Below are 56,555 nucleotides of genomic sequence, written 5' to 3'. Positions count from 1 at the left end.
ATTGAAGCGGGTTTCGGTATAGGTCTTCAACGTGCCGAGCTCGGTTTCCTGGCCGGTCCAGGTCTTCAGCGTGAAGCGGGCGTTCTTCTGCCAGGTATCGTTGACTTCACCGTCTTCTTTGTCCCGGGCCCAGGCACCATCGAACGAGCCGACGTCGCCAGCGCCGATGTCATAACGGACATAGCCGCCGATGCGCAGGCAGGTTTCGGTGCCGGGGATGTAGAAATAGCCAGCGCCGTAGACGTCGCAAATCTTGACGTATTCAGCGGGTTCCGGCTCGGCGACGACGACGGCGTCGGCGGCGCGCGCACCGGAAACTGCGATCAGGGCCGCAGCGGAGCCGAGGAGAAGGCTCTTGATGTTCATTTTCTGACCTCCAGTCAAAAGTTAAAAAACGGGTCTGGGTATTCTTTGCTGAAGGACAGCGTTCCCTGCCCCATCCCCACTACCGAAAAAGATGCGCACCGCGCCGCTCCTTCGAAATCGACATTACCCATGAGGCGGCGGCGTTCAACCACGATCGTACCGGCGAAAGGGCTGCCTGGCTGCTATCCCCTGGCGTTGTTGCACAAATGACACGATTTGGCCTCACTCAGAAAGCTCTCGTTAACCATCAGGCCCGCCGCAACCGGTTGTTTGCCGCCGAATCCGGCGATGGACCGACGGAATCATGGCAAGTCCCGAGTCGCTAGCCAGGAAACAACCGCAGAACCGCCACATCCATGGAAGGTCGCGGTTCGGCGCCTTCTTATTTTTGCATATAATGATGCGGGCTTGTTGATTGTGCCGGCGCTTTTCTTTATCCAGCGGCGCAACGGAGAGGTGGCCGAGTGGTCGAAGGCGCTCCCCTGCTAAGGGAGTAGAGGTCAAAAGCTTCTCGTGGGTTCGAATCCCATCCTCTCCGCCACCCTACGCCCTGCGGGCTTCGGGTGGCTGGCCACCCGGAACCGCATTTTGGGCGTAGGAGTGTCGCCCGAAGCTACGAAGTAGCGTAGGGGGACCATGTGGTACGTCTATTTCCTGCAACTGCGTAACGGCGATGTCTATGTCGGATCGACAAACGACCTTCGACGCCGCTTCGAATCGCATCGATCGGGTCACGTGCCGTCGACCAAGGCCCATCTGCCTGCAACCTTGAAGACCTACATTGCAGTTGAAACCGAGGCCAACGCGCGGCAACTCGAGCGATATTTCAAGACCGGATCCGGCAAGGCCTTCGCGAACAAGCGGTTTTGGCCGACAGGCCTCGCTGACGACCTTTGAGATCATCCATTTGAAATAAAAAGAAAAATGCCCTGAGAACCGCTTTTCATCGACCTCCGCTGTCGATTCTGACTGGAGGTCAGAAAATGAACATCAAGAGCCTTCTCCTCGGCTCCGCTGCGGCCCTGATCGCAGTTTCCGGTGCGCGCGCCGCCGACGCCGTCGTCGTCGCCGAGCCGGAACCCGCTGAATACGTCAAGATCTGCGACGTCTACGGCGCTGGCTACTTCTACATCCCCGGCACCGAGACCTGCCTGCGCATCGGCGGGTATGTCCGCGAAGACATCGGCGTGGGCGACGGCGGCTCGTTCGATGGCGTCAACCACGTTACGGATCACCAGCACGGCGACTCCGACTCGACCTACTGGAAGCAGACCCGCTTCACGCTGAAGACCTGGACCGGCCAGGAAACCGAACTCGGCACGTTGAAGACCTACACCGAATACCGCATCAATTTCGGCAACAGCTATGGCGACTTTGGCGACGTTGACGGGGTTGGCGGTACCACGAACCCCAACCGCAACGGAGAAGGCTGGCAGGCACGCAACAAGAGCAGCGCCCTGGAATTCGCCTGGATTCAGCTCGGCGGCCTGCGCGTCGGCGCTGACGAATCGCTTTTCGACACGTTCATCGGCTACGCCGGCAACGTCATCAACGACACGATCGTCCCCTACGGCGCTTTCCAGACCAATGTGATCCAGTACTACTTCGATGCCGGCAACGGCTTCTCGGCCGTGATTGGCTTGGAAGAAGGCTCGGGTGAGGTTGGCACGATCGACAGCTATGTTCCGCATGTCGTCGGCGGCCTGAAGTGGACGCAGGGCTGGGGCGCCATCTCTGGCGTCGTTGCTTACGACAGCAACTATGAGGAAGTTGCAACCAAGGTTCGCCTGGACGTGAACGTCAACGACGCGCTGTCGCTGTTCATCATCGGCGGCTACGGCACCGACGACAACCTCAACGACCCGACCAACAACATCGACGCGCTCGGCCGCGGCTTCTACAAGCAGTGGGGCGGCAACTGGGCTCTGTGGGGCGGTGGCACCTACAAGTTCAACGAAAAGACGTCGTTCAACCTCCAGGCCTCTTATGACGATTGGAAGGACATCGGCGTCGCGGCCAACGTCGCCTACACCGTTGTTCCCGGCCTCACGGTCACGGCCGAAGTCGACTGGCAGCGCGTCGGCCAGGGCGCCATCGACAACGACTCCGTCTGGGTCGCCGCAACCAAAAAGAACAATGTCGGCGGTCTCCTCCGCTTCCAGCGCGACTTCTAATCAATTTCGCCATGTCGAAATCGAAACCCGGCGGGCAACCGCCGGGTTTTTTTCATGCCGGGTTTTCATTGGCTCGCCGAAATGCTGCGACGCCGTCGCGAGACCGAGCCCCTGCACTTCTTGAAGGTTTGCGAGCGACAATAGCCAGCCGACGAAGCCGAGCCCTGGCAGTTCCGGCAATCGGGTCTATTCGCCGGTCCGGCAGTGCCGGAGCTTTCGCGGCTGATCAATTCCCAGCCAAATCGCCCAAGCCATCGATCAGCGGTTGGATTGCGCTGCCATAGTTCTTCCAGCGACTGACGGACGAGGTGTAGATCGGTTGTCGAACCTGCCAGCGGCTAAACGTGTTCACGGCACCGCCCTTGTCAAAGAATCGCAGGCAGGCATCGTCCCACGGCAGTCCCAGATGGTCGATCAGGCGGCGCGATTGGCCTTCCTGGTCGGAGACCATGTCCTCATAGCGGTTCTGCAGGATTTGCCCCGGAAAAACCTTGTCCCAATGGCGCATAAGCCGGTCGTACTCGCTATAATACAGTCCGAGTGTATGGAGATCGGCGTTGTAGATATTGTCCTGGTTGAAACTCAGGAAATAGCACGAGATGCAATTGTCGATGGCATCGCGACGGCAGTGAATGATGCGCGCCTTGGGAAACAGGAGCCTTATGAGGCCGATAAGCTCAAAATTATGAGGTAGCTTGTCGACGATCCGCCGGGTACCGGTCGATCGTTGCCTGATGTGGATAAGATATTCTTCGGCAAGGGACTTCGACTGATCAACTGTCATGCCCAGGATAGATCTTCGCAATTCCTCTGGCGAGCGCGTTTCAGGCGCCAGCCTGTTCGTGATGCGCCGGAGCTTTGTCAACTCGCCGGCTCCATGCACGTCGGGATGGCTAGCAAGGACCTGCTCGGTCAAAGTGGTACCTGAACGCGGCATGCCAAGCACGAAAACAGGCACTTCCGATGTGCTTCCATGACCTGCCTTGGCGGCCAGCATCCGCGGACTGAACAGCTCGATCAAGAAATCGACGCTGCGGCGATGAGAGTCTATGTCGAAGCGGCGGGCTGAAAGTTCTTTTGCCTGCCGGAAGTGATCCATCGCCTCGTCATACCGCCTGATATCGTTCAGTATCTTCCCGGCCGCATGGTGGAATTGCTGTATGCTTTTCCTGTCGAGTTCCGGATTTTTCAGCTCAGTCAGAATGGATTTCAATTCCGCCGGCTCTTCAGCGAATTTTCGGATGCTGACCAGGCCGTTGTAGGCGGCCGCGACACCCAGGCGCTGACTCACCGCCTCCTTCATATAGGTGGCCGCCTCCTCCATACGGCCGAGGCTTACAAGTGCATTGGCCAGCCCCATTCGGACAAGAGGATGGCCGCCATTGATTTTGAGCGCCTTTTCATAAAGCGGCACTGCAAGATCGGCCTTGCCGAATTCGGTGTAGGCACGGCCGAGCGCGCAAAGCGCCTCGACCCAGTCGGCTTTCAGTTGGCAAGCAAGCTCAAAATGTCTGATCGCATCGGAATGTTCGCCGACCTTCAAATAGGTTTCACCCAGCGTCAGGTGATAGTGCGGATTTTGAGGCGCCTCCCTCACGGCCCTCTCAAAACATCGAATGGCCATTTCGTCATCCAGATCGAGCGCAAACGTGCCCAGTAGGTACAAAGCAAGAGGATGTCGGGGATTGCGCGCCAACACGCGCTGACATAGCGCCTCTGCCTCCGCCAACCGATCTGCCTGCTGAAGGTTGAGGGCCTGCCTGAGCAGTGCGTCGTCGGCTTGGACGTGCGATAGAGAAGCCGCTTTGGGCTGTGCGATCTTCGACTGCGGGATTTGCGGTCCGGACCGAGTTTTCAGGTGTTTGGACCAAGCGGGCGGCAGACGATCGTTCATGGTCCTTAGCTATCAAGAAAATCCAATCGAATCCATAAGATCCGGTCTTGTAGGAAGCCTCCAAACGCTGCGGCCGGCGCAAGCGCTTCGAGCGTCTCGGCCAACTGAACTTAATCCGCCAACCGGGGGCTGCGGTTGGTATCATCGGGTGCGGAATCACGCGCATCCGTGCGCTTCTTCAGCCTCGATTTCAGCAGTGCCAGCCAAAATCGAGGAGACGTGCGCGCAAGAGAGGCACGCCAGCCCCGTTTGGATTACGTTTCCGCCAAGTCGCCCAAAGCATCGATGAGTGGCTGGATCTCGCCTTCATAATTCTTCCACCGCTTGACGGACGATTTGTAGATCGGTTGGCGAACCTGCCAGCGGCTGGGCGTATTGACCGAACCATCCCTGTCGAAAAAACGCAGACAGGCGTCATCCCAGGGCAGCCCAAGGTAATCTATGAGGCGGCGTGACTGCGCTTCTTGATCCTCAACCAGCGTTTCGTACTGGTTTTCGAAGATCAGGCCCGGGAAAACCTCGTTCCAATGCTGCATCAGACGGTCATATTCGCGATAGTACAGACCGAGTGTCTTCAGATCGGTGTTGTAACTGTGCCCCTCGCCGAATTTCAAGACATAGCAAGAGACGCAATTGTCGATGGCGTCACGGCGGCAATGGATGATCTTTGCGTTGGGGAAGAGAAGGCCAATCAAACCGATCAGTTCAAAATTATGCGGCATCTTATCCACGACCCTAAGTGCCGCAGGCGCCCGCTCCTTCAGGTAGGACAAATGCTCCTCGGCCAATGTTCGGGACAAGCCTTTTGTGATCGACGCGATCGCCGAGTGCAAATTCCCGGCTGACGACCTTCTGAGTTCAATCGCATTCGCCACCCGCCTAAGCTTCATTAGTTCGCCCGCGCCATGTACATTAGGATGACTGGCGCAGATCTGTTCCGTAAGAGTCGTGCCTGAGCGAGGCATGCCGACCACGAACACGGGAACTTCCGAAGGATTTCCGTAATCCGCCTTGGCAGCCAGCATCTCAGGCGTGAAGGTCGCAATCAGTGAGTCTATCCAGCGACGGTATTGGTCGATATCGAAGTTGCGGCCTGATGCCTGTTTCGACTTGTTGAAATGGTCGAATGCATCCTTATAGCGTTTGAGGTCATTCAGCACCTTGCCGGCCGCCAGATGAAGGTTCTCGGCACCATCCGGCTCAAGATTCGGATTTCCAAGTTCGCCAAGAATGGCCTTGAGCTCCTTAGGCTCTTCGGTGAATTTTTGTGTCTGTACTAGGTCATTGTACGCCGCCGGCACCTTGATACGACGTTCGATTGCCTCCTGAAGATAGGCGGCAGCTTCAACCATCCGTCCCACACTGGTGAGCGCGCGAGCCAGTCCGATCCGCACCTTTGGATGATCCCGGTTTATTTTTAGTGCCTTCTCATAAAGCGGCAAAGCCATCTCGGGTTTGTCAAAGTCGATATAAGCGTCCCCCAATGCACAAAGTGCTTCGATAAGATCTGGCTGCAACTCCAAGGCGTACTGCATATGTCTGATTGCTGGCGAATATTCGCTGACCTTCACATAGGCCGAAGCCAGCCCAAGGTGGTAGTAGGGGTTTTTTGGCTCCTCACCCGCTGCCCGCGCGAAATATCGCAAGGCCGCCTCATCGTCGTAGCCCAGGCACACAGTTCCCAAAATATATAGGGCGAGTGGATGGTTGGGCGTGCGCGCCAGAACTTGCAGGCATAAGTCCTGAGCTTCGCCGAGCCGTTTGACTTGCTGAAACTGATATGCCTGCTGCAGCAACGCCTCGTCGGCCTGCGCGCGCGAAAGCGAATTCACTTTCGGAAGATTCGGCTGCGGGAATTTGGGTTTCGGCCCGGTTTGGACCTTCAGGTGTTTGGACCATGCTGGCGGTAGACGATTGTTCATTGCGTCTCGCTAGCAAAAAGATACGCAGGAATCCAGCGTTACGATTGCGGACCGCCGGGTGCTTGCACGGCCAAGTCGGTCACGCTAGCAAGAAGGCCCTTTCAAGCGAGCTTCCACCATGCACCAGCGCCCTCCCCTCATGCCGCTCATCGCAGCGCTTCCCTCGACGGTGCCGTTTGTCGGCCCCGAAGCGCAGGAGCGCGAGCGTGGCCGCGCTTTCCGCGCCCGCATCGGCGCCAATGAGAGCAGCTTTGGTCCCTCGCCGCGCGTCATCGCCCGCATGGCCGAGATCGCTGGCGACATGTGGATGTATTGCGATCCCGACAATCATGATCTGAAGGCGGCGGTGGCCGCGCATCACGGCGTAAAGGCCGAGAACGTCGTTGTCGGCGAAGGCATAGATGGCCTGCTCAGCCTGGTGGCACGCATGTATGTCGCGCCCGGCGATGCCGTGGTCACCTCGCTCGGCGCTTATCCAACCTTCAACTTCCACATTGCCGGTGTCGGCGGACGGCTGGTGACGGTCCCTTACGAGAACGACAGGGAAAGCCTGGACGGCCTGCTGGCGGCGGTGCGCAGGGACAGGGCCCCGCTGGTCTATCTCTCCAACCCCGACAATCCGATGGGCAGCTGGTGGGAGGCGAGCGAGATCATCGGCTTCATCGAGGCCCTGCCGGAAACCACCATGCTGGTGCTCGACGAGGCCTATGGCGAACTCGGGCCGGCCTCGGCGATGCCGCCGATCGATATCTCCAGGCCAAACGTCATCCGCATGCGCACCTTCTCGAAGGCTTACGGGCTGGCGGGCATACGTTGCGGCTATGCGATCGCCGAGGCCCAGGTGATCCGCGACTTCGAGAAGATCCGCAACCACTATGGCGTCAGCCGTATGGCGCAGATCGCCGGCGTCGAGGCGCTCGCCGATCAGGACTATCTCAGAAGCGTGGTGGCGCGGGTCGCGGCCGGCCGCCGACGCATCGCCGGCATTGCCGAAGCGAACGGGTTGAAGCCACTGGCGTCGGCGACCAATTTCGTCACCATCGATTGCTGCGGCGATGGCGCCTTCGCGCTGAAAGTTCTGCAAGGCCTGCTGTCACGCGACGTCTTCATCCGCAAACCGATGGTGCCACGGCTCGACCGCTGCATCCGCGTCAGCGTCGGCCTCGATCACGAACTCGATATTCTTGCCGATGAGCTTCCGGGCGCTTTGGCGGCAGCGCGGGGAAACTAGTATCCGGTTGTAGGCAAGCCAGAATCACAAGGCACGCTACAAATCCATTTCCCAGGTCTGGCCGGTCAGATCCTTGCCGAAGCTGTGGTGGTGCTCCTGCGAGACCAACCTGAAGCCGGCGCGTTCGTAAATTGCGCGCGCCGCGACGAGGATGTCATTGGTCCACAGCACCAGCTTGGTGTAGCCGCAAGCCCGGGCCTGGTTCACGCATTCCGCGACCAGTCGTTTGCCTATGCCGAGGCCGCGCGCCGATGCCTCGACATGCAGCATTCTCAGCTTGGCCACTTCGTCGTCCTGATGAACCAGGAACACCGCGCCGACCGGCTCACCACCGCGCTCGGCGATCCAGCAGAAATCGCGGCCGGGCACGAAATTGCGAATGAAATCGGCGCCGATCTCGGCGAGCATGGCCTCGAACTCGATCGTCCAGCCATATTCCTCGGCATAGAGTTGGGCCTGGCGCTGCACGACCCAGCCGACATCGCCGACGCGATGCGGCCGCAACGTCACCTCGCTGCTGTCACGGGTGGGATCGCCCAGCAATTCCCCCGCCTTGCGCAAGGCGCTGCGCAGTTCATGCAACCTGTCGTCGGGGACGCTTTCGATCAGCCGCGCCGTGTCCCGATCGGCCGCCGCTTGCAGCCTGGCAAGCGCTGCCTCGCCTCGTGAGGTCAGCGAGAGGACCCTTCGGCGCCGGTCAGCCGGGTCCGTTCTGGCCTCGGTCAGCCCCTGGCCCGCAAACTTGCGCAGGATCCGCGTCAGATAGGCGGCATCGACACGCAACTGTCTTGATATTTCGGAGGCCGCCGGGCCATTCTCCAGCCGAAAAGCACCAGCCAGGAAACCCCGCTCCCCGGCGATTTCGGCGGAAGCCGGGTTACTGCGGTGACCCAGTTCGAACAGCACGCGCGCCTCGGTCAAAGTGAATGCACTTTGTGTCAGCGTCTCGTCGAGAAGGCCGACGGTGCGCGTGTAGAAGCGATTGAAGCGCCTGACATCGGCCACCAATGCGTTGCGTTCGTCCAACATCCGCAGCCAGCTCCCAATAAGGCAGCTCCATTTTTCAAAATTAATGGACTGAGTCAATGAAATTTCAAAGCCAGAGGGCCCAGCTATTGCGTCGTGCGCGCAACTCTCATGTTGCATTCCCTGAGCCATGCACCAGATTTCAACGAGACAGGCTTGGAGAGATTCATGACTGGTCATCGCAGGAAAGTGCAGGCGCGCATCTACGGCAATGTGCAAGGCGTCGGCTTCAGAGCATGGGCCCGGGATGAGGCCACAGGCCTTGGTCTTGCGGGCTGGGTTTGCAATGAAGCGGATGGGTCCGTAACGACGCAAATTGCAGGCCTTGATGAAGCGGTCTCGACAATGATCAAGCGCCTCTGGGAAGGGCCGGCCGGAGCTTCTGTTTCCAAGGTCGACATCGAGGAGTTGGTGGCAGAAAACGCCTCTGTTGGGTTCAAGATCGTTGCATGAAGGTGAGTTTGGATGGGGGCTTGAATTAATTGAACGTTCGTTTTATTATTGCTCCGCAGAGGAGCTGACATGGCACGCACCGCTGGGTCCGATGGCGAAAAGACCGAAGCGACTATCCGTGGGGCGGCGGTCAACCTCATCGCGCGCCTTGGTTACGAGGCGATGTCGATGCGCCAGCTTGCCGCCGAGGTCGGCGTCCAGGCGGCTGCGCTGTACCGCTACTTTCCAACCAAGGAAGAGCTTCTGTTCACGCTGATGCGCGAGCACATGGAAGATCTGGCCACAGCATGGGAAGCAGCCCGCCCGGCGAACGCAGATTCGGCGCAACTGCTCTCCGCCTATGTGCGCAATCACATCGCCTTTCACATCGAGCGACGGCACGCCACGCATGTGTCGAACATGGAATTGCGCAGCCTGTCGCCCGAACGGCTGACGCAGATTCTGCGCATGCGCACAGCTTACGAGAAGGAACTGCGCGCCATCCTGCGCGATGGCGACGAGACGGGCGCCTTCAGCATCGACGACACCGGGCTGACGGCCATGGCGCTGATCCAGATGATGACCGGCGTCATCGTCTGGTTTCGGCCGGGCCAGCGGCTATCAATCGCTGAAGTCACGGCGACATATCTTTCAATGACAATGCGGCTCGTCGGCGCGAAGATCGACGCCTACAGCGCCGCGCGTCCCTTCGGACGCGCAAAGGACGCTGCAGCATTTTGATTTCGCGCATGATCCCTTTCCGAAAATCAAAGGCGATTTTCGGGGTCATGCGCAGGGAGGAAAAGCATGTACACGAACACGCTCAGCTTCGGGCATGACGAGGAGATCGAGGCGCTGCGCGACTTGGTGCGGCGCTTCGCCCAGGACCGGATCGCTCCGGTCGCCGCCGACATCGATCGCTCGAACGAATTTCCGGCGCATCTGTGGGGTGAACTCGGTGCGCTCGGCCTGCTTGGCATCACGGCCGATCCCGATTTCGGCGGCAGCGGCATGGGCTATCTCGCGCATGTGATCGCCGTCGAGGAAATCTCGCGCGCTTCGGCCTCGGTCGGCCTCTCCTACGGTGCCCATTCCAATCTCTGCGTCAACCAGATCAACCGCTGGGGAACGCCGGCGCAGAAGGAAAAATTCCTGCCGCCACTGTGCTCGGGCGAGCGGGTCGGCGCGCTGGCGATGTCGGAACCTGGCGCCGGCTCGGACGTCGTCTCGCTCAAGCTGCGCGCCGAAAAGCGCAACGACCGCTACGTGCTCAATGGCACCAAGATGTGGATCACCAACGGGCCGGATGCTGAGACGCTGGTCGTCTATGCCAAGACCGATCCGGAGCAAAACTCGCGCGGCATCACCGCCTTCATCGTCGAGAAGGCTTTTGCCGGGTTTTCCGTGGCGCAAAAGCTCGACAAGCTCGGCATGCGCGGCTCCAACACCGGCGAACTGGTGTTCAGGGATGTCGAGGTGCCCTTCGACAATGTGCTGCATGAGGAAGGGCGCGGCGTCGAAGTGCTGATGTCGGGCCTCGACTATGAGCGCACCGTGCTCGCCGGCGGACCGATCGGCCTGATGGCGGCGTGCCTCGACGTGGCAATCCCCTATGTGCACGAGCGCAAGCAGTTCGGCCAGGCGATCGGCGAGTTCCAGCTGGTGCAAGGCAAGCTGGCCGACATGTACACGACGCTGAACGCCGCGCGCGCCTATGTCTATGCCGTTGCCGCCGCCTGCGATCGCGGCCAGACGACGCGCAAGGATGCCGCCGGCTGCGTGCTGTTTGCCGCCGAGAAAGCCACGCTGATGGCGCTGGACGCTATCCAACTGCTTGGCGGCAATGGCTACATCAACGACTATCCGACAGGCCGCCTGCTGCGCGACGCCAAGCTCTACGAGATCGGCGCCGGCACTAGCGAGATCCGACGCTGGCTGATCGGGCGCGAGATCATGGCGGAGGGGGTATAGCATGGCTACGCTGCAAACCCAGATATCCCCCTCCTCCGAAACCTTCCGTGCCAATGCCGAGCGCATGCGGGCGCTGGTCGCCGACATTGCGGAGAAGGCAGCCACCGTCGAGCGCGGCGGCTCGGAGGAAGCGCGCGAGCGGCATGTTTCGCGCGGCAAGCTGTTGCCGCGGGAGCGCCTGGCGCAATTGCTCGACACCGGCTCGCCCTTCCTCGAGATCGGCCAGTTCGCGGCATGGTCGATGTATGGCGAGGAGATCTCTTCGGCCGGCATGATCGCCGGCATCGGCCGCGTCGAGGGCACCGAGGTGATGGTCGTCGTCAACGACGCCACGGTGAAGGGCGGCACCTATTATCCGCTGACGGTGAAGAAGCATCTGCGCGCGCAGGAGATCGCGCTGCAGAACAATTTGCCTTGCATCTACCTCGTCGACAGCGGCGGCGCCAACCTGCCCAACCAGGACGAGGTGTTTCCCGACCGCGAGCATTTCGGCCGCATCTTCTACAACCAGGCCAACATGTCGGCATCAGGCATTCCGCAGATCGCCTGCGTCATGGGTTCCTGCACGGCGGGCGGCGCCTATGTGCCGGCGATGTCCGACGAGACGATCATGGTGCGCAACCAGGCGACCATCTTCCTCGGCGGCCCGCCGCTGGTGAAAGCGGCGACCGGCGAGGACGTCAGCGCCGAGCATCTCGGCGGCGCCGATGTGCACACCAGGCTCTCCGGTGTTGCCGACCACTATGCGCTGGACGACGACCATGCGCTCGCCATCTGCCGCCGCATCGTCAAAAACCTGAATCGGAACAAGACTGTAAGCCTAAACTTACAGAGATCGATTCCGCCGCTTCATCCGGCGGATGAACTCTACGGCATCGTGCCGACCGACCTGCGCCAGCCCTATGACGCACGCGAGGTGATTGCGCGCATCGTCGACGGTTCCGAATTCGACGAGTTCAAGCAGAATTACGGCACCACGCTGATCACCGGCTTTGCCCATCTCCATGGCATGCCGGTCGGCATCATCGCCAACAACGGCGTGCTGTTTTCCGAAAGCGCTGTGAAGGGCGCGCACTTCATCGAACTGTGCTGCCAGCGCAAGATCCCATTGGTCTTCCTGCAAAACATCACCGGCTTCATGGTCGGTCGAAAATATGAAGCAGGCGGCATCGCCAAGGACGGCGCCAAGCTGGTGATGGCGGTCGCTACCGCCCGCGTGCCAAAGGTGACGATCATCATCGGCGGTTCGTTCGGCGCCGGCAATTACGGCATGTGCGGCCGCGCCTATTCGCCGCGCTTCCTGTGGATGTGGCCGAACGCCCGCATCTCGGTGATGGGCGGCGAGCAAGCAGCAACGGTGCTTGCCATGGTCAAGCGCGAAGGCATCGAGCGCAAGGGCGGGGAATGGAGCGCCGAGGAAGAGGCGAAATTCAAGAAGCCGATCCTGATGAAATACGAGCATGAGGGCCATCCGCTCTATTCGTCCGCACGCCTCTGGGACGACGGCATCATCGACCCTGCGAAGACCCGCGACGTGCTGGCGCTCAGCCTGTCCGCTGCGCTCAACGCCGAAATCGAGGACACGCGCTTCGGCGTGTTTCGGATGTGAGAATGGACGGTCAACTTCGACGGACAAACGGCGGAACTATACCAGCAGGCCGTTGCTGCCGTGCGAAAAGGCTGAACTGTATGGACCAACCGATTCATCAGCATAGGCGGCTTCGAATCTCAAACAGTGAACTGGCGGCGAGGCAAAATATTCGATACTGCTTATCCAGCATGGGGCAATGGGGACGGGCTGGAAATGAAACTGAAATATTGCCAGAGAACGGCTGCTTCGATACTTTCTGTATTTCTAATATTAACATCGACCGGCATCGGCTCGGCGGAATCGCTCGCGGGACGCAAGGGAGACGTGCGTTTTCCGCCGACCTTGGGTTCGGGCGAATGCAACGTTGCCTACAAGGGCTACGTCGGGGCGAGCGGCCATTCGGCCTACGCCACAACCTTTTATTCGCGTGTCGTCGACCTCTACATTGTCTGCGGGACGAAGCTCAACGCGCCGTCCCAGAAGGCGGCGGAAGAGACGGCGCTACGCAATTGCCAGGCCGGCTTGACACGGTGGAAGCTCAAGACCGCGAGTGGCGGCTGCGCAATTTCGTCATCGAAATAGATACTACCGACCGCAAGGTAGAGCACTCCCTTGGTAAGGGAGAGGTCTACGCCGAGGGCTGGAATGGCTCGCTGGACAGTACCCCCCTCTGTCCTGCCGGACGTCTCCCCCGCATTGGGGGAGATCGACTGTCGCTATCGCTTTCGCCAAATTCCAACATTGAAAGTTCGCAGCGAGGGCAAAGCTGCCAATCTCCCTCCTTGCGGGGGCCGGCAGGACAGAGGGGGGTGTTCAAGCGCCCTGCTTTCCGCGCGCTTCGAACCTTACATGCGGAGGCTCCATGTTCGCCAAGATCCTAATCGCCAATCGCGGCGAGATCGCTTGCCGTGTCATCCGCACGGCGCGCAAGATGGGTGTGCGCACTGTCGCCGTCTATTCGGATGCCGACGCGAGATCCCTGCATGTCGAGATGGCCGACGAGGCGGTGCATATCGGCGCCTCGCCCGTCGGCGAAAGCTATCTGCGCGGTGACAAGATCATCGCCGCGGCCTTGGCTACCGGCGCACAAGCCATTCATCCCGGCTACGGCTTCCTGTCGGAAAATCCCGATTTCGTCGACCAGGTGGCGGCGGCGGGGCTCATTTTCATCGGCCCGTCGGCGGCCTCGATCCGTGCCATGGGGCTGAAGGACGCGGCCAAGCGGCTGATGGAAAAGGCTGGCGTTCCGGTCGTTCCGGGTTACCATGGCGAGGCGCAGGAGATCGTGCTGCTTGCCTCCAAGGCACGCGAGATCGGCTATCCCGTGCTGATCAAGGCGCGCGCCGGCGGCGGCGGCAAGGGTATGCGCCGGGTCGAACATCCCGATGAATTTTCCGAGGCGTTGTCCAGCGCGCGGCGCGAGGCGAAAGCCGCGTTCGGCGACGACCGTGTGCTGGTCGAAAAATATGTCGACAAGCCGCGCCATATCGAAGTGCAGGTGTTCGGCGACAATTTCGGCAACGCCGTGCACCTCTACGAGCGCGACTGCTCGGCGCAGCGCCGCCACCAGAAGGTGATCGAGGAATCGCCCGCGCCCGGCATGACCGAGGCTTTGCGCAAGGCGATGACGGATGCGGCGGTGAAGGCCGCCCAGGCGATCAATTATTCAGGCGCCGGTACCATCGAGTTCATCGTCGATGCTTCGCAGGGCCTGAAAGCCGACCGCTTCTGGTTCATGGAGATGAACACCCGCCTGCAGGTCGAACATCCGGTCACCGAAATGGTGACCGGCACCGATCTGGTCGAGTGGCAGTTGCGGGTCGCCAGCGGCGAAAAACTGCCCAAGACGCAAAGCGAGATCGCGCTCGCCGGCCATGCCTTCGAGGCGCGCATCTATGCCGAGGACGCGGCAAAAGGTTTTCTGCCGGCAACGGGCACGCTGCACCATCTGAAATTTCCAGACGCGGCCCCGCAAGGCGCCACGATGCGCATGGAGACAGGCGTGCGGGCGGGTGACGCCATCTCGCCCTATTACGACCCGATGATTGCCAAGCTGGTCGTCCACGCCACGGACCGTAAGGCGGCTCTGGAAGCGCTTGGCGCGGCGCTATCCCGGACCGAGATCGCCGGCTCGACCGTCAACACCGCCTTTCTTGCCGCTCTTGCCGCCGATCCGGATTTCGCCGCAGGCGACGTCGACACCAGCCTGATCGCCAGGCACCAGACGGCGCTTACCGAGGTCGCGCCGCCGACCGGCGAAACCATCGCCGCCGCGGCCGTTGCGGCCTCCGGCGCCGGAGCATGGCCGTCATCCGACGATCCGTGGTCGTCGCTTGCCGGCTATGCGCATTTCCACAGCGTGGCGCGGCGTACACGATTGAAGTTCGGCGAAGACGAAATCGTGGCGAAGGTTTCGGTGCGGCATGACGGGCGGTTCCAGGTGACGCTGGACAAGCCCTATGACGACACCAATTCGCATGATTTTCGCTCAACACCACGCCTCGCCCGCTGGCCAGGCCACATCACCGTGTTCGAAGGCGCCGTTGGCTACACCTTCGCCGTGCCGGACCCGCTGGCACGGGCCGATGAGGCAGCGGCGGGTTCAGGCAGCCTGCGCGCGCCGATGCCGGGACTGGTCAAGCTGGTGCGCGTGGGAAAGGGCGATACGGTGATCAAGGGCCAGCCGCTGCTGATCCTGGAGGCGATGAAGATGGAACACACCATCGCCGCGCCGCATGACGGCGTGATCGCCGAGATCGCCACCGAGGGCGCGCAGGTGACCGACGGGACGGTGCTGGTGCGGTTCGTCGAGGAGCACAACGCCGCGACCACAGCAGTGAGCTGACGGTTCGGAAGGCCAACGACAGGGCAAACAAGAAAATGGCCGGGACGAACCCGGCCATTTCTCTAAGCTATCCAGTCGCCAGGGCGACGATTACTGCGCGATCGGCGCGTATTTGCCGTCATGCCACTGGTTGATGTCGTAGCTGGCATTCTTGAGGTCGCCCTTCTCGTCGAAAGTGACATCACCGACAACGGTGCTGATCGGCGTGCCGTTCTTCAACGCTTCGGCAACCTTGGCCGGGTCGTCGCTGCCGGCACGCTTGATGCCTTCGGCGAAAGCCTGGATGGTGGCGTAAGAGAACAGCGTGAAGCCCTCCGGCACGAAGCCGCCGGCCTTGATCTTCTCGACGGCTGCCTTGGCTTCCGGCTTTGCCTGTGGATCCGATGGGAAGACGAACATGGTGCCCTCGCCGGCCGGGCCAGCGACCTGCCAGAATTCCGGCGAGGCGATGGAGTCCGGCATGATCAGCTGGAACTTCAGGTTCTGTTCCGCCGATTGACGCAGGATCAGGCCAGCTTCAGGATGGTAGCCGCCGAAATAGACGACGTCGGCTTTCAAGTCCTTGAGCTTGGTGACGAGAGCCGAATAGTCCTTCTCGCCAGCGTTGATGCCGTCATAGTAGACCTCCTTGAGGCCGCCGGCATTCATCGTCGCCCTGACGGCGTCAGCCACGCCCTGTCCGTAGGCGCTCTTGTCGTGCAGGACGACGACATTCTTGCCGGCGAACTTCTTGGCGATCCATGGGCCGATGAAGGCGCCCTGCGCATCGTCACGCGTGTAAAGGCGCATGATCGTCGGCCAGCCGGCCTTGGCGGCCGCGTCGGTCAGCACCGGGTTGGAAGAAGCCGGGCTCATCATCAGCGCGCCGGCTTCGGCATAGACGGCCGAGGCCGGAATGCTCGAACCGGAGCAGGCATGGCCGTCGATGAACTTGACGCCATCGGCGACGACGCGGTTGGCAACCGAGACGGCCTGCTTGGGATCGCACTGGTCGTCTTCGATATCGAGCTTGATCATCGACCCGTTGACGCCGCCAGCGGCGTTGATCGCGTCGGCAGCGGCCTGTGCGCCCTGCTTGAACTGATCGCCGATGGTGGCGAGCTGTCCGGTCATCGGGCCGATCACCGCAAAGGTGATGTCATCGGCGAATGCGACCGGCGTGCTCATCATCAGGCCGAATACGGCCGCGTTCAAAATACTCAATTTTTTCATGATGGTAGAACTCCTCCACTCACGCGCGGCCGCCCCGGCCCCGCTTCTTCCAGAGAGGCCGGACAATTTCATCCTTCATTCGGCCTGTCTAGGCGCATTGGCGCCGCTCGATTGGGCCTGCAAGACGTCATCCACGCAAAAAGCCACGCCAGCCTTGTTCCGGCTGGTCGTGGCTTTTTTGTCCGTCGAGCAATCTCCAGGCGCCCCCGCGCCTAAGAATCCCGCTCGCCTTCCCCGTGTCGCGCACAGCTGAGCCTTGCGGCCTGCCACGTTCTTTCTCTTGCCTTCGTGACCGTCTTGCGCGGCCTTCGATTTCGCCGGGTCTGGCCGTCTGTGCGGCCTTGATCCCGGAGCTTCCCTGTCTTCGATGGACCTGTCCGCGATTGGCAGATTTCAGTGCATGGTCATCCATTCGCGGGCTTCGCGCAGTGCCGTGGCGATCTCGACCTTCGACATGGCGGCCGACAGTTCCGAGCGCAGTTCCGCGGCGCGGGCCGAGCCCTTGATGGCGGCGATGTTGAACCATTTGTGGGCGGCAACGACATCGGTCTCGCAATCGCGGCCGGTCGCATACATCATGCCCAGTTCGAAAAGGATGTCGGCCTGGGCAGTTGCCCCCATGGCGCCGAAACCTGCTTCAAGCATTTCAAAACGTGCCATTTCAATCCCCTGTTTCCGGCCCCTGTCAGGCTCCCGAGAGCTGCCTTCTTTTGCCCTTGGCGGCTGCTCTTCCGATGCTTTCGAGAATGCCGTGCAGGCTTGAATCCGTCGTTAAATGGCGTGCTTAATTTGAGGAAAACAAAGCTAAAACAAGAGGTAAACACGGAAATTCGTTAAGGATACAAAGTCAGCAATTCAGCCTGCTTGCGTCAAATTTGACGAAAATTTTCCAATGCCAAGTCAAGACTTCGCTAACCACGGGAGACAAAGGCGAAGCGCCGATCGTTTCATTTCCTTGGCCAGGAGGCTCATTCAGGCCCCTTCAAAATCCGAAACTCTTCCGTTGCGGCACCGCTTTTGTTTTGCCGGGAGCTGGATTAGCTTACGTTTGCGTAAGCGGCAGACCGGCGAGGCGGAGCATCCGGCCGGACATCCAAAGGGAGGAAGACATGTTTCGAAAAGTGAGCCTGGCCCTTGCGGCCACATTGATCATGGCCGGTGCGGCCTGGGCCGATCCGATCGAGGGCAATTGGAAGACGCAGGCCGGCGATACCGCGGCCATCGCTGGCGGCGGCTCGTTTTCCATCACGCTCAAGTCCGGCAAATATGCCGGCAAGACCATCGGCTCGCTCAAGGCGACAGGCGACAACAAATATGCCGGCAACATCACCGATCCGGCAAACGACAAGACCTATTCGGGCAAGGCGACATTGTCGGGCACCTCTCTCAAGATGAGCGGCTGCGTGCTCGGCGGACTGATCTGCAAGAGCCAGACCTGGCACAAGCTCTGATCGAGCGCATCCTTGCGACATGAGGACGGGACCCCGACGGGTCCCGTTTTCGTTTGCCGACACATCCTGCACCGGTGATGCTCGATACCCGCCGGCGGCCATCCAAACCGACGCCGGCGCCGTCGAAACCCCGTCAATCATCTTGAACCGCAGATGAACGCCGGCATCAGAGCCGGTTCAGTTGCATCAGGGCATTCTCCGGCGTGTTGAAGGAGACCGACCCAATGCTTGCTCGCCGCTTCACCATCGTTTGCCTGCTGGTGAGCCTGTTTGGAATGTTCTTCGCCATCCTCGTCGCCGAAGCGGGCCGGCCGGCCCGCGCCTGGGACGAAGCCAGTTCCAGAACCTGCCGCCTCGCCTGCCCTACCCATCTTCGCAACTGAACAAAGAACCAAGACCTCGAAAAGAAAAGCTGAAACACCATGAACCGCATCGCCGCCAACGCTCTCAAGACCCTTCGGCTTCTGCCGCGGGCGGCGCTTATCCTGGCGGTTCTGGCCGCTCCGGTTCTGGCCGTGCCGATGATGCGCTCCGATGCCGGCTCGACGATCGACGCACCTGCCCTGAAGAAGTCCGGCGTCGGCTTTGTGCTCCTGGTCAGCCTGCAGCGCGGTTGAAGAAAAACGGCGCTTTGGCCGCCTTCGGTCGCGACACCCCTCCCAAGTGCCGATCCAAGTCTCTATATTGAGCCATGGAAAAGCGAATCTACCCACAAGCTATCGAATCTGTCGTCATGCCGGAGCCTTTTGGCCGGCAAAGCTTTGATAGCGCCGAAAAAGCCGTCAAGGCACTGCAGGCGCTTTACGACCGCAACACCAAGTTCCTGCGCGACTCCTTCGCAGAGCTGGCGGCAGCAGGCGGCGACAATGGCAAGCGCTACCGGGCCTTCTATCCGGAGATCGGCGTCACCACCAACTCATTCACCCAGATCGACTCGCGCCAGGCCTATGGCCATATGCCGACGCCTGGGCATTTTTCCACCACCATCACCCAGCCGGGCCTGTTCGAAAGCTACCTCGTCGAGCAGTTGCGCCTGATCATGCGCAATCATGGGGTTGCGGTCACGGTGTCGGAATCGACCACACCCATCCCGCTGCATTTCGCCTTCCTTGAAGGCACCCATGTCGACGGCGCGACGGCAGAGCGCATCAAGCGGCCGATCCGCGACCTGTTCGACGTGCCGGATCTCGATGGCACCGACGACCAGATCGCCAACGGCACCTTCGAAGTCGCCTTTGGCGAGCCGAGGCCTCTGGCGCCCTTCACGGCGCAGCGCATCGATTATTCGCTGCACCGGCTATCGCACTATACGGCGACCACGCCGCAGCAGTTCCAGAACTTCGTACTGTTCACCAATTATCAGTTCTACATCGACGAGTTCGTCGCCCGCGCCCGCGACCTGATGGCCAATGGCGGCGGCGGATACACGGAGTTCGTCGAGCCGGGCAATGTCATCACCAAGAGCGGGCAAAGCGCGCCCAGCGAAGGCGTTGCACCGCCGCGCCTGCCGCAGATGCCGGCCTATCACCTGAAGAAATCGGGACATGGCGGCATCACCATGGTGAATATCGGCGTCGGGCCTTCCAACGCCAAGACCATCACCGACCATATTGCGGTGCTGAGGCCGCACGCCTGGGTGATGCTCGGCCACTGTGCCGGCCTGCGCAACACCCAAGCGCTGGGCGACTATGTGCTGGCGCATGCCTATGTGCGCGAGGACCATGTGCTGGACGACGACCTTCCGGTCTGGGTGCCGATCCCGCCGCTGGCCGAGATCCAGGTTGCGTTGCAGGAAGCCGTCGCCGAAGTCACCGGCCTTACCGGCTACGACCTGAAGCGCATCATGCGCACGGGCACCGTCGCCACCATCGACAATCGCAACTGGGAACTGCGCGACCAGCGTGGCCCGGTCCAGCGTCTGTCGCAATCTCGCGCCATCGCACTCGACATGGAATCGGCGACCATCGCCGCCAATGGCTTCCGCTTCCGCGTTCCCTACGGCACGCTGCTGTGCGTTTCGGACAAACCGCTGCATGGCGAGTTGAAGCTGCCCGGCATGGCGACCGAATTCTACAAGCGCCAGGTGGCGCAGCACCTGACCATCGGCATCAGGGCGATGGAGAAGCTCGCGGAAATGCCGATGGAGCGGTTGCATTCGCGCAAGCTCAGAAGTTTTTCGGAAACGGCGTTCCAGTAGGCCGATACCACGCATCGCGTAGGCATTTCTCATCTTGATTGGGCCGCATTTCTGCCGATAAGCAGGCGGCATGGAGAGAGCGAGCTTCGGGACATTGCTGATTTCGGTTGCATTCCTGGCAATGCTGGCCTGTTCGATCGCGCTGGTGGCCGGGTTTTTCGGAACGCTGCACCCCGCCTTCGATTCCTTCTCGCATTTCCGCGTCCACCTTGCCGTGCTGATGGCGCTTTGCGCGCTGCCGCTGCTGGCCACGACATTTCGCCTGCAGGCGGCCGTGGCACTGCTTTTTGCCGTGGCGGCCTTCACCACCACTTCCGGCTCGCTGTCCTTCTCCCGCCTGTGGCCGGTTCAGGCCGCCTATGAAGCCAAGAACGAAGACCGCGCGATCTACAAGCTGCTGCAGATGAACCTGCGCTACGACAATCCGACGCCGAAGAAGGTGCTGTCGCTGATCGGTCGGACCAATCCCGACGTGATCACCCTGGACGAGGTATCGGCGATGTGGGCGACCGAGCTTGGCTATATCAGCAGCGCCTATCCATACCGGATCCTCTGTCCCTATCCCAACGGCATATTCGGCGTCGCGCTGCTTTCGCGGCGGCCCTTTGCCGCCGGCACCGAGGCGCGTTGCGAAAGGCGCGGCGCCATGGCGACAGCGACCGTCAACTTCGGCGGCATCGACGTCGATGTCGCCGCGATCCATCTCAGTTGGCCGTGGCCACGCGAACAGTACTGGCAGATCGGCGAGTTGACGGAGCCGCTTTCCGCGCTCGGCGAGACGGCCATCATGGCGGGCGACTGCAATGCCGCGCCGTGGAGTGCCGCCGTGCGGCGGGTCGCGGCGCTTGGCGGGCTGACCGTGATGCCGTCCGCCGGCCCGACCTGGATCCACATCAAGCTGCCGGACTTGCTGCGGCGCTTCGCCGGCCTGCCGATCGACCAGGTTTTCAGCAAGGGCGGCGTGACCATCCATTCCGCGACACGGCTGGAGGACACGGGCTCGGATCACCTCCCGGTCATGGTGGAGTTCTCACTCAGGCTGAGCCAGCAAAAGCCGCTCGACGAACATGAAACCGCGACCGCGGCCATAAGCCAGACCGGCAAGACGCCAGGCTGAAGGATCAGGGCCTGACCAAAGCGATGACGAGATGCTGGACATGGCCGCCATCGCGATGCTCGCGCGCATCGAAAGCGAGCTGCTTGGCCTCATATGCGGCATTGGTGGCCTTGATACGTCGTTGTGCCTCGCGACGTGTCTTGTAGCAGAACCGGTCGTCGGCAATCCTGAGGCCGGAGATCGATCTTTCCGTGGCCCGCATCATCTCCCTGGCGATGCGGCCGTGGGTTTCCTCATGGGCGCGGACGCCGGCGAAGAACCGCGTCCAGCGCTTCCGGAGCGTCGGAGTGGTGGCCGAGGCGACACGCGGAAACGTATAGAAGAGATTGAGCGTGCCGTTGGCACGCCGCAAGCGGCAAACGCCATTGTCCTGGCTGGTGTCAAGGTCCCAGTCCACTGCGTAGCCGGTCAGCGCGATGGCATGCGTCATGAAGCCGTGCTTCGGCCCCTTGCGGTCCATAGCCTGCATCAGCGCCAGCCCCGTGTTCCCGGTGATGTCGTAGGTCCGCGTCTTGACCACCACCCTGGTGCCGGCCGAGGCCGCCGAGGCCGCCGAGGCCGCCGAAGCCAAACCGAACAGCGCACCGATCGCCACGAGGCATGCCAGAACCGCCAGGCGCATTGGCCATCTCCTTATCGTCAAGGAATGGAACCACAAGCGCGCGGCAGTTTCAACAGTCCTAATGTTTCACATGCCACAGGAGCCTTTGCACGCTGTGGCCGGCGTGGGCCTACATGCCCTGGTAGACCGGGCCTTCTCCGCCTTGCGGCGGCACCCAGTTGATGTTCTGGTTCGGGTCCTTGATGTCGCATGTCTTGCAGTGGACGCAGTTCTGCGCGTTGATGACGAAGCGCACATCCTTGGCCGTGGGATCGGCGGCGGCGTTGCCGTCCTTGTCGACCCACTCGTAGACGCCGGCCGGACAATAGCGCGTCGAGGGTCCGGCAAAGACATCGTGCTCGGACCGCTTCTGCAGTTCCATGTCGCCGACAAGCAGGTGGACCGGCTCGTTTTCCTCGTGATTGGTGTTGGACAGGAACACCGAGGACAGCCTGTCGAAGGTCAGCACGCCATCGGGCTTCGGATAGGCGATCTTCTTGTGCTGAGCGGCAGGCTCGAGCGTCGCATAGTCGGCCTTGCCATGCTTCAGCGTGCCGAAAGGCGAGACACCGAACAGCGTGTTCAGCCACATGTCGAGGCCGCCAAGGCCGACACCGACGATGGTGCCGAAGCGCGACCACAGCGGCTTGACGTTGCGCACCTTCTTCAAATCCTTGCCGATGTCGGTCGCGCGCCAGGCTTCCTCGTAGGAAGCGAGTTCGTCGTTGGCGCGCCCGGCACCGATCGCCTCTGCGACATGCTCGGCCGCCAGCATGCCGGACAGCACGGCATTGTGCGAGCCCTTGATGCGCGGCACGTTGACGAAGCCCGCCGCACATCCCATCAGCGCACCACCGGGGAAGGAGAGTTTCGGCACCGACTGCCAGCCGCCCTCGGTGATGGCGCGCGCGCCATAGCCGAGGCGCTTGGCGCCGTCGAAAGTCCCGCTGATCGCCGGATGGGTCTTGAAGCGCTGGAATTCCTCGAACGGCGACAGATAGGGGTTCTTGTAATTGAGGTGGAGGACGAAGCCGACCGCCACCTGATTGTCCTCGAGATGGTAGAGGAACGAGCCGCCGCCGGTCTTCAAGTCAAGCGGCCAGCCGAAGGAATGCTGGACCAGCCCCGGACGGTGGTTCTCCGGCTTGACCTGCCAGAGTTCCTTCAGGCCGATGCCGTATTTGCCCGGTTCGCGGCCATCGGAAAGCTTGTATCTGGCGATCAGCTGCTTGGCGAGCGAGCCGCGAGCGCCCTCCCCGATCAGCACATATTTGCCCATCAGCGCCATGCCGGGTGCGAAGCCCGGACCGTGCGTTCCGTCCTTCTCGATGCCCATGTCGCCGGTGACGACGCCGGTGACGGCGCCTTGCTCATTGTAGAGCAGGCCGGCAGCGGCAAAGCCCGGATAGATCTCGACGCCGAGCGCTTCGGCCTTGGTCGCCAGCCAGCGGCAGACATTGCCGAGCGAAACGATGTAGTTGCCATGATTGTTCATCAGCGGCGGCATGAAAATGTTGGGCAGGCGAAACGAGCCGGCAGGGCCAAGGACCAGGAAATGGTCTGATGTGACCGGCGTCTTGAAGGGATGGCCGTCCTCATCGCGCCAGCCCGGCAAAAGCCGGTCGATGCCGATCGGATCGACAACGGCGCCGGAGAGAATATGGGCGCCGACCTCACCGCCCTTCTCCAGGACGACGACCGAAAGCTCGGGATTGACCTGCTTGAGGCGGATGGCGGCGGCGAGGCCCGCCGGTCCGGCGCCGACGATAACCACGTCGAATTCCATGCTTTCGCGTTCGATGTCGCTCATCAACCCCTCCGCACTGGCTTATCCCATTCGGGTATCTTGCTGGCTCCCGCGCTGCATAGCGCATCAATTGACGACAGGAAACCGGCGCATACGTGACAATGCCGTTTTGGCCAAAAAGTCGCGCATTGCGAGGCTGGAAGACTGCTTTTCGCCCGGCATTGCCTGCGAGGCGCGCGTTTTTAATTGTTCGACGGCTTGCTTATCGGCCATACTTCACGCCATGCGCATTCCTGGGCCAGCCGGCTTTTCATCGACGCGCTTTCTTTTCCCGCCCGGCCGGATCCGCCGGGCGCTCCTTTTGGCCCTTCTGATGCTGGCGCCGCATCACGCTGCCGCCGACGAAGTGAAGGTCTGGGCGGCAGGCGCCTACTCCTTCTCCGACGAGCTTGGCGGCTTCCGCATCACCGGCGCCTCCGGCATCGGAACGAAGGACGATCCGTTCATCATCACCGAAGAGCTGAATTCGTCAACGCCGGTGACGCTGACGATCCGCACGACAAAGCCGATCCAGGCCTTCGGCAAGGCCGGCGAATTCGCCAACGGCATGATGTATATGCGCATCGAGGTGCTCAACAACAGCGGCCAGGCCTGGATCGAATTCCAGTTCGAATTGCAGGAGATCCTGAACCAGCCGAGCGTGTTCGGCGACGGGCTTTCCTTCGATCAGCGCAACAAGACGCCGGACAATATTTTGTCGAGCAATTTCGCCGATTTCGATCGCGATTTCGAACCCTATGACCGGCTTCTGTTCAGGAATGGCAAGGTCGACCCGTTGAAAACCGCCAGGTTCGAATTCCTGATGACCGACTACACGCCGCGCTGGACCTTCTATCTGGTGCAGGATCCGCGCATACCGACGGGATAGAGAAGCGGACGTGGGGGCGCGCTCTCCCCCCTCGAGGGGGAGATGTCGCCGAAGGCGACAGAGGGGGTCGGCACGACCGGACGCGACACCCCTTCGCCGACAGAGGAGGCTGGCGTTCTACGCGCGGCGACCCCCTCTGGCCTGCCGGCCATCTCCCCCTCAAGGAGGGAGATCAGCTTTCACCGCCGCTTTCGCCAATCACCGATGTTGCAAATCGTGCTCGCGCGGACGAATGTGCCGGCATGACTGCCGCTTCCCCGACCAACAGACCTGATATCGCCGACCTGCTGGCGTTTTACGCCAGCGTAGGCGTCGACGAGGCGCTCGAAGAGCAGCCGGTGAACCGGTTCACCGAGGTCTCGCCAAAGCCGATGGAGCGCGCGCCGACCGCAGCGCCTTCGGGTGACACCGCCGCTCCGCTGCGCTCGACGACCGTGTCCCGCGGCGAAGCCGGGGACAGAGCAGATGCACCACCCGTTGCGCGGTCGCCGTCTGCGACGACTGCGGTTCCCGATGAAGCGCAGGCGGCACTGGCTCGCCAATTGGCGACGACAGCAACGACGCTGGACGAGCTTCGCCAGCACATGGCGGCATTCGAGGGCTGCAATCTCAAGGCCACCGCCAAGAGCTTGGTGTTCGCCGACGGCAACCCGGAAGCCGCCGTCATGCTGGTCGGCGAGGCACCCGGCCGCGACGAGGACATCGAGGGCCTGCCCTTCGTCGGCCGATCGGGCCGGCTGCTCGACCGCATGCTGGCGGCGATCGGACTCGACCGCACTTCAGTCTATATCGCCAATGTCATTCCCTGGCGGCCGCCGGGCAATCGCACGCCGACGCCGCACGAAACCGAGATCTGCCGGCCGTTCATCGAGCGGCAGATCGAACTGGTCAATCCCAAGGTGCTGATCAACCTTGGCGGCCCGTCAGCCAAGACCTTGCTCAACACCTCGGAGGGCATATTGCGGCTGCGCGGCAATTGGCGCGTTCACACGACGGCATCCGGCATCGCCATCCCGGCCATGCCGACGCTGCATCCGGCCTATCTCCTGCGAACCCCGTCGCACAAGAAGCTGGCGTGGCGGGATTTCCTCGAAGTCAAGGCGAAGCTGCGCGCGCTCACCTAGCGATAACCTCGCAGGTAATTGAAATGCACGCCTCTCCGGCCTAGTCATTCACTCATGACAACAGCCCAAACCTCCGCCGGCAGCCTCATTCGCGAGTGGCGCACCCGCCGCCGCATGTCGCAGCTCGACCTCGCCATGGAGGCCGAGATCTCGCAGCGGCATCTGAGCTTCGTCGAAAGCGGCCGCGCCGCGCCCTCGCGCGACATGGTGCTGCATCTGGCCGAGCAATTGTCGATACCGCTGAGGCAACGCAATCAATTGCTGCTCGCCGCCGGTTTTGCGCCCAGCTTCGGCGAACGCTCGCTGACCGACACGACGCTGGCGCCGGCGATGGCGGCCGTCGAGATCGTCCTCAAAGGCCACGAGCCTTTCCCGGCACTCGCCGTCGACCGCCACTGGAACCTGGTTTCGGCCAATGCCGCCATTGCACCCTTCCTTGCCGATGTCAGCGAGGCTTCGCTGCTGACGCCGCCGGTCAACGTGCTTCGCCTCAGCCTGCATCCCGGCGGCATCGCACCGCGCATCGTCAACCTTCAGGAATGGCGAACGCATCTGCTCGAGCGCCTGAAATACCAGAACGACGCGAGCGGTGACCCTGTGCTGGTCGAATTGGAGCGCGAATTGCGCAGTTACCCGTCCGGCCTGAGAGGCAGCCGGCCGTCGCCGGTCGAGCCGAATGCCATCGTGCATCCGCTCAGGCTGGCGCATGGCGATCAAGTGCTATCATTCATCAGCACCATCACGGTGTTCGGCACGCCGCTCGACGTGACGCTTTCGGAACTGGCGATCGAATCGTTTTTCCCCGCCGACGAGCAGACGAGGACCGTGCTGGTTCGGTTGGCGAAGGAGCGAGCCGAGCTGTCGTAATCACCCTTCAGGCAAAGATGCCTTGCGCGTGCGGGTGCGCTCCAGGCCAAGCTGGCGTTCGCGCCAGATGATGAAGATGCCGGCGGCGACGACGATCAGGCCGCCGACAAGCATATGGAGCGTGGCGACGTCGCCGAAGACGAGATAGCCGACGACGACGCCGAGGATCATCGAGGTGTATTCGAACGGCGCCACCACCGAGGCCTCGGCATGGCGATAGGCCGCCGTCATCAGGATCTGCCCGAGGCCGCCGCAGAAGCCGGCGGCAACAAGAAGAGCCGCCTGGAGCGGCGTCAGCGCCTGCCAGCCGAATGGCAGCGACAGCAGCGACATGACGCTCGCCGTCACCGAAAACCACAGCACGATGGTCGCTGTGCGCTCGCTTTGCACGAGATTGCGCACCAAGAGCATGGCGACGGCCGAGATCGCCGCCGCGACAAGAGCGGCCATGACGCCAAGCACTTCCTGATCGTCGAGCGCCTCGTCGGAACTCAGCAGCGTCAGTTCCGGCCAGGAGATGATCAGCACGCCGACCAAGCCGACCGCGACCGCACTCCAGCGATAGACACGGATGGCCTCGCCGAGAAAGATGGAGCTGAACACCACCACCAGCAGCGGCTGCGCGTAGTTCAGCGTGATCGCTTCCGGCAGCGGCAGCCGGGTCAACGCAAAAAAGCCGAGCCCCATGGCGCAGACGCCGACAAGGCCGCGGGCGATGTGGTTGAACGGACGCTTGGTGGTGAAGGCAGTGCCGAGTTCTTTCCTGAAGGCCAGGAAGGCGATGATCGGGAAGATGGCGAAGAAAGAGCGGAAGAAGACAATCTGGCCGGCCGGAACCGTGCCTGCCGCTTTGATGCAGGTCTGCATGCCGACGAAGACCGCCACCGACACGATCTTGAGCATGATGCCGGTAAGCGTGTCGTGCCCGCCGGCATTATCGCTGGCTGTGGCCGAGGGGCTGCCGGGGCCTGCTGTCACGCTCCCGACGCTTCTCGGATCGTCGCCCAGATACGCGCCGGCGTTGCCGGCATGTCGATGTGCTTGACGCCATAAGCGCGCCAGAGCGCGTCGGTCACCGCATTGAGTGCCGCCGGCGTCGAGCCGATGGTGCCGGCCTCGCCCGCGCCTTTGATGCCGAGTGCATTGGTGGTCGAAGGCACGTTGCGGGTCTCGAAATGGAAGAACGGGAAATTGTCGGCGCGCGGCATGGCGTAATCCATGAAGCTCGCCGTCAAAAGCTGTCCATCCTCGCCATAGATAGTGTCTTCGGTCAGTGCCTGGCCGATGCCTTGCACGACGCCGCCATGCACCTGGCCGGCGAGCAGGATCGGATTCACGGTGACGCCGAAATCGTCGACGATGGTGTAGCGGACGATCTCGGTCGCGCCGGTGTCGGGATCGATCTCGACCTCGCAGATATGGGTGCCGTTGGGATAGGTGCATTCGTCCTGCACGAACTCGCCAAAGCCCTTGAGATCGTCTGATGTCTTGGCGGCCTTGGCGATGGCGGAAAAATCGATCGAGCGATCGGTGCCGACGATGCGGGCAACACCATCAGACAGCTCAATGTCGCCGGCCGAGGCTTCAAGCTCGTCGGCGGCGATGCGTTTGATCTTGTTGGCCAGATCCTCGCCCGCGCGGGAAGCCGATACACCCCCCAGCGGAATGGAGCGCGAGCCGCCAGTGCCACCGCCGGCCTTCAATTCGTCGGTGTCGCCCTGGCGGACATGGATCTTGTCGATGTCGAGATTGAGCTTTTCCGACAGGAACTGTGCATATGCGGTGGCGTGCCCCTGCCCGTTGGTTTGGGTGCCGATCTTCAGCGTCACCGTGCCATCGCCATTGAGTTCGACGAAGGCCGGTTCGGAGCCCGGGAAGGCACAGGCCTCGATATAGGTCGCCATGCCGAGACCGCGGATTTTTCCGCCGGCCTTCGATTGCGCCAGCCGCTCCGGAAACGCTTTCCATTCGGATTGCTCAATGGCGCGCTCCATATGGCCTTCGAATTCACCGGTGTCGTAGAGGCGGCCGGTTTGCGTCCGATAGGGAAATTGCTCCGGCCGGATGAAGTTGCGGCGGCGGATCTCCTCGACGGGCAGGCCGAGATCGTGGGCGCAGGCATCGACCAGCTTTTCCAGCAGGAAGGCTGCTTCCGGTCGGCCGGCACCGCGATAGGCGTCGACCGGGCAGGTGTTGGTGTAGAGGCCGGTCACCGAGACGTCGAGCGCCTGGATATCATAGACGCCGGTCGACATGGTGACGCCGATATAGGGGATGAACGGACCATATTGCGAGATATAGGCGCCGATGTTGGCGAGCAGGTCCACCTTCATGCCGAGAAAGCGGCCGTCCTTATCCAGCGCCATCTCGGCCGTGACGAAATTGTCGCGCCCTTGCGCGTCGGTCAGGAAGTGTTCCGTGCGGTCGCCGGCCCATTTCACCGGGCGGCCAAGCCGCTTTGCCGCTTCCAGCACCAGCGGATATTCGCGGTAGACGAAGCTCTTCGGCCCGAAACCACCGCCGACATCAGGCGTGATGACGCGCAGCTGGTCCTTCTTGATCTTGAACACGCTGGCCAGGATATACTGCATGGAGTGCACGCCTTGCGACCCGGTGGTCAGCACGAAGCGCTTCTCCTCGACGTTCCATTCGCCGATCGCGGAGCGCGGCTCCATGTAGTTGCACACCAGCCGGTTGTTGACGAACTCGATGCGGGTGACATGGGCGGCCTTGGCGAAAGCCGCTTCGGTCTTTTTCCTGTCGCCCATGTGGTAGCTGAAGGCGCGGTTGGAACCAAGCTCCGGCCAGACCAGCGGCTTGCCTTCGGCAAGTGCATTTGCCGTCCCCGAGGCCGCGTCTTCGCCGTCGTAGTCGACATCGATCAGTTCGGCGGCATCCTGCGCCAAGGCTCGGCTGTCGGCGACGACGAAGGCAACGGCATCGCCGACATAGTTGACGCGGTCGCGGCACAGGATCGGGATGTCGCGCGTCGGAGCCTTGGTGCCGTCCGGCTGTTCCTGCATGACGCCGGATTTCAGATCGCCGAGATGGGCAAGATCCTTGCCGGTCAGCACCAGATGGACGCCAGGTGCCGCCTTCGCCGCCTCGGTCGAACCGATGGTGAAGCTGGCCTTGGCGACCGGCGAGCGCAGGACATAGCCATGCAGGACGCCAGCCGGCTGGATGTCGTCGGTATAGCGGCCCTGGCCCTGGATGAAGGCGGCATCCTCGCGCCGCAGCACGGATGCGCCCATGCCGAATTTCGGTGTGACGACGGTCATGGATGCCTCGTGATGATGACAGGAGAAGGAACGCCTGAAATAGGCATTGCCTCAGTTTTGTCGAGGGGCGGTTTCGTGTAAAGAGCGCGGACTTCAAATTTCTTGGACCAGCGGACACAATCCGCCGCCAACGCAATCGACAGGAAAACCCACGGAATGCGCACGGACACCGGCCAGGTCTTCAAACTCGAAGACTATCGCCCCAACGACTACCTCATTCCGAAAACCGACCTTACCTTCCGCCTTTCGCCAGACGCAACGCGTGTCACCGCCGTGCTCACGATCGAGCGCCGTGAGGGTGTCTCCGTGTCGGCACCCTTGGTGCTCGATGGCGACGGGCTGACGCTGAAGCGCATCGAGGTCGACGGCAAGAAGGCAAAGCCGGCGGATCTGCTAGCGAGCCCAGATCAGCTGACCATCCTCAAGCCGCCGGCCGCGCATCGCTTCCAGTTGCTAATCGAGACCGAACTGGCGCCGGCCGGCAACGAAGCCCTGATGGGCCTCTACCGCTCGAGCCATGTCTACTGCACGCAATGCGAAGCCGAGGGCTTTCGCCGCATCACCTATTTCCTCGATCGTCCCGACATCCTGTCCGTCTACACGGTGCGCATAGAGGCAATGCGTGACGAAGCGCCGCTGCTCCTGTCCAACGGCAATCCGGTCGACAGGGGCGACCTCGGCGACGGCTGGCACTATGCAGTGTGGCACGACCCTTTTCCCAAGCCGTCCTATTTGTTCGCGCTGGTGGCCGGCAATCTCGGCCAGCTTGCGGACAGTTTCGTCACGCTATCGGGCCGCACGATCGAACTCGGCATCTATGTCGAGCCCGGCAAGGAGAAGCTGGCCGGCTACGCGATGGATGCTCTGAAGCGGTCGATGAAATGGGACGAGGAGGCGTTCGGCCGCGAATACGATCTCGACGTCTTCAACATCGTCGCCGTGTCCGACTTCAACATGGGCGCGATGGAGAACAAGGGCCTCAACATCTTCAACGACAAATATGTGCTGGCCGACCGGGAGACCGCGACGGACGCCGATTTCGCCAATATCGAGGCGATCATCGCGCATGAGTATTTCCACAATTGGACAGGCAACAGAATCACTTGCCGCGACTGGTTCCAGCTCTGCCTGAAGGAAGGCCTGACGGTTTTCCGCGATCACGAATTCTCTGCCGACCAGCGTTCGCGCGCGGTCAAGCGCATCGCCGAAGTGCGCACCTTGCGCGCCCACCAGTTTCCCGAGGACCAAGGCCCGCTGGCGCATCCGGTGCGGCCGCGCCGCTACCGCGAAATCAACAATTTCTACACCGCGACGGTCTACGAGAAGGGCTCCGAAGTGGTGCGCATGATCCGCACAATTCTCGGTGCCGACGTCTTTCGCGCCGGCATGGACCTCTATTTCGAGCGACACGACGGTGACGCGGCGACGATCGAGGATTTCATCAAGGTGTTCGAGGATGCGTCCGGCCGCGACCTGTCGCAGTTCGCGCTCTGGTATCATCAGGCGGGAACGCCGAACCTGACGATCAGTTCGACGCACAATCCGGCGGCGCGGGAGTTCACCCTCGAAATCGAGCAGTCGGTGCCGCCGACACCCTCCGAAAGCCGCAAGCGGCTGATGCACATCCCGCTGGCTTTCGGCCTGATCGGCGCCGGCGGCAAGCCTGTGCCGTATAGCGGCGTCGAGGGCGCCAGCGTCGAGGACGGCGTCATCCATATCCGCAAGCGCCGCCACATGGTGCGGTTCTCAGGCGTCACTGAGCGCCCGGCCGTGTCGCTCAACCGCGGCTTTTCGGCGCCGGTGACATTGTCCGTCGAGCAGAAAGCCGACGACCAGTTCTTTCTCGCCCGCCATGACAGCGACGCCTTCTCGCGCTGGCAGGCCTTCAACACATTGCTGACCGATGCGCTGATATCAGCCTTCCGCGAGGTCCTCGGCGGCAAGCAGCCGGCCTTTGCACCGCGGCTGATCGAACTCGCCGGCAGCATCGCCGGCGACGATACGCTGGAGCCGGCCTATCGAGCACTGGCGCTGGCATTGCCCGGCGAAGCCGACATCGCCCGCGACATCGGCAGGAACATCGACCCCGATGCCATCTATGCGGCTCGCGAGGCACTGGCGCTGGCGATCGGCACTGCGAACCGGGACGTTTTTTCGGGCCTCTACCGCGGCCTTGATGACAGAGAAGCGTTCAGCCCCGACGCGGCGAGCGCCGGACGACGCGCCTTGCGCAACACCTTGCTGGATTATCTGTCGCTGCAACCTGGTGGAGCAGCACTCGCCGCCGGGCATTTCCAGTCGGCGACCAACATGACCGACCGCGCGGCAGCACTTGCCGTGCTCGCGCATCGTCACCACAGTTCGCCCGAGGCGGTCGAGGCGCTGGCGGCTTTCGAGACGACCTATGGGTCCGACCCGCTGGTCATGGACAAATGGTTCCAGATCCAGGCCAGCGTTCCGGGGCCGCAAACCGTCGACACCGTGAAGGCCCTGACCAACCACCCGGCCTTCTCGATGGGCAATCCGAATCGAGTTCGCTCGCTGATCGGCACCTTCTCCAGCGCCAACCAGACCGGCTTCCATCGTGCTGACGGCGAAGGCTACTGGTTCTTTGCTCAGACTGTGCTCGAGGTTGAAAAGCGCAACCCGCAAGTGGCAGCCAGGCTGGCGACGGCGCTCAGATCGTGGCGTTCGCTCGAACCTTTGCGGCAAGCCAAGGCCAGGGAAGCGCTGCTGTCGATCGCCGGCGCCGAAAACCTATCGGCGGATCTGCGGGATATTGTCGAGCGTACGCTGGCATAAGCGGGCGCCCGGCAAGAGACATTGGGCCGTTTCGGCGTTATTTTAGTCGATTTTTAATCTTTTTTCGCCGGACCACTGGACAAGGCGAATCACCTTTGATTCTTTACTGACGATTCGGATGTGCGGCGTTTGCCGGATCACCAAGCAGCATAGGCAAATTCGGGGAGTGCCATTTATGGCGAAGGCGGACGCGTGGGGCGCGCCCGGAGGGACGGTTTTTGCGCATCGCGAGACGCGCGGCGACGGTCTTGCCGGGAATACGCGGCTCATCGCCGAACCGGCCTACCGGCGGCTTCTGGCCGCCGAGCCGCTGCTGCGCCGATCAATACCCGTCCTCATCATCACCTTCCTGATCGTCATCGCAGCGCTGCGCGTGCTGTCACTGATGAACGAGCGCGACGATGTCGAGCGCAATGCCAAGGCGATCCTGACGCTGGCGGCGGGCCAGTTGGCCAGTTCGCTCGCCACCACCTCGGAAACGGTGCCCGGCGCCATACAGGATCTGCTGGAGACCACCAGCCGCCAGGGCGCGATGGGCCGCAGCCATGTGCTTGTCATCACCGACAGCGCTTTCAAGATCGTCGCGGTGACGCCGCGCTCCACGCCATGGCAGGGCCATTCGCTCGACGGCCTAGTCGAGGGCGGCCAGCCCTTGTTCATGTTCGGCGATCGTGCCGGCGTCATGGACGTCAACATCGACGGACGGGACTGGTATGCGGCGGTCAGCCTGGCGGATGGCGGAAAGGGCGCATCGGCGGCCCTGGTGCCACAGGACGCGGTTTTCGATGCCTGGCGCAAGACCGTTTCGCTGAACGTCACCCTGTTCGTGCTGACGGCCGGCGTGCTGATCGTCATCCTCTACGCTTATTTCGGTCAGGCCGCGCGTGCGCAGGCGGCCGACCGCATCTACCTCGAAGCGCATCAGCGCATCGACATGGCGCTGGTTCGCGGCCGCTGCGGCCTGTGGGACTGGGACATGGTGCGCGGCAAGATGTACTGGTCGCGCTCGATGTACGACATGCTCGGCTACAAGCCGTGCGAAACGATGCTGTCCTTCGGTGAGGTCGATCAGATCATCCATCCCGAGGACGGCGACCTGTTCGAGCTCGCCAACAGAATCGTCGCACGCGAGATCGATCACATCGACCAGGTGTTCCGCATGCGCCATGCCGACGGCCAATGGATCTGGATGCGCGCACGGGCACAGGTCATCGATCCGGAAGCGCCGGAGATCCAGCTGATCGGAATTGCCGTCGACGTTACCGAACAGCGTCATCTGGCGCTGCGTTCCGAGGCTGCCGACCTTCGCCTCAGAACGGCGATCGAAAACATCAACGAATCCTTCGTGCTGTGGGATTCGGCGCAGCGCCTGATCATGTGCAATTCCAAGTACCAGCAGGATAACGGGCTTTCGGACCGTGACGTGATGCCAGGCACCGCGCGCGCGGCATTGGAAGAACGCATGCTGGCCTTTGCGTCCGAACGGCGGCTTGCCCACACCAGCGGCCTGCAAGGCGGTGCCTCTTTCGAGCGGCAGCTGGCCGATGGCCGCTGGCTGCAAGTCAACGAACTGAAAACCCGGGACGGCGGTATCGTCTCGGTCGGCTCCGACATCACCCAGATCAAGCTGCACCAGGAGAAGCTGGTCGACAGCGAGCGCCGGCTGATGGCGACGATCCATGATCTCAGCCTCGCCCGGCGGGCGGAAGAGGAGCGGTCGCGCGAACTGGTCGACCTCAACCGCAAATACATGAAGGAAACCGAGCGGGCCGAAGCAGCGAACCGAGCCAAATCCGAGTTCCTGGCCAACATGTCGCATGAATTGCGCACGCCGCTGAACGCCATCATCGGCTTCTCCGAACTGATGGAACAGGGGCTGTTCGGCCCACTCGGATCGGAACGCTACGAGGAATATGCCACCGACATCAACAGCAGCGGCAAATATCTGCTGGGCGTCATCAACGACATTCTCGACATGTCCAAGATCGAGGCCGGCCAGTTCTCGCTCGACCGGGAAGAGATAGACCTCGGCCCGCTGATCAGCGAAACGGTTCGCGTCGTCTCGCTGCAGGCGGCGCAAAAGGCCATCACCGTGGAAACGCGCATTGCCGATGCGCTGACGCTGGTCGCCGATCGCCGCGCGATCAAGCAGATCGTCATCAACCTTTTGTCCAATGCGGTGAAATTCACCGGCCAGGGCGGCCACATATCGGTCAGGGCCCGCAACACATCCGGCGCGTTGGTGCTGACGATCGAGGACAATGGCTGCGGCATCCCCAAGGAGGCGCTCGGCAAGCTCGGACGGCCTTTCGAGCAGGTGCAGAACCAGTTCTCCAAGAGCCATGCCGGGTCGGGCCTTGGCCTTGCCATCTCACGTTCGTTGGCCGAGCTTCAGGGCGGCGCGCTGAAGATCCGGTCGAGCGAAGGTGTCGGCACGATCGTGTCCGTGCGCATTCCCGTGAAGAAGGCCGCGCCGGCGATCAGGGTTGCAGCGTGAATATTTTATCACCATCCCAGGCCTGATCCCACCTCATGGACGCAAGGTGAAACGCTTTGACAAAGTTATCTATTTTATCTACCTTAGATAAGAAAGGAGACTTTGTCATGCGAGTGACTTCAACAGAATTCCAGCAGAATGTCGGGCGTTTTCAGGACGCTGCCCAGCGTGCGCCGGTCGCAATCACAAAGAATGGCCGGACCCACACGGTACTCCTGTCGGCGGCGATGTTCGAGGTGTTGGTCAAGGGACGAGTCGCCCGTAACGCGGAAGAACTGGACGATGAGACGCTGAACGCCATCGCCGAAAGCGCCGTACCGAGCGAATATGCCGGGCTCGATGCGATGCTCAAAGACTGGACACCGTGAGCCTGCCCAAACCTATCCCGGGTCTGGTGATTTCCTATTCTTACCTCTGGGTGAGAGAACACGAAAAGGGTACCGAAGAAGGTCGCAAAAACCGACCATGCGCCATTGTCGCCGCGCGCCGGGTCGTGGAGGGCCATGAAGTCATAACGGTCGTTCCGGTCACACACTCGCCACCGGCTGATCCTGCCGATGCAGTAGAAATACCTGCGCCACTCAAAGCCCATCTCGGCCTCGATGACACGCCGTCATGGATCGTCGTGACCGAAACCAATGACTTCCTCTGGCCGGGTCCCGATCTCAGGCCCATCGCGGGAAGCAAACCGTCCCGATTCGACTATGGTATGCTGCCGCCGCGCTTCTACGCCTATCTGCGGGAGAGAATTTTGCAGGCTCACGCACGCCGCGCGCTCCGGCAGATTCGGCGAACAGAGTAGCTGCATGAGACTGGAAAACACGAAACGTCTTCAATTCCAAGGGACGATCACTTCACGGTGATCCCGAACGAAACAAAAGATGAAAGTCCTTCCTGACCTTCTGCGACGTCTCCTTGAGGTGTGCTTCCAGCACACCGAAATCCGGCAAGTCGGTCACCGCCAGAAGCAGATCCGAAAGCCCCGGCGGAACGTCGTCGCGCTCAAAGGCTCCGGTGAGGCACAGCCGCGTCATCTGGGTCAGTGCAAGATAGAGCGCGTAGGCATCGCCAAGCTCCTGCCTTATCCCGGCATCGGCGAAGCCCGGTGCGAGGCGCGACAGGATCTCGGCGGTGCCGGTGGCGCGGCGCCCGGTCTCGACCTGCCCGGTAATGACGGCCACCTGGGCGATGAATTCCAGATCGATCAATCCTCCGGGAATAAGCTTGATGTCCCAGAGATCGCGCGGCGGCTTTTCCTTCTCGATCATAGCCCGCATGTCCGCAGCCTCGGCCATCACCTTGGCGGCGTCGCGCGGCTGTCCAAGCACCGTCGCCACTTCCGCTTCAACCTCGCCGCACAGGCTGGCGTCGCCGGCAATGGCGCGGGCGCGGGCCAGCGCCATGTGTTCCCAGGTCCAAGCTTCCTGGCGCTGGTATTTCTTGAAGGCATCGATATGGGTGGCCACCGGCCCCTTGTTGCCGGACGGCCGCAGGCGCAGGTCGAGTTCGTAGAGCACCCCCTCCGCCGTCGGCGCGGACACCGCCGCGATCAGCCTTTGCGTCATGCGGGTGTAGTAATGCGAAGGCGCCAGCGGCTTGTCGCCGTTGGACTCTTCGGCATCCGGCGCGTGGTCGTAGAGCAGGATCAGGTCGACATCCGATCCGGCAGTCAACTCGCGGCTGCCGAGCTTGCCCATGCCGAGCAGCGAAACCACGCCGCCGGCAATGATGCCGTGGCGTGCCGCGAATTCGGCCGTCACCGCCTGCAACGCAGCCTCGATGGTGAGATCCGCCAGATCGGAAAAGGCGCGGCCGGCCCGCGCCGGATCGATCGAGCCGGCGAGCAGCCGGACACCAATCAGGAATTTCTGCTCGGAGGCAAAAATGCGCAGCCGGTCGAGCACATCCTCGTAAAGTCGGTCGCCCTCGACGAAGGCGGAAAGCCGCGCCGACAGATAGGCGCGGTCCGGTAGTTCGGTGAGCAAGGCCGGGTCGAGCAAACCATCGAAGACATGCGGCCTGCGGGTGATGATCGCCGCCAGCCGGGGGGCGGCCCCCATGATCGTCGCCAGAAGCTTCAGCAGGGCAGGATTGGACTGCAGCAGGGAGAACAGCTGGATGCCAGCCGGCAGGCCGGCGAGAAACTCGTCGAAGCGCATCAGAGCTTCGTCGGCCCGGCGCGTCTGGCCGAAGGCGCGCAGCAGCGCCGGCGTCAGTTCCGTCAGCCGCTCGCGTGCCTCCGCCGACTGGGTGAGGCGATAGCGGCCGAAATGCCAGCCACGGATGACGCGGCAGATGTCGCTTGGCCGCTGAAAGCCGAGCCCGTGCAAGGTCTGCAGCGTATCGGGATCGTCGACATCGCCGGTGAAGACCAGGTTGCCGATGCCGGTCGATAGTTCGGGTGCTGTTTCGAACAGTGCCGCGTAGTGGCGTTCGACCTGCTGCAGCGAGGCACGGAACGCTTGGGAAAAGGCAGAAGCGTCGGCAAAGGCGAGCATGCGGGCGATGCGCTCCAGGCCTTCATCATCTTCCGGCAGCGTGTGCGTCTGCTCGTCGGCAACCATCTGCACGGCATGTTCGACGCGGCGCAGGAACCAGTACTGGCGGGCAAGCGCATCCCGCGCCTCGGCGGTGATCCAGCCGCGGGTCGCAAGCTCACCGAGCATCGGCACGGTCTCGCGGCCACGCAGTTCAGGGAAGCGTCCGCCGGCGATGAGCTGCTGGGTCTGGACGAAGAACTCGATCTCTCGAATGCCGCCGCGGCCAAGCTTGACGTTGTGGCCTTTGACCGCAATCTCGCCATGGCCCTTGTGGGCGTGGATCTGGCGCTTGATCGAATGGACGTCGGCAATCGCCGCGTAGTCCATGTATTTGCGCCAGATATAGGGCTGCAACTCCTTGAGGAAGGCCGCACCCGCGGCCAGATCGCCTGCCACCGGGCGTGCCTTGATCATGGCGGCGCGCTCCCAGTTCTGGCCGCGCGCCTCATAGTAGCGCAGTGCAGCCTCAACGGGGATCGCCAGCGGTGTCGAACCGGGGTCTGGGCGCAGTCTCAGATCGGTGCGGAAGACATAACCGTGTTCGGTGCGGTCCTGCAGGATGCGCACCAGGCGGCGCGTCAGCCTCGAAAACAACTCGGTGGCGTCGAGCGGATCGACGACGGCGGGCGCTTCCGGATCGAAGAAAACCACCAGATCGATGTCGGAGGAAAAATTCAGCTCATGCGCGCCGAGCTTGCCCATGCCGAGCAGGATCCAGCCCGACTGTTTCGATGGATTGCCGACATCCGGCAGTTTGAGTTTGCCCTGGCCATGCGCGTCACGCAGCAGGAAGTCGACGGCCGCACGGGTGCAGGCGTCTGCAAGATCGCTCAATCGCCGGACCGTCAGCGCCGTTTCGGCCTCGCCGGCAAGATCGGCCAGCGCGATCAGGAAATGCGCCTCCGCCTTCCACTGGCGCAGCTCCATCATCAGGCCGGATTCCGAGACTGCTTCGGTTAGATGCACCTGGTCGATGGCGGCGCCGATCGCCTTCAGCCGAGCCTCGATCGTCTGCTCGAACAGCCCGTCCAGGATTTGCGGCCGGCGACGTGCGGTATCACGCAGGAACGGCGACAGATCGAAGACGGCGGCAAGGAAATCCTGGCCCTCCCCTTTGCCTGCCAGGAACTTGGCCAGCCGCGTCAGTCCTTCTTCGCGCGCGGCGGAAGCGATCTCGGCCAGTTCCAACCGCGCACGGTCCTTGTCGAGCGGAGCAAGCTTGGCAGCCGGCTTCAGCAGCCATCCAGTCTCCACCCGCTTCGCTGCAGCGCTCATCAGTGATCCTCCCGAGCCGGGAAACTCATGACCACGGATAGTCCAGGATTGCCAGGCAAGAGTTCAAGCCGGCCATTGTGGAACGTCATGACCGCCTTGGCGAGGCTGAGGCCAAGACCGGAACCCGGCTGCGAACGGCTCTTCTCCAGCCGCACGAAACGTTCCGTGGCGCGGGCGCGGTCGCCATCGTCGGGAATGCCGTGTCCATTGTCGGCAACGGACAGGCGAACGTCCGCACCGGCTCGCTCGAGCGTGACGCGCACCGCCGGCTGGGCATTGGCGCCGGTGGAATATTTGATGGCGTTGTCGACGATGTTCGACAGCGCCTGGCCGATCAGTTCGCGGTTGCCGTTGACGGACACCGCCTCGCGCGCGTCTGCTTCCAGTGACACGCCTGCCTCTTCCGCCACCGGCTCGTAGAGTTCGACGACATCGCGCACGGCCTCCGCCAGATCGACGCGGTTGGTGTTCTCCGAGGAGTAGCCAGCCTCCAGCCGGGAGATCATCAGGATGGCGTTGAAGGTTTTTATCAACTGGTCTGACTCGGCAATGGTGCCTTCCAGCGCCTGCCGGTAGTCGGTAGGCTTTTGCTTGCCCGAAAGCGTCGCTTCGGCCCGGTTGCGCAGCCGGGTCAGCGGCGTCTTCAGATCATGCGCGATGTTGTCGGAAACCTGCTTCAGGCCTTCATTCAGCGCGGCGATCCTGGCCAGCATGGCATTGAGATTTTCGGAGAGCCGGTCGAACTCATCGCCAACCCCCGTCACCGGCAGCCTGCCCGACAGATCGCCGCCCATAATGCGGCGGCTGGCTTCCGACACGCTGTCGATGCGCTTCAGCGCGGCGCGGCCGACAAAAAACCAGATCAGCAATCCGCCCAGCCCCATCATGCCGAGCGCCAGCATCAGCGCACGGCGGATGACCGCACGAAACCGCTCCGGCTCGCCAAGGTCGCGGCCGACCAGCATGATCATCTGGTTCGGCAGCCGCAGCACCAGCGCAATGGCGTTGTGGCCCTTTTCGCCCTGCGCCTGCGCATCGTTCTGCTCGGATTGGGTGGTGGTACCCTGCTCGGCGGGAAGGTTGCGCAGGCGCTCGAGCTCCCCCTCGCCAAAGCGCTGATAAGAGAACGGACTGCTGGTCCAGCCTTCGTTCTCGAGAACGCCCGGCTCCAGGCTCTGCACATTGCCGGTCAGGATTTGGCCGTTGGCGTCGGCGATCAGGTAAAGGTTGGCGCCGGGCTGGCGCGAGCGCTGTTCCACCACGCGCACCAGGATCGGCAGGCCACCGCGCTGGTAGGCGCGGGCAAGGCCGAGCACTTCGTCATTGATGGTCTCCTGCGTCTGCGCGGTCAGCATTCGCGCCGACAGCGACGTCATGTAGAAGACGAGTGCCACCGCGCACAGCGCGAAGAGCAGGAAGTAGAGCGCCGAAAGCCGCGCTGCCGTCGTCTTCATGATGGCTGGCACGGAAAGAGCCATGCCGCAGCTAGCCGCTCTTCAGCATATAGCCGGCGCCGCGAACCGTATGCAGGATGGGCTTGTCGAAGCCCTTTTCGATCTTGCCGCGCAGCCGGGAGACATGAACGTCGATGACATTGGTCTGCGGATCGAAATGGTAGTCCCAGACATTTTCCAGCAGCATGGTGCGTGTCACCACCTGGCCGGCATGCCGCATCAGATATTCGAGCAAGCGGAATTCACGCGGCTGCAGCGTTATCTCGCGTGACGCACGGCGGACCGAATGCGACAGCCTGTCGAGTTCGAGATCGCCGACGCGGTAGACGGTTTCGGCTTCCTTGGCACTGGCGCGACGGTTCAGCACCTCGACGCGGGCGAGAAGCTCGGAGAAGGCGTAGGGCTTTGTCAGGTAATCGTCGCCGCCGGCGCGCAGCCCCGTGACCCTATCATCGACCTCGCCGAGCGCCGACAGGATCAGCACCGGCGTCGTGTTGCCCCTGGACCTGAGACCGGCAATGACCGACAGGCCGTCGCGACGCGGCATCATCCTGTCGATCACCATCACGTCGTAGTCGCCGGCGTCGGCGAGCGCAAAGCCGGTTTCGCCGTCACCGGCGACATGAGCGGTGTGACCGGCCTCGGCAAAGGCTTTCTGCAAGTAATCCGCAGCCTCGCGATCGTCTTCTATGACGAGAATCTTCATAGGGCTGTTATACGCGATTTCGCCGGAAGGTTGAGTGGCAGACATCTGCATTGTGGCCTTTGCCAAAGCGCACCGCGATCAAGATTGCCCGAAGCCGTGCGCGATAAAGCTGCTCGCCGCCGATGTCATTTGCATCGGATCGCGGAAGCGCTTTTGAAAGTGTGCGGCAGCGGACGATGGGAAGCCCGCTGCCGCCGGGGGAAGGCGCGATGACTGACTAACGCGCGCTCCTCCATGCTTTCCCGTACGGCGGCTCGGGGTGTTGAAACTGCCGCACTGGAAAAGTCCAACCTGCCGCCGGAACGCCCTCACCCACCTGGAAAGGCCGAGAGAACGCTCCGGGACGACCTCAGCCCTTGGCGACGGGCAGCGCGACGAAACGATTGGTGTCGTCGCGGGTGATCTGCATCAGCACTGCCTTGCGGCCGGATTTGACTGCATCGGTCATCGCCTTGGTGACGTCGTCGGTGCCGTTCACTTCGGTCGAATTGACCGATGTGATGACGTCGCCCGGCTGGATACCGCGATCGGCGGCATCGCTGTCGGGATCGACATCGGTCACCACCAGTCCCTTGCCGTTTTCAGACTTGGTAACGGTCAGGCCGAGATCGGCCAGCGTGTCGGGCTTGGCCGGGGCGGCGGGCTGCTGCTGGTCGACAGAGGCCTGCTTGTCGTTCGAGGGCAGTTTGCCGAGATCGACCTTGACCGTCTGGCTCTTGCCGTCGCGCCACACGGTGACGTCGACCGACTTGCCAGGCGAATAGGCGCCGATCAGCCGGGCCAGTTCCTTCGGCGAAGCGACATCCTTGCCGTCGACCTGGGTGATCACGTCACCGGCCGTGATGCCCGCCTTCTTGCCGGGACCATCGTCCTGGGCACTGGAAACCAGTGCGCCGTTGTTGGACTTCAGACCAAGCGACTCAGCGATGTCGGAGGTGACCGGCTGGATTTCCACACCGAGCCAGCCGCGCTGCACGGAACCGCTCTTCATCAGGTCCTGAACGACCTGCTTGGCGGTCGAAGCGGGAATGTCGAAGGCGATGCCGACGCTGCCGCCTGACGGCGAGAAGATCGCGGTGTTGATGCCGACGACCTGGCCGTTGAGGTTGAAGGTCGGACCGCCAGAATTGCCGCGGTTGACCGATGCGTCGATCTGGATGAAGTCGTCATAAGGGCCAGCGCCGATGTCACGGCCGCGGGCGGAGACGATGCCGGCGGTGACGGTTCCACCAAGGCCGAACGGATTGCCGACGGCCACCACCCAGTCGCCGACGCGAACCTTGGAGTCATCGGCGAAGTCGACATAGGTAAACTTGCCGACGCCGTCGACCTTAAGCACGGCGAGATCGGTGCGCGGGTCGGTGCCGATCAGCTTGGCGTCGAGCTCCTTGCCGTCATGCATCACCACGGTGAAGGCCGAGCCTTCCGAAACAACGTGGTTGTTGGTGACGAGATAGCCGTCATCCGAGATGAAGAAGCCAGACCCTTGAGCAACCGGCCGCGGCTGGTCGTTGTTGCGGTCGCGGTGGCTGAAGCGCCTGTTGCCGCCACCCTGGCCGTCCTGGTCACCAAAGCCACGGAATTCCTTGAAGAAGCGGCGCAGCTGTGGATTGTTGGGCAGGTTGTTCATGCCATCCTGGTCGTCGGACGGGTCGGAGCCATCATCGGCGGCCGGGCTGATCTTGGCCTTGACCTTGACGCTAACAACGGCGGGAGAAACGCGCTCGACAACATCGGCGAAGCCCGGCACCTGCGGCGCCTCGACACGCACGGCATCGGCCAGAACAGGGCTGGTTCCGCTGGTCAGCGCGCCGACACCGATCGCACCGGCCACGGCGACAGACGCGACGGCAGCCATGAGACGCTTGCGGGTGACGGAATATGAATTGGGGGCAATATTCATGGATTTCTTATCCTCTTTCAACGGACGCTGCTTGATCGGCATCCTCAGGAAAAGAGAATTAGAGCGGCACACATTACAGCGCCATTTCCGACACATGAAACTTTGGTAATGTTTGGGAGTCAGGGGACGTACAATCCCCTTGGCTGCCATGTCCGATGTGCTATCTTGTACACAACTCAGCACAAGGCTTTCATAAATGACAGCAAGCACCACCATGACCATCCGGGTCTCTCCCGAAACCAAGCTGAAGCTGGAGCGGATCGCCACCGACACCCGGCGTAGCAAATCGTTCCTCGCCGCCGAGGCGGTCTCGGCCTACGTCGATCGCGAACTCGATATTATTGAAGGCATCAAACGCGGCATTGAAGATGCGGCTGCTGGCCGTGTCGTGCCTCACGACGATGCGATGGCGGAAATCGACGCGGTCATCGAATCGGCGGAAGCCAGGCGCTTGGGCAAGGCGTGAAGCGGTTCGTCGCCTGGTCGCGAGAAGCGCTGGACGATTTTAAGCAGCAAGTTGCCTTTATCGCTCAGGACAATCCTGCTGCCGCCCGACGCCTGGCGGATCGTATTCGTGAAATGGGCCAGGGCCTTGGTGAGATGGCGACGGGCCGCCCAGGCCAAGTGACAGGCACATATGAGAAGCTCATCGACCGCCTGCCCTACATCATTGCCTATGAGTTGCGCCCGATCGCTGGCCGTCAGAGCGTCGTTATCCTGCGCATCATTCGCACGTCGCGGGACTGGCCCTCGGAGGAATGGCCGAGCTAATTGCCTAGTATCTTGTCCAGCGCCGCCTGTTCCTCAGTGGTCAACGCATTGGTTGCCAGCACGCGGCGCGACCGCGCGGTCAGCACGATGAAAATACCTCCCACCAGCAACAGCAGGACGGGCGTGCCCCATAGCAACGCATTGCGCAGGTCGAAACGCGGCTTCAGCAGCACGAACTCGCCATAGCGCGACACGACGTAATCCATCACCTGCTGGTCGGTGTCGCCGGCGACGAGGCGCTGACGCACAAGGACGCGCAGGTCGCGGGCAAGGTCGGCATCGGATTCGTCGATCGACTGGTTCTGGCAGACCATGCAGCGCAAGCCTTCCGACAGCGCCCGCGCCCGCGCCTCCAGCGTCGGATCAGGCAGCACCTCGTCAGGCTTCACCGCCAGGGCCGTGCCGGCAAAGAACAGCGCCAGCAGCAGGACAATGGAGGTCAGCGAAAGCCGCGCGTTCATGGCAGGGTCGCGGATGGCACCGCGCTCGCCTGCTTGCGCCGCCGCGACGGCGCGCCGACGCGCAGGCGCCGGTCCATCAGTGACATCGCCGCGCCCGCCATCATCATCAGGCCGCCGCCCCAGATCAACGTCACCAGCGGCTTCCACCACAAACGCACGACGACGGAACCGTCATTGCCCTCGTCGCCGAGCGAGATGTAGAGCTGCGAGAAACCAATCGTCCTGATGCCCGATTCCGTCGTCGTCATCTGCCGCACCGGATAAAACCGTTTGGCGGAGCTGATTTCGCCAACAGGGCTGCCGCTGACGCCGATCCGTTCGAAGCGGCCGAGATCCTCGCTGTAATTCGGTCCCTGGGCCGGATAAAGCCCGACGAAACGCAGCGTATGGCCGGACAGTTCGACGGTCTCACCGGCATGCATCGACAGGATCTTCTCGGTGCCGAAGCAAAGTGTGCCGACGATGCCGAGCGTGGTCAGACCGAGGCCAAGGTGAGCGAAGGCGGTGCCGAAGACCGAGCGCGGCAGGCCGAGCAAGCGCCTGACCATGATCCCCGCTGCGACATTGCCGACCCCCGATTTGACGGCGAGGTCGGTGAGCGCGCCAAGGATCAGCCAGACGGCAAGGCCAACGCCCAGGGCTGCGAACACCGAGGCGCCGTCGATGAACAAAGCGGTGACCAGCGTCGCCAGCAGCGCCGCTGCAAAGGCCACCATAAGGCGCTGCGCGACGGCGAAGACATCGCCGCGCTTCCAGGCCAGCAACGGCCCGAACGGAACCACGAGCAGCAGCGGCACCATCAGCGGTCCGAAGGTGAGATTGAAGAACGGCGCGCCGACCGAGATCTTGTCGGCTGAAAAGGCTTCGACAGCGAGCGGATAGAGTGTGCCGACGAGGACGGTCGCCGTCGCCGTCGTCAGGAACAGATTGTTGAGGACCAGCGCCCCTTCTCGGGAAATCGGTTGGAACAGACCGCCGGTCGTCAGCCGGGAAGCGCGCAGCGCAAACAGCGCCAGCGAGCCGCCGATAAACAGCGTCAGTATGCACAGGATAAACACGCCGCGCGTCGGATCGGTGGCAAAGGCGTGCACCGAGGTCAGCACGCCTGAACGCACGAGGAAGGTGCCGAGCAGCGACAGCGAAAAGGTCAGGATGGCGAGCAGCAGCGTCCAGATCTTCAGCGCCGAGCGCTTTTCCATGACGATGGCCGAATGGAGCAGCGCGGTCCCCGCCAGCCACGGCATGAAGGAGGCGTTCTCGACCGGATCCCAGAACCAGAAACCGCCCCAACCGAGCTCGTAGTAGGCCCAGTACGATCCCATGGCGATGCCGCCGGTCAGGAACATCCAGGCGACCAGCGTCCACGGCCGCACCCAGCGTGCCCAGGACGCGTCGATGCGGCCTTCGATGAGAGCGGCAACCGAGAAGGAAAAACAGATCGAGAAGCCGACATAGCCGAGATAGAGGAAAGGCGGGTGAATGGCGAGGCCGAGATCCTGCAGGATCGGGTTGAGATCGCGGCCTTCGATCGGCGCCGGATTGAGCCGGATGAACGGATTGGACGTCGCCAGGATGAACAGGAAGAAGGCGGCGCCGATGGCGCCTTGCACCGCTAGCACATTGGCGCGCAACGTCGCCGGCAGGTTGGAGCCGAAAGCGGCGACGAGCGCACCGAAAAAGGTCAGGATCAACACCCAAAGCAGCATCGAGCCTTCATGATTGCCCCAGGTTCCGGTGATCTTGTAGATCAACGGCTGCAAGGAATGCGAATTTTCCCACACGCTTGCCACCGAGAAATCGGAGCTTGCATAGGCACTCGCCAACGCTGCGAAGGACAGCGCCGTCAAGGCAAAGCCGGTCACTGCGACCGGACCGCCGACGGCCATGAGGCGCTGGTTGTTCAGGCGCGCGCCAAACAGCGGCACCACCGTCTGCACCAGCGAAAGCGCAAACGCCAGGACGAGGGCGAAATGTCCGGTTTCAACCATGCCCGTGATCCATTGTCGCTCTCCTGCCGGAGCTATTCACTCTTGTTCTCCTGCCAGACGCCCTTGGCCTTGAGGCCGTCAGCAACCTCCTTGGGCATGTAGCGCTCATCATGCTTGGCCAGCACGCTATCGGCAACAAAAACCCCGTCCGGGCCGAAAGTACCCTCGGTGATGACGCCCTGCTCTTCGCGGAAAAGGTCGGGCAGGATGCCGGTGTAGGTGACCTTGACCGATTTGTGCGTGTCGGTCACCGAAAAGCCGACCGTGGCCCCCTGTCCGCGCTGGATCGTGCCTTTTTCGACCAATCCACCCAACCGGATGCGCTGGCCAGGCTGGACGCTGGCGGTGGTGAGATCGGCCGGCATGTAGAAATAGGAGGCCTTCTGGCCAAGCGCGTAAAAAGTCAGCCCGGTCGCGGCACCCAGGAAGACCAGCCCGCCCGCGATCACCGACAATCGTTTCTGCTTGCGCGTCATGTCTTGTTCTACTCCGTCGCCGCAAGCCCAAGCGAAGCGGCAAAGGCAGTGAATTTCTTCGCCTGGTCGCTGTCGGCTCCAAAGACGGCAATGGCGCGACCGAGCGCCTCACGCGCCTGATCGGCTTTGCCGAGCACGACATAGGAACGAACGAGCCGCATCCATCCTTCCGGATCGCGCGGATTTTGCCGCAGTTTGTCGTCGAGGCCGGCAACCATCGTATTGATCATGGTCTCCCGGTCCTGCGGCGACATCGAGGATGCGGCGTCGACATCGCCGGCATCGGGACCGTTGGTGGCGCCGCCGGAAGCGACGTCGGAGCTTCCGGATTTGGCGAGCGCCTGCTCGACGGCACCGCGCCATGGCGAATCCGGCGGCAATCTGTCCAGCATCGCCTGCCATGCCGTGGTCGCTTCCTTGGCGCGACCCTCCTGCGCCAATGCCATGGCCAGGTAGAAGCTGGCCTTCGCATTGGCCGGATCGAGCTTCAGGGCTGCTTCGAAAGCATCCTGGGCATCGGCCGAGACAATGCCGCCTGCCGCGCTGGCGATCGCCTCGCCGAGACCGGCCTGGCGAACGGCGCTGTCGCCATCGAGCCGAATGGCGTTGCGATAGGCTCCTGCCGCGTCGGAAAAGCGCTGCATGCGCAGATAGACCGGTGCCAGCACGTCCCAGCCCCTGCCGTCAGTGGGATTGGCGGCCAGATGGGCTTCGGCCCGCGCCACCAGCTCGTCGACCGAACTGTCGGCGGGATTCTTGGCCAACCGCTCGCTGAGCGGTTGCGACGGCAGGTCAGGAGAGCCAAGCTTCACATAGAGCCCCCAACTGACCAGCGGCACCGCCAGCACGGCTACGGTTGCCACCAGCCTTGCCGTGATCGACGCTCGGCCAGGGTTTGCGCCGCCGGCGGTACCCGCATTGTCAAGGCGAAGGATGCGGCGAGCGATCTCGGCGCGGGCCTCGGCGGCTTCGGCCGGCTGGATCAAGCCACGCGCGGCGTCGCGGTCAAGCTCGGACAATTGGTCCCGATAGACTTCGAGATCATGTTCGCCGCTCGACGACGCGCCCTTGGCGCTGGCGGCCAGCGGCAGCAGCACCGCCAGGCTTGCACCCAGCGTGAGAATGGCGGCTATGACCCAGAACAGCATGGTTCTTCCAATACCGGCAGAGCTCTGCCGTGCCAACAGATGCATGCTGCGACGCTTTGACGACGCCAGCCGCCAATCGTCGGCAGACGGTCGTCAGGTCAGTGGCGTCCAGCTACCATCGGCGTTGCGGCAAGCGGTTCCACGCGCCGTGACCCCGGCGCCGGCGGAAAACACCGTCTGCGTGTACTGGCGGCAGTCCTGCGAACCGACGCGGTACGGCTGGGCCGGAACCACCTCGCCGTAGCGCGAAGCCTGAGCGCCCTTCCACGTCACCTTCTGGCCACTGGTCGTATATTCTAGCGCCTTGTATTCAGCCTCGAGCGCGCTGCGCTTCTCGGTCTCGCTGAGGCCGTTGCCGATCGCCCCGCTGATGAGGCCGCCGCCCATCGCCGAAATGATCGTCGTGGTCACCTTGCCGCTGGAAGGAGGTGTCGAGGCCGGTGTCACTGCCACGGCTGGACCCTTGCCGCTCAAGGTGGTGCAGCCGGAAACAGCCAGCAATGCGGAAACGAGAGCGACGCGAATCTTCATGCCAACAACCGATTTTCTTGAGTGGGAGCCTGCCATGGATGCGCCGGGGGCCGCGTCATCGGAGAAGTTGGCGTGGCCATAGTATTGATATTTGTCGGAAATTTGGCCGCTGGCCGCTGCAGGACCAATCGACAAGCCGCCCAATAACATCTCCCGTCCCTCTATGTCGATTGGCCCTAGTGAACATCACTGCAGGCTCCGCAATCGCACCACCGCCTTCAATCCGCCCATACCGGACCGTTCGAGCGCCAGAACGCCTCCATACTCGTTGACAAGGTCTGCGACAATGGCCAGCCCCAGACCTGTTCCGGGCTTTGTCTCGTCCAGACGCCGTCCTCGCTTCAGCGCCTCGCGCGCCTTGTCCTCGGGAATGCCTGGACCGTCATCCTCTATGCCGATCTCGAACAGGCCGGCCGGGTCGTCCTTGCCGGTCAAGGGCACGACCGAAACCTGCACCGCGCTCTTTGCCCATTTCATCGCGTTTTCAAGGAGATTGCCCAGCAGTTCCTCAAGGTCCTCGCGCTCGCCGGCGAAGACGATCTCGGTTGCCGGCAGCGACAGCGACAGATTTGTCTGCGGGTTGAGCTTCTGCAGAACCCGCACCATGCGCTGCACCAGCGGCATCACCGGCGTGCGGTAGACGACGCTGTCGCGTTGTGCCGCGACGCGGGCGCGCTGGAGATAGTGTTCGACCTGCTTCTGCATGGAAGCGGCCTGTTCGGCGATCAGCTGCCCCTTGGCGCCGCCGAGCGCGCGGCCCTCGTTGAGCAGTACCGCCAGCGGCGTCTTCAGCGAATGGGCGAGATTGCCGACCTGTGTTCGCGACCGCTCGACGATGCGCCTGTTGTTTTCGATCAAGGCATTGGTTTCGTTGGCAAGCGGTTCGATCTCGGCCGGGAAGCGGCCGTCGAGCCTCTGCGCGGTGCCTTCGCGCACCATGGCTAGCGCGTTCCTGACCCGGCGCAGCGGCTGCAGGCCGAGCAGGATGGCGATCGCGTTGATGGCGATCATGCCGACGCCGAACAGGCTGAGATAGGTCAGCAGGCGGCGCTGGAAGGTAGCGATTTCCTGTTCGAGTTCGCTCTGGTTGCCCATGACCCGGAAACGCGCGGCCCGGTTCTTGGCGTCGAGAACGAATTCGCTCTCGAAAACTTCGAGTTGCTCGCCGTCGATGCCTTCGGCTGCGTAGCTGCGCTGGAAGCTGGTGTTGAACGGCACCTCGGCAACGCTCGGTGACGGGATCGTCGTGGTCATCGACGACGAGTGGAGATCGCCATGCACGCCCTCCGAAGCGGGCTCGACCGACCAGTACCAGCCCGAATTCGGCTCCGAGAACCGAAGGTCGCCGAGGTCTGGCGCGCCGGTCAGCGCCCCGCTGTCGGAGATGCCGATCGAACCGATCAGGTTGAACAGATGCGCCGAAAGCAGGCTGTCGAAGCCGCGCTCGCTGGCCTGGCGGTATAGGGTGGTGATCAAGGTGAAGATGACAACGAGCGTCACGATCGCCCAGACCGTGGAAAAGGCGATGACGCGGAACGTCAGCGAACGCGGCCACAAACGCAGCGAAAGCGGCGTCCTCGCGGTTGGTTTGAGCGGTTCCGAGTTACGCCTCCGGCTCACGCATACGGTAGCCCATGCCGCGCACGGTTTCGATCATGTCGATGCCCATCTTCTTGCGCAGCCGCCCGACAAACACCTCGATGGTGTTGGAATCGCGGTCGAAATCCTGATCGTAGAGATGCTCGACCAGTTCAGTCCGCGAGACGACCTCGCCCATATGGTGCATCAGATAGGCAAGCAGGCGGAATTCGTGCGACGTCAGTTTCAGCGGCATGCCGCCGACATCGGCCTTGGAGGCCTTGGTGTCGAGGCGCAGCGGCCCGCAGGTTAGTTCGGACGAGGCATGGCCGGCAGCGCGCCGGATCAGAGCCCGTAACCTCGCCAGCACCTCCTCGATGTGGAACGGCTTGGTGACGTAGTCGTCGGCGCCGGCATCGATGCCGGAGACCTTGTCGCTCCAGCGGTCGCGCGCCGTCAGGATCAGCACCGGCATCTTGCGGCCGCCGCGTCGCCAGCGCTCCACCACGCTGATGCCGTCCATCTGCGGCAGGCCGATATCGAGCACGACGGCGTCGTAGGGTTCGGTGTCGCCAAGGAAATGGCCTTCCTCGCCGTCGAAGGCGCGGTCGACGACATAGCCGGCATCGACCAGCGCATCCGATATCTGCCGATTGAGATCCTTGTCATCTTCGACGACGAGTACACGCATGCGGAGTTCGATACCTGTTGAAGAGCTTTACCTGTTGAAGAGCTTTGTCAGATTGAAGACTGGGGCAGATATAGGCCGATTCCGGCGGCCTGGGAAACGTAGCCTAAGGTTGATTGGATCAGTTCAGCGGAACGACGATTTCGGAACGGCGCGGACGTTGTCCGTCCTTGCCCGGAACGAGCACGACGATGACACAGACCGGCTGGCCGCCGCGCGTCGACTGCGAGGCCTTGGCCAGCGTTCCGCCATTCTGTTCGGCCACCTGTTGGCCGATGGCGTAGCAATCGGACGCCGCCAGTACGATCGGACTGGCCAATTCGGGCGGCGCGATGACCGGCATCGCCATCGCCTGCGACGCGAACAGCCCGGCAGCACAAAGCGCCAGTGTCGCGGTTCGGAAGTGGGAGCGAAGCGTTTTCATGACCGGCGTTGTAACGCATCGGTGCTGAACGTGAAATGAACGGTGAACGCCGCTGAAAACATCCTCGCCACACCCCTGCAACGCGAGACAGTCAATCTGGAATTTCACCGCCTCGAACAGGTGAAATCCCGCGAAAGCCCAGTCTAGACTCCGTTTTGGCCATATTGAAAGCGCATCAGGCATTTTCCTGCGTCATCGCGCGAAAACGCAGCAGCCCGTGATGCACGAGCAGATCCTCGTCATGGCGGGCTTCGGCAAATTCCAGCGACAGTCGTGTCTGGCCGCGAGGGCCGATCACCAATGCTGCGTCGGCAAGGCGCGCCTGGATGGCGGCCATGATGGCAAGCGTTTCCGCGTCGCCATGGGCTTTCGACCAGACATGCAGCGTAATCAACTGATCGTCGGTGTTCTCGGTGCTCGTATCCCAGTCGAAAGCGGAGGTCTGGCCGCAGGTCACGTACGGAAAAGCGGCATTCTCGGCTGGCCGTTCGAGCAGTCCGGCGCCGCCCAGCAAGGCCGATAGCGATGCATCGCTTTTCAGCCTGAGAAACAGTGCCTGCTGTAAATCGCCTGGCGCGGTCATCGTCTTTTCCTCCGGTTCCTGCGCTGCCGACTATTGCTTTTCGGAAGCCTGTCCGCGTTCTGCCTGTTCTGACAGATATAGCCATTCGACGCGCGGAGGCGATGGCGATTCGTCATCGGAATGATGGATGCCGATGATCTCGAAAGGGCGACTTTGCCAACACCATCGTCCGCGGGCACCGAGCTGTGAACATGGACTCTCGATTCCTGGTCACATATTCTCGCTCCATATAGGGTCGCATGACGCAATGTTCCTTGCCGTTTTTGATCCACGAAGCCATTTCGGAAGCTGATGATGCTCGATGCAGAAAAGACCAGGGCTGCGTCTCGGTTGTTGGTAGGCCACTGGGACAAGGGCACCCGTCTCGACGCCATACCTGAGGCGTTGCGCCCACAAACACGGCTCGAAGGTTACGCCATCCAGTCGCATGTCATGGATCGCTCGGTGGCCCCACTTTTCGGCTGGAAGATTGCCGCAACCAGTCTGGCCGGACAAAGGCACATCAACGTCGACGGCCCGATGGCCGGGCGCCTGCTGGCCGAAAAAGCGGTTGAGGTTGGCGGGACCGTTTCCCTGGCGACGAGCAAGATGCGCGTGGCCGAGATCGAGTTCGCTTTCCGCTTCGGCCGCGAGCTGCCGCCTCGTCCGGCACCCTATGAAATCGCCGAGGTGATGGAAGCCGTGGCAACCTTGCACCCGGCGATCGAAATCCCGGACTCACGGTATGACTATTTCTGCGCCGTCGGGGCGCCGCAGCTCATTGCGGACAATGCCTGCGCCAATCTGTTTGTCATCGGCGAGGCCGTGGAAAACGATTGGCGCGACGTGGATCTCGCAAAACACCCGGTGGTCGCTTTCGTTTCCGGAAAGTCGCAACATGACGGATCGGGAGCGGCCGTGTTGGGCGATCCTCGCATTGCGCTCACATGGATCGTCAACGAACTGTCGGGCCTCAGCATAACGCTCCAGCCGGGACAGGTGGTGATTACAGGCACCTGCGTGACGCCGATAAGTGTCGAGGCAGGTGACGAAGTCACTGGCGATCTAGGCAGGTTTGGCCGTGTCTCTGTGCGGTTTGTTTAGGCTCCGCGCTGCCTGGCCACGAAACTGCGCACCGCCAGCACCAGAACGGTGATGATGATCAGGATCACCGAGAGCGCGGCGATCGCAGGATCGATGTTGTCGCGCAGGCCCATCCACATCAGCCTCGGCAGCGTGATGGCGTTGACCGAGGTGATGAACAGGGTGACGCCGATTTCTTCCCATGACAGCACGAAGGAGAGAAGTGCGGCGGTGACGATGCCGAACTTGATGTTGGGCATGATGATGCGGGTGGCGCGCTCCCATACAGTGGCCCCTAAGCCACGGGCGGCAAGGTCGATGCGGCGGTCGAGCTGGCTGAGCGAGACCAGCATCAGCACGGTGGCGAAGGGCACCGTCATCACCGAATGGGCCATGGCGACGCCAAGCCAGGTGTCATAGCCGAAGAACGCGCTGAAGCCCGAGATCGAGGTCAGCAGGAAGTAGAGCGTGATCGCCGAGACCACCGGCGGCACCACCATCGGCAGCAGAACGAAGCCGACCAGGGCTGCGGTAAAGCGCGGCTGGAACATCCAGACGCCAAGGCTGAAGCACAGCGCGAGCACGGTGGAAAAAACGCTGCTGACGACACCGATACGGATCGAGAGCAGGATCGATTGGAGCCAGCGCGGATCCTCGACCAGCGCCCGGTAGTGGCGCAGCGACAGTTCGCCCGATGGCATTGCCAGCATGCGGCTCGGCGTCAGGGACACCGGGATGACCGCGAGCAGCGGCATCAGCAGGAACAGCGCCACGAAGGCGGCGATGATCAGCGAGACGGGACCGGGGCGATAGGTCGGCATCAGATCAACTGCTTCGGTCTGACATAACGGAACAGCAGCGCCATCAGCGCGCCGACGAACAGCACCAGCACGACGCTGATCGCTGCACCCAGACCCCAGTCCGGGCTCTGGAAAATCCTGAGATAGATCAGTTCGGCGATCATGACGCTGCGGCCGCCGCCGAGGATCGCCGGCGTGACGAAGAAGCCGAGCGAGAAGACGAACACGATCATCGCCGCGCCGATGATGCCGGAGCGCGTCATCGGCACGAACACCGTCCAGAAGGTGCGCATGCGGCTGGAACCGAGGCCACGCGCAGCTAAAAGCACGCGGTCGTCGAGGCTGCGCATGGAAGATGCCAGCGGGAAAACGGCGAAAGGAATGAGGAAGTGCGTCATGCCGACGATGACGCCGAATTCGTTGCGCACCAACGCCAACGGTTCGGAAATGAAGCCGATCGCCTGCAGCCAGGTGTTGATCAGGCCGCGATTGGAGAGCAGCGCCACCCAGCCGAAAGCACGGGTCAGCACGGAAATCCAGAAGGGGACGAGAATGCAGAACTCGGCGATCAGGCGCTGTGCCGGGGTTCCACGCACCCAGACGACGGTGATGGCGTAGGCAGCTGCCACCGAAACGACAGTGACGACCGCCGCGATGCGCAGCGTGCGGATGAACACCGACTGCACAAGATCGTCGGTGAGCAGCGCCTCATACTGGCCGAGGCCGGGCGTCGGCAGTGTAAAGCTCCATTTGACGACGCCGAGGAACGGCCAGGCATAGGCCAGGACAAGAAACAGGAGCAGCGGCGCCATCAACAGCGCCGCGCCCATCCTGTCGGAGAGATAGGATCTCATTTCGGCCCGATTACCCCGCCCCTGATCAGGCCGAGATGATCTTGGTGTATTCGTCGAGCGCCGGCCCGTAATTCTTGGCGTACCAGTCCATGTCGAGCGCGATCTGCTTCTTCATGTTCTCGGGATCGACCGGGTTGATGCGCTTCTTGTCGGCCGGGATCAGCGCGTCTGCCGCCGGGTTTGCAGGACCTTGGCCGAGCTTGTCGAACATGACCAACTGCTTTTCAGGGTCCTGGGCACTGGCGATGAACTTCATCGCAGCGTCCTTGCCGCCGGGGTTGTTCTTGAGCACGGCCAGCGCGCCGGGCGAGATCAGGCCCTGGTCCCAGATGAACTTGATCTTGCCGCCCGAATCCTGCTCGATCAGCGAGGCGCGGGTAGACCAGACGATCGCCATCGAGGCTTCGCCATTGAGCAGCACGCTCTGGCTTTCGGCGCCGCCGCCCCAATAGGCAACGACGTTTTCCTTGAAGGCGGCGATCTTGTCATGGGCGCGCTTGAGGTCGAGCGGGTAGAGCGACGCAGGCGCGATACCGTCGGCGAGCAGCGCCGCTTCCCAGCTCGACACGCCCCATTTGTAGAGCGAGCGCTTGCCGGGGAATTTCTTCACGTCGAAGAAATCGGCCATGCCGGTCGGCGCGTCCTTGCCGTACTTCTCGGAATCATAGGCGATGACATAGGAGAAGAAATAGGTCGAGGCGGCGTATTCCCAACCAAAGCCGGGCCGCATCTTCTTCTTGTCGACGATGTTGTAATCGATCGGCTCGAGAGCCCCCTGGGCGCCGAGCGTGATGGCCGAGAACGGATCGACATCGACGAGATCCCAGGTCGGCGCGCCGCTCTTGAACTGCGCGGCGATGGCACCTTCGGTCGGACCCGAACCGTCCATCTTGACGGTGATGCCGGTGTCCTTGGTGAAGGCCTGGCCATAGGCGGCATCGTAGGCGGTGATGGCATCGCCACCCCAGTTGACCAGCACAAGTTCCTTGGCCTGCGCAAAGGCACCTGTCGAGCGCAGCAGCATCGGCGTGCCGGCCAGCACCAGTGCCGCCAACTGTGTGAACTGCCGGCGCGAGATCTCGCCGCGACCTGCCCTGGCGGACAGGCTATCGATGGCTTGTTTCTTGGTATCATGTGTCATGTCAGTTCCCCTTTTTTGTTGTTGATAGTGCCGGAAAGCGGTCTGCGATGTCTCGCCACACCGCTTGTCATTGTCCTCCATGCGGAAGAAGGAAACCCTTTTCCGCCGGCCAGGTGAGCCAGACGGAGTTACCCTTGCTCAACGCCGCGGCAGCCACCTCGTTCGGCACCGAGACCGTGACCTTGGCGCCTTGCCGCGTTGTCAGGTCGAGCCGCGTTGCCGCGCCGAGATAGGTCGAGTTGGTGGCCGTCGCGGCGATGCCATTCTCACCATCTGCCGCCTCGCCCGATATCGACATGTATTCGGGCCGGATCGCCAGGATGGCATCGCCGCGCACGAGTTCGGCCTTGCAGCCCATGCTGACCGCGCGGTCTTCGCACAGGCCGGTCGAGCCATTGCCGGCGGGCTTGACCCCCTTTAGCGGCAGCATGTTGATCTCGCCAAGGAACTCGGCGACGAAGCGGTTGTCCGGCCGGTCGTAGACCTCGTCGGGCGCTCCGACCTGCAGCAGCTTGCCATGATTGAAGATGGCGACGCGCGACGACAGCGCCAGTGCCTCGCTCTGGTCATGGGTGACGAAGACGAAGGTGGTGCCGGTCTCCTGGTGCAGCCGCTTCATTTCCGCCTGCATCTGGCCGCGCAGGCCCTTGTCGAGCGCGGAAAACGGCTCATCGAGCAACAGCACGCCAGGTTCGAACACCAGCGCACGAGCCAGCGCCACGCGCTGCTGCTGGCCGCCCGACAGTTGCGCCGGCAGTTTTTTCTCGTGGCCCTTGAGGCCGACGCGCTCGATCATCTCGCCGACACGGCGCTTGATGTCGGCGGCCGATTTCTTGCGCACCTTGAGTGGGAAGGCGATGTTGGCTTCGACGCTCATATGCGGGAACAGCGCGTAG

At 62.4% G+C, this 56,555-nt stretch carries 53 protein-coding genes and 1 tRNA gene (2 of these 54 running past the window's edge); 25 read left to right on the top strand and 29 right to left on the bottom strand.

All coding sequences use genetic code 11. The features are described 5' to 3' along the window. On the bottom strand, positions 1-366 hold the 5' end (the start) of the coding sequence (locus tag EOA13_RS11610; protein WP_127292676.1) for a porin. The gene continues 768 nt to the left of window position 1, outside the view; only the first 366 of its 1,134 coding nucleotides appear in the window; it begins with the start codon at positions 364-366; the stop codon falls past the left edge of the window. A 450-nt stretch (positions 367-816) separates the two neighbouring features. Here EOA13_RS11610 and EOA13_RS11605 point away from each other — a divergent pair. The 3 genes from EOA13_RS11605 (at position 817) to EOA13_RS11595 (ending at position 2,540) form a co-directional block, all read left to right on the top strand. After that, positions 817-907, top strand: a tRNA-Ser gene (locus EOA13_RS11605). A 95-nt stretch (positions 908-1,002) separates the two neighbouring features. Continuing rightward, positions 1,003-1,263, top strand: coding sequence for a GIY-YIG nuclease family protein (locus tag EOA13_RS11600; RefSeq protein WP_127292673.1), 261 nt, complete (start codon positions 1,003-1,005; stop codon positions 1,261-1,263). Between the two features lie 86 nt (positions 1,264-1,349). Then, on the top strand, positions 1,350-2,540 hold the full coding sequence (locus tag EOA13_RS11595) for a porin (protein ID WP_127292670.1): 1,191 nt from the start codon (positions 1,350-1,352) through the stop codon (positions 2,538-2,540). Here EOA13_RS11595 and EOA13_RS11590 read toward each other — a convergent pair whose 3' ends face one another. The 3 genes from EOA13_RS11590 to EOA13_RS11580 all read right to left on the bottom strand — a co-directional run bounded on the left by EOA13_RS11590 (position 2,541) and on the right by EOA13_RS11580 (position 6,356). Next, positions 2,541-2,720, bottom strand: coding sequence for a hypothetical protein (locus EOA13_RS11590; protein ID WP_127292667.1), 180 nt, complete (start codon positions 2,718-2,720; stop codon positions 2,541-2,543). A 46-nt stretch (positions 2,721-2,766) separates the two neighbouring features. Further along, entirely contained in the window at positions 2,767-4,434 is a 1,668-nt protein-coding gene (locus EOA13_RS11585; RefSeq protein WP_127292665.1) for a sulfotransferase, read from the bottom strand. 254 nt (positions 4,435-4,688) lie between these two features. Then, positions 4,689-6,356: a sulfotransferase gene (locus tag EOA13_RS11580; RefSeq protein ID WP_127292662.1), complete on the bottom strand. Its 1,668-nt coding sequence runs from the start codon at positions 6,354-6,356 to the stop codon at positions 4,689-4,691. 118 nt (positions 6,357-6,474) lie between these two features. Between EOA13_RS11580 and EOA13_RS11575 the strand changes: the two genes are divergently transcribed. Beyond that, positions 6,475-7,587, top strand: a complete 1,113-nt coding sequence (locus EOA13_RS11575; protein WP_127292659.1) for a pyridoxal phosphate-dependent aminotransferase — start codon at positions 6,475-6,477, stop codon at positions 7,585-7,587. Positions 7,588-7,623: 36 nt separating this feature from the next. Here the strand turns inward: EOA13_RS11575 and EOA13_RS11570 are convergent, their stop codons facing one another. Continuing rightward, positions 7,624-8,616 carry a helix-turn-helix domain-containing GNAT family N-acetyltransferase gene (locus EOA13_RS11570; RefSeq protein WP_127292656.1) on the bottom strand — a complete coding sequence of 331 codons (993 nt, stop codon included), beginning with the start codon at positions 8,614-8,616 and terminating at the stop codon, positions 7,624-7,626. Between the two features lie 165 nt (positions 8,617-8,781). Here EOA13_RS11570 and EOA13_RS11565 point away from each other — a divergent pair, with 165 nt between their 5' ends. The 6 genes from EOA13_RS11565 to EOA13_RS11540 all read left to right on the top strand — a co-directional run bounded on the left by EOA13_RS11565 (position 8,782) and on the right by EOA13_RS11540 (position 15,452). Continuing rightward, positions 8,782-9,066, top strand: coding sequence for an acylphosphatase (locus EOA13_RS11565; RefSeq protein WP_127292654.1), 285 nt, complete (start codon positions 8,782-8,784; stop codon positions 9,064-9,066). Between the two features lie 69 nt (positions 9,067-9,135). Further along, positions 9,136-9,786: a TetR/AcrR family transcriptional regulator gene (locus EOA13_RS11560; protein WP_127292651.1), complete on the top strand. Its 651-nt coding sequence runs from the start codon at positions 9,136-9,138 to the stop codon at positions 9,784-9,786. Between the two features lie 66 nt (positions 9,787-9,852). Then, entirely contained in the window at positions 9,853-11,016 is a 1,164-nt protein-coding gene (locus EOA13_RS11555) for an isovaleryl-CoA dehydrogenase (RefSeq protein ID WP_127292649.1), read from the top strand. Position 11,017: 1 nt separating this feature from the next. After that, positions 11,018-12,625 (top strand): carboxyl transferase domain-containing protein, encoded by a 1,608-nt coding sequence (locus EOA13_RS11550; protein WP_127292646.1) that lies wholly within the window; start codon positions 11,018-11,020, stop codon positions 12,623-12,625. 195 nt (positions 12,626-12,820) lie between these two features. Next, positions 12,821-13,189, top strand: a complete 369-nt coding sequence (locus EOA13_RS11545; RefSeq protein ID WP_127292643.1) for a hypothetical protein — start codon at positions 12,821-12,823, stop codon at positions 13,187-13,189. A gap of 280 nt (positions 13,190-13,469) precedes the next feature. Next, positions 13,470-15,452 (top strand): acetyl/propionyl/methylcrotonyl-CoA carboxylase subunit alpha, encoded by a 1,983-nt coding sequence (locus tag EOA13_RS11540; protein WP_127292640.1) that lies wholly within the window; start codon positions 13,470-13,472, stop codon positions 15,450-15,452. Positions 15,453-15,542: 90 nt separating this feature from the next. On the opposite strand, the gene EOA13_RS11535 is transcribed toward EOA13_RS11540, so the two are convergent. Continuing rightward, positions 15,543-16,664, bottom strand: coding sequence for an ABC transporter substrate-binding protein (locus tag EOA13_RS11535; protein WP_127292637.1), 1,122 nt, complete (start codon positions 16,662-16,664; stop codon positions 15,543-15,545). Between the two features lie 393 nt (positions 16,665-17,057). Continuing rightward, positions 17,058-17,324, bottom strand: coding sequence for a sel1 repeat family protein (locus EOA13_RS11530; protein WP_013532614.1), 267 nt, complete (start codon positions 17,322-17,324; stop codon positions 17,058-17,060). A gap of 449 nt (positions 17,325-17,773) precedes the next feature. Here EOA13_RS11530 and EOA13_RS11525 point away from each other — a divergent pair, with 449 nt between their 5' ends. The 5 genes from EOA13_RS11525 (at position 17,774) to EOA13_RS11510 (ending at position 21,429) form a co-directional block, all read left to right on the top strand. Then, positions 17,774-18,115 (top strand): DUF2147 domain-containing protein, encoded by a 342-nt coding sequence (locus EOA13_RS11525; RefSeq protein WP_027035768.1) that lies wholly within the window; start codon positions 17,774-17,776, stop codon positions 18,113-18,115. 224 nt (positions 18,116-18,339) lie between these two features. Continuing rightward, entirely contained in the window at positions 18,340-18,498 is a 159-nt protein-coding gene (locus EOA13_RS37880; RefSeq protein ID WP_023812838.1) for a hypothetical protein, read from the top strand. Between the two features lie 39 nt (positions 18,499-18,537). Continuing rightward, positions 18,538-18,732: a hypothetical protein gene (locus EOA13_RS11520; RefSeq protein WP_127292634.1), complete on the top strand. Its 195-nt coding sequence runs from the start codon at positions 18,538-18,540 to the stop codon at positions 18,730-18,732. Between the two features lie 116 nt (positions 18,733-18,848). Then, the gene (locus tag EOA13_RS11515; RefSeq protein WP_245486076.1) at positions 18,849-20,312 is read left to right on the top strand and encodes an AMP nucleosidase; all 1,464 of its coding nucleotides are present in this window, start codon (positions 18,849-18,851) and stop codon (positions 20,310-20,312) included. Between the two features lie 70 nt (positions 20,313-20,382). Next, positions 20,383-21,429 carry an endonuclease/exonuclease/phosphatase family protein gene (locus EOA13_RS11510; protein WP_127292627.1) on the top strand — a complete coding sequence of 349 codons (1,047 nt, stop codon included), beginning with the start codon at positions 20,383-20,385 and terminating at the stop codon, positions 21,427-21,429. Positions 21,430-21,433: 4 nt separating this feature from the next. Here EOA13_RS11510 and EOA13_RS11505 read toward each other — a convergent pair whose 3' ends face one another. The 3 genes from EOA13_RS11505 to EOA13_RS37875 all read right to left on the bottom strand — a co-directional run bounded on the left by EOA13_RS11505 (position 21,434) and on the right by EOA13_RS37875 (position 24,050). Then, positions 21,434-22,051: a DUF922 domain-containing protein gene (locus EOA13_RS11505; protein ID WP_127292624.1), complete on the bottom strand. Its 618-nt coding sequence runs from the start codon at positions 22,049-22,051 to the stop codon at positions 21,434-21,436. 109 nt (positions 22,052-22,160) lie between these two features. Then, entirely contained in the window at positions 22,161-23,840 is a 1,680-nt protein-coding gene (locus tag EOA13_RS11500) for an electron transfer flavoprotein-ubiquinone oxidoreductase (RefSeq protein WP_127292621.1), read from the bottom strand. 63 nt (positions 23,841-23,903) lie between these two features. Further along, a complete protein-coding gene (locus EOA13_RS37875; RefSeq protein ID WP_155930595.1) occupies positions 23,904-24,050 on the bottom strand; it encodes a hypothetical protein in 147 nt (48 codons plus the stop codon). 10 nt (positions 24,051-24,060) lie between these two features. Here EOA13_RS37875 and EOA13_RS11495 point away from each other — a divergent pair, with 10 nt between their 5' ends. From EOA13_RS11495 to EOA13_RS11485, 3 genes are all read left to right on the top strand, one after another. Next, on the top strand, positions 24,061-24,705 hold the full coding sequence (locus EOA13_RS11495) for a hypothetical protein (protein ID WP_127292618.1): 645 nt from the start codon (positions 24,061-24,063) through the stop codon (positions 24,703-24,705). Positions 24,706-24,947: 242 nt separating this feature from the next. Then, entirely contained in the window at positions 24,948-25,829 is an 882-nt protein-coding gene (locus EOA13_RS11490) for a uracil-DNA glycosylase (protein ID WP_127292616.1), read from the top strand. 54 nt (positions 25,830-25,883) lie between these two features. Then, positions 25,884-26,696 carry a helix-turn-helix transcriptional regulator gene (locus tag EOA13_RS11485; protein WP_127292613.1) on the top strand — a complete coding sequence of 271 codons (813 nt, stop codon included), beginning with the start codon at positions 25,884-25,886 and terminating at the stop codon, positions 26,694-26,696. Here EOA13_RS11485 and EOA13_RS11480 read toward each other — a convergent pair whose 3' ends face one another. Beyond that, entirely contained in the window at positions 26,697-27,599 is a 903-nt protein-coding gene (locus EOA13_RS11480) for a DMT family transporter (RefSeq protein WP_245490359.1), read from the bottom strand. Between the two features lie 71 nt (positions 27,600-27,670). Then, on the bottom strand, positions 27,671-29,977 hold the full coding sequence (locus EOA13_RS11475) for a xanthine dehydrogenase family protein molybdopterin-binding subunit (protein WP_127292607.1): 2,307 nt from the start codon (positions 29,975-29,977) through the stop codon (positions 27,671-27,673). Positions 29,978-30,133: 156 nt separating this feature from the next. Here EOA13_RS11475 and pepN point away from each other — a divergent pair, with 156 nt between their 5' ends. The 4 genes from pepN (at position 30,134) to EOA13_RS11455 (ending at position 36,078) form a co-directional block, all read left to right on the top strand. Beyond that, on the top strand, positions 30,134-32,779 hold the full coding sequence (gene pepN / locus EOA13_RS11470; RefSeq protein WP_127292604.1) for an aminopeptidase N: 2,646 nt from the start codon (positions 30,134-30,136) through the stop codon (positions 32,777-32,779). A 175-nt stretch (positions 32,780-32,954) separates the two neighbouring features. Then, positions 32,955-35,276 carry a PAS domain-containing sensor histidine kinase gene (locus EOA13_RS11465; protein ID WP_127292601.1) on the top strand — a complete coding sequence of 774 codons (2,322 nt, stop codon included), beginning with the start codon at positions 32,955-32,957 and terminating at the stop codon, positions 35,274-35,276. Between the two features lie 107 nt (positions 35,277-35,383). After that, positions 35,384-35,644 carry a type II toxin-antitoxin system prevent-host-death family antitoxin gene (locus EOA13_RS11460; RefSeq protein WP_023812822.1) on the top strand — a complete coding sequence of 87 codons (261 nt, stop codon included), beginning with the start codon at positions 35,384-35,386 and terminating at the stop codon, positions 35,642-35,644. Continuing rightward, complete coding sequence (locus EOA13_RS11455) at positions 35,641-36,078, top strand: type II toxin-antitoxin system PemK/MazF family toxin (protein ID WP_127292598.1); 438 nt, start codon at positions 35,641-35,643, stop codon at positions 36,076-36,078. The genes EOA13_RS11460 and EOA13_RS11455 overlap by 4 nt, the downstream gene beginning before the upstream one ends. Before the next feature lie 52 nt (positions 36,079-36,130). On the opposite strand, the gene EOA13_RS11450 is transcribed toward EOA13_RS11455, so the two are convergent. The 4 genes from EOA13_RS11450 to EOA13_RS11435 all read right to left on the bottom strand — a co-directional run bounded on the left by EOA13_RS11450 (position 36,131) and on the right by EOA13_RS11435 (position 43,154). Continuing rightward, positions 36,131-39,091, bottom strand: a complete 2,961-nt coding sequence (locus EOA13_RS11450; RefSeq protein ID WP_127292596.1) for a bifunctional [glutamine synthetase] adenylyltransferase/[glutamine synthetase]-adenylyl-L-tyrosine phosphorylase — start codon at positions 39,089-39,091, stop codon at positions 36,131-36,133. Beyond that, positions 39,091-40,569 (bottom strand): HAMP domain-containing sensor histidine kinase, encoded by a 1,479-nt coding sequence (locus tag EOA13_RS11445; protein WP_023812819.1) that lies wholly within the window; start codon positions 40,567-40,569, stop codon positions 39,091-39,093. Before EOA13_RS11445 ends, EOA13_RS11450 begins: the two co-directional genes overlap by 1 nt. 7 nt (positions 40,570-40,576) lie before the next feature. Further along, complete coding sequence (locus EOA13_RS11440) at positions 40,577-41,251, bottom strand: response regulator transcription factor (protein ID WP_023812818.1); 675 nt, start codon at positions 41,249-41,251, stop codon at positions 40,577-40,579. A 349-nt stretch (positions 41,252-41,600) separates the two neighbouring features. Continuing rightward, entirely contained in the window at positions 41,601-43,154 is a 1,554-nt protein-coding gene (locus tag EOA13_RS11435; protein ID WP_127292593.1) for a Do family serine endopeptidase, read from the bottom strand. 196 nt (positions 43,155-43,350) lie between these two features. Here EOA13_RS11435 and EOA13_RS11430 point away from each other — a divergent pair, with 196 nt between their 5' ends. Both EOA13_RS11430 and EOA13_RS11425 read left to right on the top strand, forming a co-directional pair. Next, positions 43,351-43,620: a CopG family ribbon-helix-helix protein gene (locus EOA13_RS11430; protein ID WP_127292590.1), complete on the top strand. Its 270-nt coding sequence runs from the start codon at positions 43,351-43,353 to the stop codon at positions 43,618-43,620. Next, positions 43,617-43,925, top strand: a complete 309-nt coding sequence (locus EOA13_RS11425) for a type II toxin-antitoxin system RelE/ParE family toxin (protein WP_127292587.1) — start codon at positions 43,617-43,619, stop codon at positions 43,923-43,925. Before EOA13_RS11430 ends, EOA13_RS11425 begins: the two co-directional genes overlap by 4 nt. Here EOA13_RS11425 and EOA13_RS11420 read toward each other — a convergent pair. The 9 genes from EOA13_RS11420 to EOA13_RS11380 all read right to left on the bottom strand — a co-directional run bounded on the left by EOA13_RS11420 (position 43,922) and on the right by EOA13_RS11380 (position 51,802). Further along, positions 43,922-44,386, bottom strand: a complete 465-nt coding sequence (locus EOA13_RS11420; protein WP_127292585.1) for a cytochrome c-type biogenesis protein — start codon at positions 44,384-44,386, stop codon at positions 43,922-43,924. The genes EOA13_RS11425 and EOA13_RS11420 overlap by 4 nt on opposite strands. Further along, positions 44,383-46,374, bottom strand: a complete 1,992-nt coding sequence (locus EOA13_RS11415) for a heme lyase CcmF/NrfE family subunit (protein ID WP_127292582.1) — start codon at positions 46,372-46,374, stop codon at positions 44,383-44,385. Before EOA13_RS11415 ends, EOA13_RS11420 begins: the two co-directional genes overlap by 4 nt. Before the next feature lie 32 nt (positions 46,375-46,406). Further along, on the bottom strand, positions 46,407-46,850 hold the full coding sequence (gene ccmE / locus EOA13_RS11410) for a cytochrome c maturation protein CcmE (RefSeq protein ID WP_127292579.1): 444 nt from the start codon (positions 46,848-46,850) through the stop codon (positions 46,407-46,409). A gap of 8 nt (positions 46,851-46,858) precedes the next feature. Further along, complete coding sequence (gene ccmI, locus EOA13_RS11405) at positions 46,859-47,998, bottom strand: c-type cytochrome biogenesis protein CcmI (protein WP_127292577.1); 1,140 nt, start codon at positions 47,996-47,998, stop codon at positions 46,859-46,861. A gap of 93 nt (positions 47,999-48,091) precedes the next feature. Further along, positions 48,092-48,529: a hypothetical protein gene (locus tag EOA13_RS11400; RefSeq protein WP_127292574.1), complete on the bottom strand. Its 438-nt coding sequence runs from the start codon at positions 48,527-48,529 to the stop codon at positions 48,092-48,094. Between the two features lie 186 nt (positions 48,530-48,715). Then, positions 48,716-50,149, bottom strand: a complete 1,434-nt coding sequence (locus tag EOA13_RS11395; RefSeq protein ID WP_127292571.1) for an ATP-binding protein — start codon at positions 50,147-50,149, stop codon at positions 48,716-48,718. After that, complete coding sequence (locus EOA13_RS11390; RefSeq protein ID WP_127292569.1) at positions 50,133-50,798, bottom strand: response regulator transcription factor; 666 nt, start codon at positions 50,796-50,798, stop codon at positions 50,133-50,135. The genes EOA13_RS11395 and EOA13_RS11390 overlap by 17 nt, the downstream gene beginning before the upstream one ends. A 118-nt stretch (positions 50,799-50,916) precedes the next feature. Next, entirely contained in the window at positions 50,917-51,219 is a 303-nt protein-coding gene (locus EOA13_RS11385) for a hypothetical protein (protein WP_127257297.1), read from the bottom strand. A gap of 175 nt (positions 51,220-51,394) precedes the next feature. After that, positions 51,395-51,802, bottom strand: a complete 408-nt coding sequence (locus EOA13_RS11380) for a DUF3168 domain-containing protein (RefSeq protein WP_127292567.1) — start codon at positions 51,800-51,802, stop codon at positions 51,395-51,397. Between the two features lie 294 nt (positions 51,803-52,096). Between EOA13_RS11380 and EOA13_RS11375 the strand changes: the two genes are divergently transcribed. Beyond that, positions 52,097-52,885, top strand: coding sequence for a fumarylacetoacetate hydrolase family protein (locus tag EOA13_RS11375; protein ID WP_127292564.1), 789 nt, complete (start codon positions 52,097-52,099; stop codon positions 52,883-52,885). Here EOA13_RS11375 and EOA13_RS11370 read toward each other — a convergent pair. The 4 genes from EOA13_RS11370 to EOA13_RS11355 form a co-directional block, all read right to left on the bottom strand. Further along, the gene (locus EOA13_RS11370; protein ID WP_127292562.1) at positions 52,882-53,685 is read right to left on the bottom strand and encodes an ABC transporter permease; all 804 of its coding nucleotides are present in this window, start codon (positions 53,683-53,685) and stop codon (positions 52,882-52,884) included. The two genes, EOA13_RS11375 and EOA13_RS11370, sit on opposite strands and share 4 nt — an antisense overlap. Then, positions 53,685-54,518, bottom strand: coding sequence for an ABC transporter permease (locus EOA13_RS11365; RefSeq protein ID WP_127292559.1), 834 nt, complete (start codon positions 54,516-54,518; stop codon positions 53,685-53,687). The genes EOA13_RS11370 and EOA13_RS11365 overlap by 1 nt, the downstream gene beginning before the upstream one ends. Before the next feature lie 25 nt (positions 54,519-54,543). After that, positions 54,544-55,659 carry an ABC transporter substrate-binding protein gene (locus EOA13_RS11360; RefSeq protein ID WP_127292556.1) on the bottom strand — a complete coding sequence of 372 codons (1,116 nt, stop codon included), beginning with the start codon at positions 55,657-55,659 and terminating at the stop codon, positions 54,544-54,546. A gap of 67 nt (positions 55,660-55,726) precedes the next feature. Further along, positions 55,727-56,555, bottom strand: the 3' portion of a protein-coding gene (locus EOA13_RS11355) for an ABC transporter ATP-binding protein (RefSeq protein ID WP_127292554.1). It continues 266 nt past the right edge of the window; 829 of the gene's 1,095 nt are visible here — the last part of the coding sequence; its start codon lies beyond the right edge, outside the window — the gene reads right to left on this strand; the stop codon is at positions 55,727-55,729.

The organism is Mesorhizobium sp. M7A.F.Ca.US.011.01.1.1 (genome assembly GCF_003998295.1).
Lineage (GTDB): Bacteria > Pseudomonadota > Alphaproteobacteria > Rhizobiales > Rhizobiaceae > Mesorhizobium.
Note: the sequence above shows the minus strand (reverse complement) of the source record. Positions and strands in the feature narration are given on the sequence as shown.

Excerpts from the sequence above, each read along its gene's own strand:
- EOA13_RS11375 (WP_127292564.1), top strand. The coding sequence starts at position 52,097 with ATGCTCGATGCAGAAAAGACCAGGGCTGCGTCTCGGTTGTTGGTAGGC.
- EOA13_RS11435 (WP_127292593.1), bottom strand. The coding sequence starts at position 43,154 with ATGAATATTGCCCCCAATTCATATTCCGTCACCCGCAAGCGTCTCATG.
- EOA13_RS11445 (WP_023812819.1), bottom strand. The coding sequence starts at position 40,569 with ATGGCTCTTTCCGTGCCAGCCATCATGAAGACGACGGCAGCGCGGCTT.
- EOA13_RS11415 (WP_127292582.1), bottom strand. The coding sequence starts at position 46,374 with ATGGTTGAAACCGGACATTTCGCCCTCGTCCTGGCGTTTGCGCTTTCG.
- EOA13_RS11550 (WP_127292646.1), top strand. The coding sequence starts at position 11,018 with ATGGCTACGCTGCAAACCCAGATATCCCCCTCCTCCGAAACCTTCCGT.
- EOA13_RS11460 (WP_023812822.1), top strand. The coding sequence starts at position 35,384 with ATGCGAGTGACTTCAACAGAATTCCAGCAGAATGTCGGGCGTTTTCAG.
- EOA13_RS11540 (WP_127292640.1), top strand. The coding sequence starts at position 13,470 with ATGTTCGCCAAGATCCTAATCGCCAATCGCGGCGAGATCGCTTGCCGT.
- EOA13_RS11510 (WP_127292627.1), top strand. The coding sequence starts at position 20,383 with ATGGAGAGAGCGAGCTTCGGGACATTGCTGATTTCGGTTGCATTCCTG.
- EOA13_RS11515 (WP_245486076.1), top strand. The coding sequence starts at position 18,849 with ATGCCGGAGCCTTTTGGCCGGCAAAGCTTTGATAGCGCCGAAAAAGCC.
- EOA13_RS11490 (WP_127292616.1), top strand. The coding sequence starts at position 24,948 with ATGACTGCCGCTTCCCCGACCAACAGACCTGATATCGCCGACCTGCTG.
- EOA13_RS11495 (WP_127292618.1), top strand. The coding sequence starts at position 24,061 with ATGCGCATTCCTGGGCCAGCCGGCTTTTCATCGACGCGCTTTCTTTTC.
- EOA13_RS11430 (WP_127292590.1), top strand. The coding sequence starts at position 43,351 with ATGACAGCAAGCACCACCATGACCATCCGGGTCTCTCCCGAAACCAAG.
- EOA13_RS11555 (WP_127292649.1), top strand. The coding sequence starts at position 9,853 with ATGTACACGAACACGCTCAGCTTCGGGCATGACGAGGAGATCGAGGCG.
- EOA13_RS11360 (WP_127292556.1), bottom strand. The coding sequence starts at position 55,659 with ATGACACATGATACCAAGAAACAAGCCATCGATAGCCTGTCCGCCAGG.
- EOA13_RS11535 (WP_127292637.1), bottom strand. The coding sequence starts at position 16,664 with ATGAAAAAATTGAGTATTTTGAACGCGGCCGTATTCGGCCTGATGATG.
- ccmE (WP_127292579.1), bottom strand. The coding sequence starts at position 46,850 with ATGACGCGCAAGCAGAAACGATTGTCGGTGATCGCGGGCGGGCTGGTC.
- EOA13_RS11400 (WP_127292574.1), bottom strand. The coding sequence starts at position 48,529 with ATGAAGATTCGCGTCGCTCTCGTTTCCGCATTGCTGGCTGTTTCCGGC.
- EOA13_RS11565 (WP_127292654.1), top strand. The coding sequence starts at position 8,782 with ATGACTGGTCATCGCAGGAAAGTGCAGGCGCGCATCTACGGCAATGTG.
- ccmI (WP_127292577.1), bottom strand. The coding sequence starts at position 47,998 with ATGCTGTTCTGGGTCATAGCCGCCATTCTCACGCTGGGTGCAAGCCTG.
- EOA13_RS11450 (WP_127292596.1), bottom strand. The coding sequence starts at position 39,091 with ATGAGCGCTGCAGCGAAGCGGGTGGAGACTGGATGGCTGCTGAAGCCG.
- EOA13_RS11420 (WP_127292585.1), bottom strand. The coding sequence starts at position 44,386 with ATGAACGCGCGGCTTTCGCTGACCTCCATTGTCCTGCTGCTGGCGCTG.
- EOA13_RS11465 (WP_127292601.1), top strand. The coding sequence starts at position 32,955 with ATGGCGAAGGCGGACGCGTGGGGCGCGCCCGGAGGGACGGTTTTTGCG.
- EOA13_RS11440 (WP_023812818.1), bottom strand. The coding sequence starts at position 41,251 with ATGAAGATTCTCGTCATAGAAGACGATCGCGAGGCTGCGGATTACTTG.
- EOA13_RS11365 (WP_127292559.1), bottom strand. The coding sequence starts at position 54,518 with ATGAGATCCTATCTCTCCGACAGGATGGGCGCGGCGCTGTTGATGGCG.
- pepN (WP_127292604.1), top strand. The coding sequence starts at position 30,134 with ATGCGCACGGACACCGGCCAGGTCTTCAAACTCGAAGACTATCGCCCC.
- EOA13_RS37875 (WP_155930595.1), bottom strand. The coding sequence starts at position 24,050 with ATGGCCGATAAGCAAGCCGTCGAACAATTAAAAACGCGCGCCTCGCAG.
- EOA13_RS11505 (WP_127292624.1), bottom strand. The coding sequence starts at position 22,051 with ATGCGCCTGGCGGTTCTGGCATGCCTCGTGGCGATCGGTGCGCTGTTC.
- EOA13_RS11500 (WP_127292621.1), bottom strand. The coding sequence starts at position 23,840 with ATGAGCGACATCGAACGCGAAAGCATGGAATTCGACGTGGTTATCGTC.
- EOA13_RS11520 (WP_127292634.1), top strand. The coding sequence starts at position 18,538 with ATGAACCGCATCGCCGCCAACGCTCTCAAGACCCTTCGGCTTCTGCCG.
- EOA13_RS11545 (WP_127292643.1), top strand. The coding sequence starts at position 12,821 with ATGAAACTGAAATATTGCCAGAGAACGGCTGCTTCGATACTTTCTGTA.
- EOA13_RS11370 (WP_127292562.1), bottom strand. The coding sequence starts at position 53,685 with ATGCCGACCTATCGCCCCGGTCCCGTCTCGCTGATCATCGCCGCCTTC.
- EOA13_RS11530 (WP_013532614.1), bottom strand. The coding sequence starts at position 17,324 with ATGGCACGTTTTGAAATGCTTGAAGCAGGTTTCGGCGCCATGGGGGCA.
- EOA13_RS11380 (WP_127292567.1), bottom strand. The coding sequence starts at position 51,802 with ATGACCGCGCCAGGCGATTTACAGCAGGCACTGTTTCTCAGGCTGAAA.
- EOA13_RS11585 (WP_127292665.1), bottom strand. The coding sequence starts at position 4,434 with ATGAACGATCGTCTGCCGCCCGCTTGGTCCAAACACCTGAAAACTCGG.
- EOA13_RS11485 (WP_127292613.1), top strand. The coding sequence starts at position 25,884 with ATGACAACAGCCCAAACCTCCGCCGGCAGCCTCATTCGCGAGTGGCGC.
- EOA13_RS11390 (WP_127292569.1), bottom strand. The coding sequence starts at position 50,798 with ATGCGTGTACTCGTCGTCGAAGATGACAAGGATCTCAATCGGCAGATA.
- EOA13_RS11385 (WP_127257297.1), bottom strand. The coding sequence starts at position 51,219 with ATGAAAACGCTTCGCTCCCACTTCCGAACCGCGACACTGGCGCTTTGT.
- EOA13_RS11595 (WP_127292670.1), top strand. The coding sequence starts at position 1,350 with ATGAACATCAAGAGCCTTCTCCTCGGCTCCGCTGCGGCCCTGATCGCA.
- EOA13_RS11525 (WP_027035768.1), top strand. The coding sequence starts at position 17,774 with ATGTTTCGAAAAGTGAGCCTGGCCCTTGCGGCCACATTGATCATGGCC.
- EOA13_RS11570 (WP_127292656.1), bottom strand. The coding sequence starts at position 8,616 with ATGTTGGACGAACGCAACGCATTGGTGGCCGATGTCAGGCGCTTCAAT.
- EOA13_RS11580 (WP_127292662.1), bottom strand. The coding sequence starts at position 6,356 with ATGAACAATCGTCTACCGCCAGCATGGTCCAAACACCTGAAGGTCCAA.
- EOA13_RS37880 (WP_023812838.1), top strand. The coding sequence starts at position 18,340 with ATGCTTGCTCGCCGCTTCACCATCGTTTGCCTGCTGGTGAGCCTGTTT.
- EOA13_RS11575 (WP_127292659.1), top strand. The coding sequence starts at position 6,475 with ATGCACCAGCGCCCTCCCCTCATGCCGCTCATCGCAGCGCTTCCCTCG.
- EOA13_RS11480 (WP_245490359.1), bottom strand. The coding sequence starts at position 27,599 with ATGCTCAAGATCGTGTCGGTGGCGGTCTTCGTCGGCATGCAGACCTGC.
- EOA13_RS11600 (WP_127292673.1), top strand. The coding sequence starts at position 1,003 with ATGTGGTACGTCTATTTCCTGCAACTGCGTAACGGCGATGTCTATGTC.
- EOA13_RS11560 (WP_127292651.1), top strand. The coding sequence starts at position 9,136 with ATGGCACGCACCGCTGGGTCCGATGGCGAAAAGACCGAAGCGACTATC.
- EOA13_RS11475 (WP_127292607.1), bottom strand. The coding sequence starts at position 29,977 with ATGACCGTCGTCACACCGAAATTCGGCATGGGCGCATCCGTGCTGCGG.